This is a genomic window from Variovorax paradoxus EPS, from assembly GCF_000184745.1.
Taxonomy (GTDB): Bacteria; Pseudomonadota; Gammaproteobacteria; order Burkholderiales; family Burkholderiaceae_C; genus Variovorax; species Variovorax paradoxus_C.
In genome coordinates, this window is sequence record NC_014931.1 from 3,717,620 (window position 1) to 3,774,526 (window position 56,907).

General features: G+C 67.0%; 52 protein-coding genes (2 of these 52 only partly in view). 22 read left to right on the forward strand and 30 right to left on the reverse strand.

Features of this window, described 5'->3' with window-relative positions; translation table 11 throughout:
- The 4 genes in view from VARPA_RS17225 to VARPA_RS17240 are tightly spaced (at most 25 nt apart) and all read left to right on the forward strand, a layout consistent with a single transcriptional unit that may run on beyond the window.
- Positions 1–131, forward strand: partial view of an efflux transporter outer membrane subunit gene (locus VARPA_RS17225; RefSeq protein ID WP_013541861.1) — the end only. Its footprint begins 1,384 nt before the window's first position; the window shows 131 of its 1,515 coding nt (coding positions 1,385–1,515); the start codon falls outside the window, past its left edge; its stop codon occupies positions 129–131.
- Complete coding sequence (locus VARPA_RS17230) at positions 128–1,360, forward strand: efflux RND transporter periplasmic adaptor subunit (RefSeq protein ID WP_013541862.1); 1,233 nt, start codon at positions 128–130, stop codon at positions 1,358–1,360. The genes VARPA_RS17225 and VARPA_RS17230 overlap by 4 nt, the downstream gene beginning before the upstream one ends.
- A 19-nt stretch (positions 1,361–1,379) precedes the next feature.
- The gene (locus VARPA_RS17235; RefSeq protein ID WP_013541863.1) at positions 1,380–4,520 is read left to right on the forward strand and encodes an efflux RND transporter permease subunit; all 3,141 of its coding nucleotides are present in this window, start codon (positions 1,380–1,382) and stop codon (positions 4,518–4,520) included.
- A 25-nt stretch (positions 4,521–4,545) separates the two neighbouring features.
- Entirely contained in the window at positions 4,546–4,812 is a 267-nt protein-coding gene (locus VARPA_RS17240; RefSeq protein ID WP_013541864.1) for a hypothetical protein, read from the forward strand.
- Between the two features lie 146 nt (positions 4,813–4,958).
- Here the strand turns inward: VARPA_RS17240 and VARPA_RS17245 are convergent, their stop codons facing one another.
- The 3 genes from VARPA_RS17245 to VARPA_RS17255 form a co-directional block, all read right to left on the reverse strand.
- Positions 4,959–6,482 carry a tripartite tricarboxylate transporter permease gene (locus tag VARPA_RS17245; protein WP_013541865.1) on the reverse strand — a complete coding sequence of 508 codons (1,524 nt, stop codon included), beginning with the start codon at positions 6,480–6,482 and terminating at the stop codon, positions 4,959–4,961.
- Position 6,483: 1 nt separating this feature from the next.
- Positions 6,484–7,035 (reverse strand): tripartite tricarboxylate transporter TctB family protein, encoded by a 552-nt coding sequence (locus VARPA_RS17250; protein WP_013541866.1) that lies wholly within the window; start codon positions 7,033–7,035, stop codon positions 6,484–6,486.
- 96 nt (positions 7,036–7,131) lie between these two features.
- A complete protein-coding gene (locus VARPA_RS17255) occupies positions 7,132–8,091 on the reverse strand; it encodes a tripartite tricarboxylate transporter substrate binding protein (RefSeq protein ID WP_013541867.1) in 960 nt (319 codons plus the stop codon).
- A 140-nt stretch (positions 8,092–8,231) separates the two neighbouring features.
- On the opposite strand from VARPA_RS17255, the gene VARPA_RS17260 reads away from it, so the two are divergent.
- From VARPA_RS17260 to VARPA_RS17280, 5 genes are all read left to right on the forward strand, one after another.
- Positions 8,232–8,912 (forward strand): response regulator transcription factor, encoded by a 681-nt coding sequence (locus VARPA_RS17260; RefSeq protein WP_013541868.1) that lies wholly within the window; start codon positions 8,232–8,234, stop codon positions 8,910–8,912.
- Between the two features lie 7 nt (positions 8,913–8,919).
- Complete coding sequence (locus VARPA_RS17265) at positions 8,920–10,338, forward strand: sensor histidine kinase (protein WP_013541869.1); 1,419 nt, start codon at positions 8,920–8,922, stop codon at positions 10,336–10,338.
- A gap of 19 nt (positions 10,339–10,357) precedes the next feature.
- Complete coding sequence (locus tag VARPA_RS17270) at positions 10,358–10,792, forward strand: RNA-binding S4 domain-containing protein (RefSeq protein WP_013541870.1); 435 nt, start codon at positions 10,358–10,360, stop codon at positions 10,790–10,792.
- 43 nt (positions 10,793–10,835) lie between these two features.
- Positions 10,836–11,642, forward strand: coding sequence for a PPK2 family polyphosphate kinase (locus tag VARPA_RS17275; protein ID WP_013541871.1), 807 nt, complete (start codon positions 10,836–10,838; stop codon positions 11,640–11,642).
- A gap of 146 nt (positions 11,643–11,788) precedes the next feature.
- Positions 11,789–11,977 (forward strand): hypothetical protein, encoded by a 189-nt coding sequence (locus VARPA_RS17280; protein ID WP_013541872.1) that lies wholly within the window; start codon positions 11,789–11,791, stop codon positions 11,975–11,977.
- Between the two features lie 59 nt (positions 11,978–12,036).
- Here the strand turns inward: VARPA_RS17280 and VARPA_RS17285 are convergent, their stop codons facing one another.
- On the reverse strand, positions 12,037–12,708 hold the full coding sequence (locus VARPA_RS17285; RefSeq protein ID WP_013541873.1) for a hypothetical protein: 672 nt from the start codon (positions 12,706–12,708) through the stop codon (positions 12,037–12,039).
- 164 nt (positions 12,709–12,872) lie between these two features.
- On the opposite strand from VARPA_RS17285, the gene VARPA_RS17290 reads away from it, so the two are divergent.
- Positions 12,873–13,205: a c-type cytochrome gene (locus VARPA_RS17290; RefSeq protein WP_013541874.1), complete on the forward strand. Its 333-nt coding sequence runs from the start codon at positions 12,873–12,875 to the stop codon at positions 13,203–13,205.
- Positions 13,206–13,232: 27 nt separating this feature from the next.
- On the opposite strand, the gene VARPA_RS17295 is transcribed toward VARPA_RS17290, so the two are convergent.
- The 3 genes from VARPA_RS17295 to VARPA_RS17305 all read right to left on the reverse strand — a co-directional run bounded on the left by VARPA_RS17295 (position 13,233) and on the right by VARPA_RS17305 (position 17,951).
- On the reverse strand, positions 13,233–15,200 hold the full coding sequence (locus VARPA_RS17295; protein WP_013541875.1) for an ATP-binding protein: 1,968 nt from the start codon (positions 15,198–15,200) through the stop codon (positions 13,233–13,235).
- Between the two features lie 80 nt (positions 15,201–15,280).
- Complete coding sequence (locus VARPA_RS17300; protein WP_013541876.1) at positions 15,281–15,739, reverse strand: (2Fe-2S)-binding protein; 459 nt, start codon at positions 15,737–15,739, stop codon at positions 15,281–15,283.
- A 10-nt stretch (positions 15,740–15,749) separates the two neighbouring features.
- Complete coding sequence (locus VARPA_RS17305) at positions 15,750–17,951, reverse strand: xanthine dehydrogenase family protein molybdopterin-binding subunit (protein ID WP_013541877.1); 2,202 nt, start codon at positions 17,949–17,951, stop codon at positions 15,750–15,752.
- Positions 17,952–18,142: 191 nt separating this feature from the next.
- On the opposite strand from VARPA_RS17305, the gene VARPA_RS17310 reads away from it, so the two are divergent.
- The 9 genes from VARPA_RS17310 (at position 18,143) to VARPA_RS17350 (ending at position 27,986) form a co-directional block, all read left to right on the forward strand.
- Entirely contained in the window at positions 18,143–18,859 is a 717-nt protein-coding gene (locus tag VARPA_RS17310) for a Crp/Fnr family transcriptional regulator (protein ID WP_013541878.1), read from the forward strand.
- 271 nt (positions 18,860–19,130) lie between these two features.
- A complete protein-coding gene (locus VARPA_RS30240) occupies positions 19,131–19,667 on the forward strand; it encodes a MarR family winged helix-turn-helix transcriptional regulator (protein ID WP_013541879.1) in 537 nt (178 codons plus the stop codon).
- A gap of 6 nt (positions 19,668–19,673) precedes the next feature.
- On the forward strand, positions 19,674–21,257 hold the full coding sequence (locus VARPA_RS17320; RefSeq protein WP_013541880.1) for an ABC transporter substrate-binding protein: 1,584 nt from the start codon (positions 19,674–19,676) through the stop codon (positions 21,255–21,257).
- A 114-nt stretch (positions 21,258–21,371) separates the two neighbouring features.
- Positions 21,372–22,313, forward strand: a complete 942-nt coding sequence (locus VARPA_RS17325) for an ABC transporter permease (protein ID WP_013541881.1) — start codon at positions 21,372–21,374, stop codon at positions 22,311–22,313.
- A 34-nt stretch (positions 22,314–22,347) separates the two neighbouring features.
- Positions 22,348–23,283, forward strand: a complete 936-nt coding sequence (locus tag VARPA_RS17330; RefSeq protein ID WP_013541882.1) for an ABC transporter permease — start codon at positions 22,348–22,350, stop codon at positions 23,281–23,283.
- Positions 23,284–23,285: 2 nt separating this feature from the next.
- The gene (locus VARPA_RS17335; protein ID WP_013541883.1) at positions 23,286–24,935 is read left to right on the forward strand and encodes a dipeptide ABC transporter ATP-binding protein; all 1,650 of its coding nucleotides are present in this window, start codon (positions 23,286–23,288) and stop codon (positions 24,933–24,935) included.
- 64 nt (positions 24,936–24,999) lie between these two features.
- Entirely contained in the window at positions 25,000–26,385 is a 1,386-nt protein-coding gene (locus VARPA_RS17340; RefSeq protein ID WP_013541884.1) for an amidase, read from the forward strand.
- A 131-nt stretch (positions 26,386–26,516) separates the two neighbouring features.
- Positions 26,517–26,969: a hypothetical protein gene (locus tag VARPA_RS17345; protein ID WP_013541885.1), complete on the forward strand. Its 453-nt coding sequence runs from the start codon at positions 26,517–26,519 to the stop codon at positions 26,967–26,969.
- An 84-nt stretch (positions 26,970–27,053) separates the two neighbouring features.
- Entirely contained in the window at positions 27,054–27,986 is a 933-nt protein-coding gene (locus tag VARPA_RS17350; RefSeq protein WP_013541886.1) for an SdiA-regulated domain-containing protein, read from the forward strand.
- Here the strand turns inward: VARPA_RS17350 and VARPA_RS17355 are convergent.
- The 17 genes from VARPA_RS17355 to ssuD all read right to left on the reverse strand — a co-directional run bounded on the left by VARPA_RS17355 (position 27,941) and on the right by ssuD (position 46,360).
- Entirely contained in the window at positions 27,941–28,711 is a 771-nt protein-coding gene (locus VARPA_RS17355) for an ABC transporter ATP-binding protein (protein ID WP_013541887.1), read from the reverse strand. The two genes, VARPA_RS17350 and VARPA_RS17355, sit on opposite strands and share 46 nt — an antisense overlap.
- A 42-nt stretch (positions 28,712–28,753) precedes the next feature.
- Positions 28,754–30,076 (reverse strand): ABC transporter substrate-binding protein, encoded by a 1,323-nt coding sequence (locus VARPA_RS17360; protein ID WP_013541888.1) that lies wholly within the window; start codon positions 30,074–30,076, stop codon positions 28,754–28,756.
- 47 nt (positions 30,077–30,123) lie between these two features.
- The gene (locus VARPA_RS17365; RefSeq protein ID WP_013541889.1) at positions 30,124–31,236 is read right to left on the reverse strand and encodes a branched-chain amino acid ABC transporter permease; all 1,113 of its coding nucleotides are present in this window, start codon (positions 31,234–31,236) and stop codon (positions 30,124–30,126) included.
- A gap of 3 nt (positions 31,237–31,239) precedes the next feature.
- Positions 31,240–32,121 (reverse strand): branched-chain amino acid ABC transporter permease, encoded by an 882-nt coding sequence (locus VARPA_RS17370; protein WP_200861485.1) that lies wholly within the window; start codon positions 32,119–32,121, stop codon positions 31,240–31,242.
- Between the two features lie 14 nt (positions 32,122–32,135).
- Complete coding sequence (locus VARPA_RS17375) at positions 32,136–33,026, reverse strand: ABC transporter ATP-binding protein (protein WP_013541891.1); 891 nt, start codon at positions 33,024–33,026, stop codon at positions 32,136–32,138.
- 8 nt (positions 33,027–33,034) lie between these two features.
- On the reverse strand, positions 33,035–34,174 hold the full coding sequence (gene sfnG, locus VARPA_RS17380; RefSeq protein WP_013541892.1) for a dimethylsulfone monooxygenase SfnG: 1,140 nt from the start codon (positions 34,172–34,174) through the stop codon (positions 33,035–33,037).
- A gap of 40 nt (positions 34,175–34,214) precedes the next feature.
- On the reverse strand, positions 34,215–34,808 hold the full coding sequence (gene msuE / locus VARPA_RS17385) for an FMN reductase (protein ID WP_013541893.1): 594 nt from the start codon (positions 34,806–34,808) through the stop codon (positions 34,215–34,217).
- A gap of 97 nt (positions 34,809–34,905) precedes the next feature.
- Positions 34,906–35,166: a hypothetical protein gene (locus VARPA_RS31125; RefSeq protein ID WP_144299007.1), complete on the reverse strand. Its 261-nt coding sequence runs from the start codon at positions 35,164–35,166 to the stop codon at positions 34,906–34,908.
- Positions 35,167–35,208: 42 nt separating this feature from the next.
- Positions 35,209–36,657: an LLM class flavin-dependent oxidoreductase gene (locus VARPA_RS17390; RefSeq protein WP_013541894.1), complete on the reverse strand. Its 1,449-nt coding sequence runs from the start codon at positions 36,655–36,657 to the stop codon at positions 35,209–35,211.
- Between the two features lie 17 nt (positions 36,658–36,674).
- Positions 36,675–37,928, reverse strand: coding sequence for an SfnB family sulfur acquisition oxidoreductase (locus VARPA_RS17395; protein WP_013541895.1), 1,254 nt, complete (start codon positions 37,926–37,928; stop codon positions 36,675–36,677).
- A gap of 58 nt (positions 37,929–37,986) precedes the next feature.
- Positions 37,987–39,258: an acyl-CoA dehydrogenase family protein gene (locus VARPA_RS17400; RefSeq protein WP_013541896.1), complete on the reverse strand. Its 1,272-nt coding sequence runs from the start codon at positions 39,256–39,258 to the stop codon at positions 37,987–37,989.
- On the reverse strand, positions 39,248–40,387 hold the full coding sequence (locus tag VARPA_RS17405) for an ABC transporter ATP-binding protein (protein ID WP_013541897.1): 1,140 nt from the start codon (positions 40,385–40,387) through the stop codon (positions 39,248–39,250). Before VARPA_RS17405 ends, VARPA_RS17400 begins: the two co-directional genes overlap by 11 nt.
- Positions 40,388–40,419: 32 nt before the next feature.
- A complete protein-coding gene (locus tag VARPA_RS17410; protein ID WP_013541898.1) occupies positions 40,420–41,319 on the reverse strand; it encodes a carbohydrate ABC transporter permease in 900 nt (299 codons plus the stop codon).
- A gap of 29 nt (positions 41,320–41,348) precedes the next feature.
- The gene (locus VARPA_RS17415; protein WP_013541899.1) at positions 41,349–42,257 is read right to left on the reverse strand and encodes a carbohydrate ABC transporter permease; all 909 of its coding nucleotides are present in this window, start codon (positions 42,255–42,257) and stop codon (positions 41,349–41,351) included.
- Between the two features lie 87 nt (positions 42,258–42,344).
- Entirely contained in the window at positions 42,345–43,754 is a 1,410-nt protein-coding gene (locus tag VARPA_RS17420; protein WP_013541900.1) for an ABC transporter substrate-binding protein, read from the reverse strand.
- 255 nt (positions 43,755–44,009) lie between these two features.
- A complete protein-coding gene (locus VARPA_RS17425; RefSeq protein WP_013541901.1) occupies positions 44,010–45,200 on the reverse strand; it encodes an acyl-CoA dehydrogenase family protein in 1,191 nt (396 codons plus the stop codon).
- Entirely contained in the window at positions 45,197–46,360 is a 1,164-nt protein-coding gene (ssuD, locus tag VARPA_RS17430) for an FMNH2-dependent alkanesulfonate monooxygenase (RefSeq protein WP_013541902.1), read from the reverse strand. The genes VARPA_RS17425 and ssuD overlap by 4 nt, the downstream gene beginning before the upstream one ends.
- 174 nt (positions 46,361–46,534) lie before the next feature.
- Between ssuD and VARPA_RS17435 the strand changes: the two genes are divergently transcribed.
- The 3 genes from VARPA_RS17435 (at position 46,535) to VARPA_RS17445 (ending at position 49,786) form a co-directional block, all read left to right on the forward strand.
- Positions 46,535–47,800, forward strand: coding sequence for an acyl-CoA dehydrogenase family protein (locus tag VARPA_RS17435; RefSeq protein ID WP_013541903.1), 1,266 nt, complete (start codon positions 46,535–46,537; stop codon positions 47,798–47,800).
- Entirely contained in the window at positions 47,797–48,933 is a 1,137-nt protein-coding gene (locus VARPA_RS17440; protein ID WP_013541904.1) for a sigma-54 interaction domain-containing protein, read from the forward strand. The genes VARPA_RS17435 and VARPA_RS17440 overlap by 4 nt, the downstream gene beginning before the upstream one ends.
- Positions 48,934–49,042: 109 nt before the next feature.
- Positions 49,043–49,786: a TetR/AcrR family transcriptional regulator gene (locus tag VARPA_RS17445; protein ID WP_167330547.1), complete on the forward strand. Its 744-nt coding sequence runs from the start codon at positions 49,043–49,045 to the stop codon at positions 49,784–49,786.
- A gap of 23 nt (positions 49,787–49,809) precedes the next feature.
- Here the strand turns inward: VARPA_RS17445 and VARPA_RS17450 are convergent, their stop codons facing one another.
- The 6 genes from VARPA_RS17450 to VARPA_RS17475 all read right to left on the reverse strand — a co-directional run.
- Positions 49,810–51,210 (reverse strand): coniferyl aldehyde dehydrogenase, encoded by a 1,401-nt coding sequence (locus tag VARPA_RS17450; protein ID WP_013541906.1) that lies wholly within the window; start codon positions 51,208–51,210, stop codon positions 49,810–49,812.
- Positions 51,211–51,286: 76 nt separating this feature from the next.
- Complete coding sequence (locus VARPA_RS17455; RefSeq protein ID WP_013541907.1) at positions 51,287–52,504, reverse strand: DSD1 family PLP-dependent enzyme; 1,218 nt, start codon at positions 52,502–52,504, stop codon at positions 51,287–51,289.
- Entirely contained in the window at positions 52,501–53,688 is a 1,188-nt protein-coding gene (locus VARPA_RS17460) for an MFS transporter (RefSeq protein ID WP_013541908.1), read from the reverse strand. Before VARPA_RS17460 ends, VARPA_RS17455 begins: the two co-directional genes overlap by 4 nt.
- Position 53,689: 1 nt before the next feature.
- Positions 53,690–55,015, reverse strand: a complete 1,326-nt coding sequence (locus VARPA_RS17465; RefSeq protein ID WP_013541909.1) for a D-arabinono-1,4-lactone oxidase — start codon at positions 55,013–55,015, stop codon at positions 53,690–53,692.
- Between the two features lie 55 nt (positions 55,016–55,070).
- Positions 55,071–56,255, reverse strand: a complete 1,185-nt coding sequence (locus VARPA_RS17470) for a porin (protein WP_013541910.1) — start codon at positions 56,253–56,255, stop codon at positions 55,071–55,073.
- Positions 56,256–56,623: 368 nt separating this feature from the next.
- Positions 56,624–56,907, reverse strand: the end of a protein-coding gene (locus VARPA_RS17475) for a phosphocholine-specific phospholipase C (RefSeq protein WP_013541911.1). Its footprint extends 1,987 nt past the window's final position; the window shows 284 of its 2,271 coding nt (coding positions 1,988–2,271); its start codon lies beyond the right edge, outside the window; its stop codon occupies positions 56,624–56,626.

Sequence of the window (56,907 nt, forward strand, 5' to 3'; positions counted from 1 at the left end):
TGCAGCGCGAACGCGCCGAAGCCTGGGTTTCGCTGTACCGCTCGATGGGCGGCGGCTGGAACCGGACCGACTCGTCAGCGTCCTCGTCAATGACCTCTTCCTCGACCTCTACGGTTGCGACGTCACCATGAAAACAATGAAGCGTTCCACCCTCGTCATCGCGCTGCTGGCGCTCGTCATCGTTGTCATCGCGGCCGTGTGGCTCGTGCGCAGCAAGCCCTCGGGCACGCCCGCCGAGCAGGCCGCGGCGGCCAAGGCCAAGGACGCCAAGGACGGCGCGCCAGGCCCCAAGCCCGCGCTCACCGTCACCGTCGCCAAGCCCGAAGCCACCGAACTGACCGTCACGCTCGCGGCCAACGGCAACGTGGCCGCCTGGCAGGAGGCCGTGGTCGGCTCCGAGTCCAATGGCCTGCGGCTCGCCGAGGTGCGGGTGAACGTGGGCGACGTGGTCAAGAAGGGCCAGGTGCTCGCGGTCTTCTCGCCCGAGACGGTGCAGGCCGACATCGCGCAATCGCGCGCCTCGCTGGCCGAAGCCCGCGCCACCGCGGCCGATGCCGCCGGCAACGCCGCGCGAGCCCGCACGCTGCAGGCCACCGGCGCGCTGAGCCAGCAGCAGATCAACCAGTACCAGACGACCGAGCAGACCGCCAAGGCGCGCGTCGAAGCCGCCGAGGCCGTGCTGGCCGCGCAGCAGGTGCGCGGGCGCAACACGCAGGTGCTGGCGCCCGACGACGGCGTGATTTCCGCGCGCACCGCCACGGTCGGCAGCGTGGTCGCGGCCGGCACCGAACTGTTCCGCCTGATCCGCCAGGGCCGCCTCGAATGGCGCGCCGAAGTCACCTCGGCCGAGCTCGCCCGCATCGCGGTCGGCACGCCCGCCTTCGTGGTCAGCGCCAGCGGCGCGCAGGTGCGCGGCAAGGTGCGCAGCATCGCGCCGACGGTCGATCCGCAGACGCGCGCCGCGCTGGTCTACGTCGACTTGCCCACGGTGCTGCAGAACACGGGCGTGAAGGCCGGCATGTTCGCGCGCGGCGACTTCGACCTCGGCCGCAGCTCGGCGCCCACGGTGCCGCAGGCCTCCATCGTTCCGCGCGACGGCTTCAACAACGTGTTCGTGCTCCAGCCCGACAACCGCGTGTCGCAGATCAAGGTGCAGATCGGTCGCAGGTTGAACGACCGCATCGAGATCACCAGCGCGCTGCCCGAGGGCGCGCAGGTCGTCGTGCAGGGTGCCGGCTTCCTGAACGACGGCGACCTGGTGCGCGTGGTGGCGGCAACGCCGCCGGCTGCGGCCCCTGCCCTGGCACCGGCGGCAGCCCAGCCGGCGAAGCCCGCGGCCTCCGCCGCGGTCGCCAAGTAAGACAAACAAGGACACGCTCATGAACGTTTCCGCCTGGTCCATACGCAACCCGATTCCGGCGGTGATGCTGTTCGTGCTGCTCACCTTCGGTGGGCTGCTGTCGTTCAACGCGATGAAGGTGCAGAACTTTCCGGACATCGACCTGCCGACCGTCACGGTCTCGGCGTTGCTGCCCGGTGCCGCGCCTTCGCAGCTTGAAACCGACGTCGCGCGCAAGCTCGAGAACTCCATCGCCACCGTGCAGGGCCTGAAGCACATCACCACCAAGGTGCAGGACGGCGCCGCCACGCTGATCGTCGAGTTCCGCCTCGAAAAGCCCGTGCAGGAAGCCGTGGACGACGTGCGCTCCGCGGTGCAGCGCGTGCGCGCCGACCTGCCCGCCGACGTGCGCGACCCGGTGGTCACCAAGCTCGACCTGGCGGGCCAGCCGGTGCTGGCCTTCACCATCGCCTCGACGCAGATGGACGCCGAGGCACTGAGCTGGTACGTGGACAACGACGTCACCAAGAAGCTGCTCGCGCTGCCCGGCGTGGGCGCGGTGAACCGCGTGGGCGGCGTCACGCGCCAGGTGCACATCGACCTGGACCCCGGCAAGCTGCAGGCGCTGGGCGCCTCGGCCGCCGACATCTCGCGCCAGCTGCGCCAGGTGCAGGTGGAAAGCGCGGGTGGCCGCTTCGACCTGGGCGGCAGCGAACAGCCGGTGCGCACGCTCGCCACCGTGCAGTCGGCCGACCAGTTGAACGACATCCAGATCGTGCTGTCCGACGGCCGTCGCGTGCGGCTCGATCAGGTGGCGCGCATCAGCGACACCATCGCCGAGCCGCGCTCGGGCGCCTTGCTCAACGGCAAGCCGGTGGTGGGCTTCGAGGTGGCCCGCAGCCGCGGCGCCAGCGAAGTGGAAGTGGGCCACGCGATACAGAAGGCGTTGGGCGAGATGCGTGCGCAGCGCCCCGACATCGAGCTGACCGAAGCCTTCAACTTCGTCGACCCGGTGGAAGAGGAATACAACGGCTCGCTGCACCTGCTGTACGAAGGCGCCATCCTGGCGGTGATCGTGGTGTGGCTCTTCTTGCGCGACTGGCGCGCGACTTTTGTCTCGGCCGTGGCGCTGCCGATGTCGGTGATCCCGGCGTTCATCGGCATGTTCGTGCTGGGCTTCTCGGTCAACGTCATCTCGCTGCTCGCGCTCTCGCTGGTGGTCGGGATATTGGTGGACGACGCGATCGTGGAGGTCGAGAACATCGTGCGGCACCTGCGCATGGGCAAGACGCCCTACCAGGCAGCGATGGAGGCGGCCGACGAAATCGGCCTGGCGGTGATCGCCACCACCTTCACGCTGATCGCGGTGTTCCTGCCCACGGCCTTCATGAGCGGCGTGGCCGGCAAGTTCTTCAAGCAGTTCGGCTGGACGGCCTCGCTCGCGGTGTTCGCCTCGCTGGTGGTCGCGCGGGTGCTCACGCCGATGATGGCGGCCTACATCCTGAAGCCCATCGTCGGTGAAGAAAAAGAGCCCGGCTGGCTGCGCTGGTACATGCGCGCCGTGGAATGGAGCACCCACAACCGCTTCAAGACGATGGTGCTGGCCACCCTCTTCTTCTTCGGCTCGCTCGCGATGATCCCGCTGCTCAAGACCGGCTTCATTCCGCCGGATGACAACTCGCAGACGCAGATCTACCTGTCGCTCGCGCCGGGTTCCACGCTCGCGCAGACCACGGCCGCGGCCGAGGAAACGCGCAACCGCGTGATGAAGATCGACCACGTGAAGAGCGTCTACACGACGGTGGCCGGCGGCAGCGCGGGCGGCGATCCGTTCGCGAGCTTCGGCACGCCCGAGACGCGCAAGGCCACGCTCACCATCAAGCTGGACGAGCGCGGCGACCGGCCGCGCAAGCAGGTGATCGAGAACCAGATTCGCACCGCCCTGGAAACCCTGCCCGGCGTGCGCAGCACCGTGGGCCTGGGCGGCTCGGGCGAGAAGTACATCCTGGCGCTCACCGGCGAAGACCCGGTGGCGCTGGCAACCGCCGCCAGCGCGGTCGAAAAAGACCTGCGCACCATCGCGGGCCTGGGCAACATCACCTCCACCGCGAGCCTGATCCGCCCCGAGATCGCCGTGCGCCCCGACTTCGCGCGCGCCGCCGACCTGGGCGTGACCAGCGCCGCCATTGCCGAGACGCTGCGCGTGGCCACGCTGGGCGACTACGACCAGTCGCTCGCCAAGCTCAACCTCGCGCAGCGGCAGGTGCCGATCGTGGTGAAGCTGGAAGACTCGGCGCGCAAGGACCTCGACCTGCTCGGCCGCCTCTCGGTGCCCGGCGCACGCGGCCCCGTCATGCTGAGCCAGGTGGCCTCGCTCACGATGGAAGGCGGCCCGGCCGTCATCGACCGTTACGACCGATCGCGCAACGTCAACTTCGAGATCGAACTCTCCAGCGTGGGCCTGGGCGATGCGAAGACCGCGGTGATGGCGCTGCCCTCGATCCAGAAGCTGCCGCCCGGCGTGCGCGTGACCGAAGTGGGCGATGCGGAAGTGATGACCGAGCTCTTCGCAAGCTTCGGCCTCGCGATGCTCACCGGCGTGCTGTGCATCTACATCGTGCTGGTGCTGCTCTTCAAGGATTTCCTGCACCCGGTGACCATCCTGTGCGCGCTGCCGCTCGCGCTGGGCGGCGCGTTCGTGGGCTTGCTGATCGGGCAGAAGGCGCTGTCGATGCCCTCGCTGATCGGACTCATCATGCTGATGGGCATCGCGACGAAGAACTCGATCCTGCTGGTGGAGTACGCCATCGTGGCGCGCCGCGACCACGGCATGAGCCGCTGGGACGCGCTGCGCGACGCCTGCCACAAGCGGGCGCGGCCCATCATCATGACCACGCTCGCCATGGGCGCCGGCATGCTGCCGATCGCCGTGGGCTTCGGCGCCGCAGACTCCAGCTTCCGCTCGCCGATGGCGATGGCGGTGATCGGCGGGCTGATCACCTCGACGGTGCTGAGCCTCTTGGTGGTGCCGGCGGTGTTCACCTACATCGACGACATCGAGCACTGGATACGGCGCACCGTGCGCAGGCTGCGTGGGCAGCCGGCCGATCCGCACATCGACGACGACCTGCGAGAAAACCCGGCCGACGACGGCGGCACACCGGCTCGGACCAGCGCCTGACAACCCCGAGCCGAGCGACCGACCCATGAGCGTCTTCTCCGCCTGGCCATACATCGTGCTCATTGGGGTGGTGCTCGTCGCGCTGGCCCTGCCGGTCTTCCGCGCCGCCGACGAGCCGGCGTCGCGCGACCAGCGCACCACAACGCTCGACGGCCTGCGCGGCTTTCTCGCGCTGAGCGTCTTCGTGCACCACCTGATGGTGACCCACGGCTACCTCGATAACGGCGTGTGGACCTTTCCACCGACGGGCTTTCCGACTCAGCTCGGACAGGTCGGCGTAGGGGCCTTCTAAGCGTGCGCGGTCCGGGCTACGGGGCCTGCCCGCGGCGCAGGCCGCCAACCCTGAGCGTTCTCGCGCCGGTCGCGGCGGCTTGAAGCGCCACAAAGAAAAATGCCGCGGGGCCAAGGCGCCGCGGCATCGTTGAGGAGAAAGGCGCGTCAGGCGTCCAGCTGCGCCAGCCGCTTCAGCTTGCGTTCGCTCATGCGCTTGGCCAGGCGCGGCAGCACCAGCACGGCCACCACGACGATCACCAGCGCGATCGACATCGGACGCTGGAAGAACACCGCCGCACTGCCCTCGCCGATCGACATGGCGTTGCGCAATTGCGCTTCGGCGAGCGGCCCGAGGATCATGCCGACCACCACGGGCGCGGTCGGGAAATCGTAGCGCCGCATCACCACGCCCAGGAGGCCGATGCCGTAGAGCAGGAACAGGTCGAATGCGCTCTGGCGCATGCCGTAGGCACCCACCGTCGCGAAGATCAGGATGCCGGCGTAGAGCTGCGGCTTCGGAATCTTCAGGAGCTTGACCCACAGGCCCACCATCGGCAGGTTCAGCACCAGCAGCATCACGTTGCCGATGTAGAGCGAGGCGATCAGCGCCCACACCAGCGCGGCCGAGGTGGTGAAGAGCTGCGGACCCGGCTGGATGCCGTAGTTCTGGAACGCGCCCAGCAGGATGGCGGTGGTGTTCGAGGTCGGGATGCCCAGCGTGAGCAGCGGAATCAGCGCGGCCGTCACCGTCGCGTTGTTGGCGGCTTCGGGGCCGGCCACGCCTTCGATGGCGCCGGTGGTGCCGAACTCGGCCTTGGCGTCCTTGTCCTTGGCGAGCTTCTTTTCCATCGCATAGCTCAGGAAGGTCGGGATCTCGGTGCCGCCGGCCGGGATGCAGCCGAACGGCGTACCGATGGCGGTGCCGCGCAGCCAGGCGGGAATCGAGCGCTTCCAGTCGCGCTTGCTCATGTGCACGCGGCTCAGCTTGTTCTGGCCCTCGACCACCTTGCCCTCGTAGAGCACGGCGTAGAGCACCTCGGCCACCGCGAAGAGGCCGACCGCGACCAGCACGATCTCGATGCCGTCGAGCAGCTCGGGCACACCGCCGGTGTAGCGACCCTGGCCCGAAATCTGGTCGAGGCCCACGCAGCCCGCGGCGAGGCCGACGAACAGCGCCGTCATGCCGCGCAGCGTGCTCTTGCCGAGCACCGCGCTCACCGTGGTGAAGGCCAGCAGCATCAACAGGAAATACTCGGGCGGCCCGAGCTTGACCGCGAACTCGGCCACGAACGGCGCGAACAGCGTGACGATGACGGTGGCGATGGTGCCGGCCACGAAGGAGCCGATGGCCGCGGTGGCGAGCGCCGCGCCCGCCCTTCCGCTCTTGGCCATCTTGTTGCCCTCCATCGCGGTCACCATGCTGGCGGTCTCGCCGGGCGTGTTGAGCAGGATGGACGTGGTCGAGCCGCCGTACATGGCGCCGTAGTAGATGCCCGAGAAGAAGATCATCGAGGCCGTGATGTCGACCTTGCCGGTGATCGGCAGCAGCATGGCCACGGCCACCGCCGGGCCGATGCCGGGCAGCACGCCCACGGCCGTGCCCAAGGCACAGCCGACCAGGCACCAGAGCAGATTGACGGGCGTGATGGCGGCGCCGAAGCCCGCCATGAGTGCGTTGAAGATTTCCATGTCAGAGCCACCCAGTGGAAGTGAGGCCGGGCAGGTTGATGGCCAGGAACTGCGTGAACATCCAGAACACCGGGGCGGCGATGAGCACGCCGGTGACGAAATCGATGACCCAGGTGCGCGGCGCGTTCACGCCGGCCTGCCCGCTTGCGCGGCGCAAGCCCTGCACCGCCAGCAGGTAGCACAGCGTGCAGCTCAGGATGAAGCCCAGGGTGGTGATCAGCGCCGCGTTGAGCAGGAGGCCCGCCGAGACCCAGACGAAGCCGGGCCAGTAGGCGCGGTCGGCGCCGGTGGGCGCGTCGAGTTCGCGAAAGCCGCCGGTGCGCGCTTCCCAGAGGATCCAGGCGCCGCAGAGCACGAGCACCACGGACACCAGCCAGGGCAGGAAGTTGGGGCCGACGCCGCCGTAGCCGGCTTCGGAGGAGATGCCGATGGCGCCGAACGCCAGCGCAAGGCCGGTGAGCAGGACGCCTGCGCCGACGAGCGTTTGCGGCCAGACGGCCGCCGCTTGGGCCGCCGAATCAGGCGGCGAGACCGAGGAATCTGGAGTTGTCATTTTTGCTCCCGGAATGTGGTGCTGGATTTGAAAACGGCACGCTGTCGTCTCTTGCGAGGACAGCGTGCCATTCGGCAGGCATTGGTGTGCCGGGGGTCAGACCATGCCGGACTTGGTCATGATCGCGCGGAGGCTCGCGAAATCGTCGTCGACGAACTTGGCGAAGGCTTCGCCCGACAGCACGGCAGGCGTCCAGTCGTTCTTCTTGAGCGACTCGGCCCACGACGAACTCTTCATGGCGGCCAGCACCATGTCGGTCAGCGCCTTGCGCTGCTCGGCCGAGATGCCAGGCGCGCCGTACACGCCGCGCCAGTTGCCGATTTCCACGTCGATGCCCTGCTCCTTGAGCGTGGGCACGTTGATGCCCGGCAGACGCTGGGCCGAGGTGACGGCAATCGCCTTCATCTTGCCGGCGGCGATGTATTCGGCGAACTCGCTGTAACCGCTGCCGCCGACGGTGACGTTGCCGCCCAGGATGGCGGCGGTGGCCTCGCCGCCTCCGCGGAAGGCCACGTAGTTGATCTTGGAGGGATCGGCGCCGACCTTCTGCGCGATCATGGCCGCGGCGATGTGCTCGGTGGAGCCGCGCGAACCGCCGCCCCACTTGACGCTGCCCGGGTCCTTCTTGAGCTGGTCGACCACGTCCTTCATGGTCTTCAGGGGCGAGTTGGCCGGCAGCACGAACACGTTGTATTCGGTGGTCAGGCGCGCGATCGGCGTGGCCTGTTCCAGCTTGACCGGCGGCTTGCCGGTGATGATGCCGCCCAGCATGACCGAGCCCATGACCATCAGCGCGTTGGCATCGCCCTTGGAGCCGTTCACGAACTGGGCCAGGCCCAGGGCGCCGGCGGCGCCGCCCTTGTTGTCGTAGGTGACGGTGTCGGCCACCTTGGCGTCGCTCAGGGCCTTGCCCAATGCACGGCCGGTGGTGTCCCAGCCGCCGCCCGGGTTGGCGGGGATCATCATCTTGACGTTGGCTGCGGCACGCGCCGAGAGCGGCAATGCGCCGGCGGCGGCCAGAGCGGCCAGGGACTTCAAAAAGGTATCGCGACGCATCGTGGTTGTCTCCAGGGGCTGAAAGGAAAGTGGCAGGAACCTGACTCGGACCTGAGCCGCTATCATGCGCCGCCCCGCTGTCAGTTGGCTGTCCGCCAGACTGGGGAAAACACCAAAGTATCCAATCAGCCCTCCCCCGTATGAAGCTGCTGCTGGTCGAAGACGATCCCTCGATGCAAATCACGCTGCAGCGCACGCTCGGCCGCCGCCGCATCGATGTGCGCGTGTGCGGCGATGGGGCCGAGGCGGTGGCGCAGTGGCGCGCCATCGAGCCCGACGTGGTGGCGCTCGACCTGAGCCTGCCCAACCTCGACGGCCTGCAGGTGCTGGCGCAGGCCCGCGCCGAAGGGCTGCGCACGCCGGTGCTGCTGCTCACGGCCCGCGGCACGGTGGGCGACCGCATCGTCGGCCTCAATGCCGGCGCCGACGACTACCTGCCCAAGCCCTTCGACCTGGACGAACTGGAAGCCCGTATCCGCGCGCTGCGCCGGCGCAGCCAGAGCGCCGGGCCCGACACGGGCCTGAACCCGCAGGAGATCGGCGGCCTGCGCTTCGAGCCCGACAACGGCGCCATCTACAACCGCGCCGACCTGCTGGAGCTCACGCCGCGCGAACTGGCGCTGATGAAGGCGCTGATGATGAAGCCGGGCCACGCGGTCACGAAGGAGCGCCTGTTCGAGCTGGTGTTCCCGGGCGAGACCGACGTGCAGTACGAAGCCATCGAGGTGGTGGTGTATCGCCTGCGCAAGAAGCTCGTGGGCACGGGCGCGGTGCTGATGACGATGCGCGGCCTCGGTTATCTGCTGCGGCCCGAGACATGAAGGCCGCATGAAGAAAGTGTCTTCGCTGCGCGCGCGGCTGCTGTTCGGCATCCTCGCGCCGGTGGCGGTGTTCATCGTGATCAACAGCGTGAGCCTGTACCGCCAGAGCCTCGCGGCCGCCACCACCGCCTACGACCGCACCCTGCTCGCTTCCGCCAAGACCATCGGCGAGCAGCTCGACGTGGAGGGCTACGACGAGAAGGCGCAGTTGCGCGCGATCGTGCCCTACTCCGCGCTCGAAGCCTTCGAGGCCGACAACCGCAGCCGGCTTTTCTATCGCGTGTCCGCGCTCGACGGCGACCTGATCTCGGGCTTCGCCGAGCTGCCGTTCTGGCGCGGACGCATTCCGGACCGAAGCGCGTATGCGGCGCTGGTCGATTTCTACGATGCGCAGTTCCGGGGGCAGCCCGTTCGTGTCGCGGTGCTGCTGCAGCCGGTGGCCAGCGCGCGCGGCCGCGGCATGGCCGTGGTGCAGGTGGCGGAAACGCTCGAGCTGCGCGAGACGCTGGTGCGCAAGCTGCTGCTCGACACGCTCTGGCGCCAGTTGCTGTTGATGGGCGTCATCGCGGGCGTCACGGTGTTCGTGGTGCATCGCGCGACGCGCTCGGTGCGCGAACTGGGCGAAGCGATAGAAGAGCGGCCGGCCGACGACCTCTCGCCTATCGATGCGCCCGACGCGCCGCGCGAACTGCGCCCCTTGATCGACGCCACCACCGAGGTGATGGGCCGGCTGCAGCGCCTGCTCGATCACCAGAAGCGCTTCGTGCGCGACAGCGCCCACCAACTGCGCACGCCGCTGGCGGTGCTCAAGGCGCAGGTGCAGTCGGCGCGCCGCGGCGATGTGGCGCCCGAGCAGGCCTTCGGCGAGATCAGCCAGACGGTCGAACGCGCCACGATGCTGGCCAACCAGATGCTCTCGCTCGCGAAGGTGGAGCAACTGCGGCAGCAACCCGAGTCGGTGACGCTGGACCTCGGCGACGTGGTGCGCGGCATTGCGCTCGACCTGTCGCCCCTGGTCGCCGACAAGGCGCTCGATTTCGAACTGGCCATCGACGAGCCGGTGGCCGTGCGCGCGCACCAGTGGATGCTGCAGGAGCTCACGCGCAACCTGCTGCACAACGCGATCAAGCAGAGCCCGCAGGGCGCGGCGCTGTCGGTCATCGTGCGCGCCGAGGGCGACCATGCCGTGCTCACCGTGCTCGACGAAGGGCCGGGCATTTCGCCTGAACTGCGGCAGCGGCTCTTCGCGCCCTTTTCCGCCGGCAACACCTCGAGCGGCTCGGGTCTGGGACTGGCGATCTGCCGCGAGATCGTGCTGGCGCTGGATGGGCGCATCGATCTGGACAACCGCACCGCGCAGGACAACACCGCACGCGTGGTCGGGCTGGATGCTGTCGTGCGCCTTCCGCTCTGGCGGCACAATTGAATTCCCACCTATGGAACCCATGGAACGTCTGCGCATCGACAAATGGCTCTGGGCCGCACGCTTCTTCAAGACGCGTTCGCTGGCCGCGGAGGAAATCGGCAAGAACCGGGTGCAGGTGAACGGCGATGTCGCCAAGGCCTCGCGCGAGGTGAAGGCCGGCGACACCGTGACGATGCGCCTGGGCGTGCAGACGCGGACCGTGACGGTGCGCGGCATCAGCGGCCAGCGCGGGCCGGCGCCCGTCGCCCAATTGCTCTATGAGGAAACGGCGGAAAGCATCGCCGCACAGGCCGCGCTGCGCGAACAGCGCCGCATGGGCAGCGAGCCAGCGCTGGCCATCGAACAGGGTCGCCCGACCAAGCGCGACCGGCGCGATCTCGATGGTGCGGTGCGCCACGCCGAATGGGACAACCGCTGGAGCGCGTCGATCGACCCGGAAGACACAGAGCGCTGATCGCGTACGCTGTCAGCTTTCCTTCTTCAAGGGGTTCCGGTTCATGGCCAGCTTCAAGAAATACCGCGTCGGCAACAAGTTCAAGCTCTCGCAGATCGACCCCGGCGACACCGCCTTCTGCGAAGGCAACGAGGCCGCGCAACGCGAGGAAATCGACGCCCTGGCCGTCGAGCTCGACGAACTGCAGAACCTGCTGCATGCCGAAGGAAAGCGCAAGGTGCTGCTGGTGCTGCAAGGCATGGACACCAGCGGCAAGGACGGCACGGTGCGCTGGGTGTTCTCGCGCACCTCCCCGCTCGGCGTGCGCGTCGCGGCCTTCAAGGCGCCGACCGAAGAGGAACGGGCGCGCGACTACCTCTGGCGCTGCCACGCCGTCGTGCCGCGCACCGGCGAGATCGCGGTGTGGAACCGCAGCCACTACGAAGACGTGCTGGTGCCGGTGGTCGAAGGCTGGATCGACAAGGCCGAGACCAAGCGCCGCTACGCGCAGATCAACGACTTCGAGCGGCTCCTGACGGAGACCGGCACGGCCGTCGTCAAGTGCATGCTGCACATCGACAAGGACGAGCAGCGCGAGCGCCTGCAGGCCCGCATCGACACGCCCGGCAAGCAGTGGAAGTTCAGCATGGGTGACCTGGAAGTGCGCACGAAGTGGCCCGCCTACCAGCGCGCCTACGAGAGCGCGCTGTCTGCCACCTCGACCGAGCACGCGCCCTGGTATGTGATTCCCGCCAACAGCAAGCGGCACCGCAACCTGATGATTGCGCAACTGCTGGTGAAGACTTTGCGGCAGATGAAGTTCAAGGCCCCGGCGCCCGATCCGGCGCTCAAGGGAATGATCGTCAAGTAAGACGGGTGCCGTTGGTTGCAGCAGCGTCGTGCTGCCGCAACGTGTTGTTTGTAAAGTGCTCGCCGGCCTACGAAGCGAGGCAGCTCTGCAAACTAAGGTTCATGGGTACCTGCTTCAGGTGCACTCATCAACCGAAGGACTCCAACATGAAAAAGATACTCTTCGTTCTTGCCGCCTGCGTGCTCTCGAGCGCGGCCCTCGCGCAACCGGCGCCCCGCCACGGACCGGGCTACGACCGCCCGCACGCAGCGCCGCATCACCGCAAGCACAAGGTCTGGGTGCCGGTGCACCGCGAACATGGCCGCCGCGTGCCGGGACATTACGTCTGGCGTTGAAGCCCCAAAAACAGAAGCCGGCATGGAAGCCGGCTTTTTTCTGTTTGGCCTGAACGAACTCAGGAGCGGCGGACCGGCGATTGCGCCAGCACGCGGCACTTGCCGAATTCGCAGCGCACCGCCCAGATGCCGCCGTTTTCGCAAGGCACGTTGTACGACTCGAAGCCCGGGCCCTTGGCCGTGAGTTCGGCGCGCGGCTGCACGTTGCAGCGGCCGGCCTTGGCGAGCGATTCGACGTTGTACGTATCGACGCCAGTGCGGCGCGGCTTGGCGGCCACGACCGGATCGAAGGTGTGGCCGTAGAAGGTGTCGCGCACATCGGGGTCGAGGTTGCGGTAGCCGCGCTTGGCCATGCAGTGGACGATGGCGATTTCCTGGTGCTCGGCCATCAGCTCCGAGGTCGGGCGGCCGTTCCAGTCGATGACGGCGGCGCTGATGCCGGTGTACGAAGCGGCGGCCACGATGCCCTGGCCGTGCACGGTGATGAGGCCGAGGCCCAGCGCGAGCCACATGGCATCGCCGGTCTCGCTGCGCGCGGTGATGCGGGTCGCTGCGGTGCGGCAGGCCTGCACGTCGTTGTCGTAGCGCACCTTGTCGACGCCTTCCATGGCGACCATGGGCACGTAGGTGAGTCCGGATCCGGTGCCGGGTTCGGTCGGCACCAGCGGCGCCCTGGCGGTGCAGCCCATCAGGGCCACAGCGGCGAACGCAATGCTCAGCAACAGCTTCATGGGGTTTCCCTCGTCCTCTTTCGCGGTAGTTCCGCGGATTTAACCATACATATAGTTACTCTTGAATCGACTTGTCGCGAATGCACGACGACCGGTGAGGCGGCATGCGACCATGCGTTCCCGCTCTCGGCGGGCCGCAAATCAAAGTACCTATAACCCCCCGCATGAAGCTCCTCCCGATCGCCGCCCTGCTGTTGCTTTTCGACAGCGCCTCCGTCGCCGTCGCGCAGACCACGCCGGTGGACCTGCTCAGGAAGAACGGCTGCATGGCCTGTCACGGGCTCGTCCACAAGCAGGTCGGGCCGGGATTCGCGCAGATCGCGGAGCGCTATCGCAACGATCCGGAGGCGCCACCGCGGCTGGCCGAGAAGATCCGCAACGGCAGTGTCGGCGCGTGGGGCCGGGTCATCATGCCGCGGCAAAGCCTGGTGTCGGAGGCCGACTCGCGGGTGCTGGCGACCTGGGTGCTTTCGCAGCCTCCGCTGGCGAAGAGATAAAGCCCGAAGCAGCGCCGGGCACTCGGCTCAAGCAGCCCGCACTGCCTTTTCTGCATCGACCTTGCGCTGAAGCGGAAGCCACAGCGTGAAGCGCGTTCCGCCGCTGCCGGACTCCCAATTCACCGTTCCGCCGAACGCCATGGCGCGCTGCTGCTGGTTGCGCAGCCCCCGGCCGCTTCGCTGCAGGGCCTCCTGCACGTCGAACCCCGCGCCGTTGTCCTCGATCACCACCGAGACGCCCTCGCCCGCCGTCGCGGTGCTGAAGCTGATGATGCTGGCCCGCGTGTGGCGCAGCACGTTGGCGATGCACTCCTGCATGATCCGCAGGATGTGCAGCGCGCTCCCGGGGTCCAGCCAGGGCAGCGCGGGCACGGGCTGTACCTCCCAGCGCAGTGCGACGCCGGCGCTCTCGATGCGCGGCGCCAGGCGAAAGCGCAGGGTGGCGAGCAGCAGCAGCAGGTCGGCGTCCACGCTCTCCATGGAGTCGATGGCCAGCTTCAGGTCGTCCATGCAGCCCCTGAGCACTTCGGAGATCTCGGTGTCGCTCATGGCGCCCCGCTCCACCGAACGGATGGCGCTGATCAGCGACGAGCCCAGCCCGTCGTGCATGTCCTGCATCAGCCGCCGGCGCTCGGCATCGAGCATCTGCTGGTTCTCGATCACGCGCAGCCGCTGGTAGCTCTGCTCCAGCTCGGCCTCGCGCGCCTGCAGGCGCTGGGCCAGCCCCTTGTTCAGCCGTGCCACCTCGGCAAACGCACCGGTGTACCGCTCGAACATGATGTAAGAGAAGACGAAGAAGAGGCTGATGATCGCGTAGGGCGAGGTGTACACGCTCTCCGGGCTCACCAGGTTGTTCTGCAGCAGCCCGTCGTAGGACGTGAACGTGAGCGCGAAGACAGTCCATCCCGCCACCAGCCGACCTTCGGGCAGCTTGGCGCGCAATGCCTTGCGCAGGTTCACCGCAAAGATCAGCACGGCGACCGGCAGCACCATCAGGTTGAGCAGCGGCGTGACGAGGTAGAGGCTCGCGATGGACGGCGACAGGTGCGGCAGCGTGGCGATGCTGCAGGCCGTCGCCAGCGTCACAGACAGGCGGGTCAACCAAGGCGAGGGCTGCTGGTGCAGGCGCTCCAGGAAGAGGTGGATCGCGACGATCAGCCAGATCAGCGAGGACACCGTCATCCACTCGAACAACTCGTCGGAGACCGGAAAGTAGTTGCCGCCGACGTAGTAGTGAAGCGTCCGCAGGAAGGCCAATGCCGAGATGGCGAAGAACAGCAGGTAGAGCGACTCGCGCCGCTTGCCCAGGTACACCGCGAGGGCGAAGGCACCCACCGCCAGGAACGCCGCGCTGCCCATGGCCGGCACCTGAACCTGCAGCAGTTGGCGGATCTGGTAGCGCCAGTTCAGCGAGGCCTCGTCGCCCACCCACACAGTCGAGAAGCCGCTTCCGCTGCTGCGCAGGCGGTCGACGCGGATCAGCACCGATGTCGGAGAAGGCGTGCCGGCCGTCGCATTCAGCGGCAGCAGCAGCGGATGGTTGTAGCCGTTGTGAATCGGGCTGCCATGCGACTGGTAGAGCAGCACGCGGTCGCCGTACACCGCGATGTGGCCGAGCGTCTTCCAGCGCGGCAGGTAAAGAAAGAGAAGGCGCTGCTGTTCAGAAGGCGCCGTGCCGGCGAGGTCGATGCGATACCAGTCGGTGATGGTGCGCACGCCGCCCAACGGCGTGGGAACCAGCTCGCGCTCGGCCGTGTGCGGAAGGCTGACCTCCCTCCATCCCTCGGCCGGAAGGTCGGCATCTTCGATCTGCCGCGGAGGCTCGGAATAACCCGTGCCGGGAACGGACAGCAATTGCGCCTGCGTGATGTGCAGCGCGCCCTCGGGCCGCGCGTCGGCAGCCGCCGCATTCGCGAGCGGCAACACTGCCAGGCACAACGTCGCGATCCAGCGGCCCAGTCCGGTGCGGCGATCGGAGGCGAGCGACGTGTGCATTAGTTAACAATTATGTCTCCCGGCCCGCACATCCGCGTGACAGGCCGTGCCCCGACGCCGCACCCGTCGCGCCCTGCCCGCTAGCCCATCATGGCCGCGGCGGCCTTGATCGCCTCCCGGATGCGCCCGTAGGTGCCGCATCGGCACACGTTCTCGATGGCGTCGATGTCCGCATCGGTCGGGTTGCGGGTGCGCCGCAGCAAGTCGACCGCCGCCATGATCTGCCCCGGTTGGCAGAAGCCGCACTGCGGCACGTCCAGGTTCATCCAGGCCTGTTGCACCGGGTGCAGCACGTTGCCGTTGGCCAGCCCCTCGATGGTCGTCACCTGCCGGCCGCGCACGTCGGCCACCCGCGTCGAGCAGGTGGTGACCGCCTTGCCGTCGACGTGGCAGGTGCAGGCCTTGCACACGTTGATGCCGCAGCCGTACTTCGGGCCGGTGATGCCGAGCTTGTCGCGCAGCACCCAGAGCAGCGCCATGTCGTCGGGCGCCTCGACATCGACATTGCTGCCATTCACCTTGAAAGATTGCACGGGCATGGTGGCCTCCTCAGGCGGGTACCGGCACGACGACCGGCGTGGGCAGCTTGCCCGGGGGGATGGGGGTGAAATCGACCGGGAAATTCAGCGGGAAGCTGCGCGGCTTGCGGCCGGTGGCGCGTGCATACGCGTTGGCGATGGCACCCGAACTGGCCGAGAGGCCCACCTCACCCAGCCCGCCGATCGCCTCGCCGGTGCTGGCCGGCATGATGATGACCTTCACGTCCTTCGGGTAGCTCTTCATGCGCGCGAAGTGGTACTGCGAATAGCTGCCCTCCAGCGGCAGGCCGTTCTGGATGTGCAACCCCGCCGTCAACACGATGGAGATCGACTCGCACAGCCCGCCCTGCATCTGCGCCTCGATGCCCGATGGATTGATCGGCGTGCCTACGTCGATCACGATGGTGGCGCGGATGACCTTCACATCGGTCGGCACCCGTCCATCGATCTCGACGATGCAGGCCGTGAAAGACTTCGACTCCTGGTGCACGCCCACGCCCTGGGCAAAGCCCGCCGGCATCGCCTTGCCCCATTGCGCCGCCGCGGCAGCCGCCTTCAGCACCGCGCGTGCGCGCGGCAGCCGCAGGTACTCGAGCCGGAACGCGACCGGGTCCTTGCGCAGCGCCCGGGCCATGTCGTCGACCAGGATCTCCTCCACCAGCCGCGAAGGCTGGATGTGCACCGAGCGGTACGAGCAGGTGTTCATGTCGATCGGCACCGGCGTCAGGAGCTTGGTGGTCACGCCGAAGTTGTAGGGCGACGTGACCATGGTCTTGAACATGACCTGCTCGATGCCGAAGTTGCCCACCGTCTGCGGAAAGCCGTTGGGCAGCGCGATGGCCGCGGCGCCCAGCATCTCACCGAAGCCGTGGCGCGTATCGAGCCGTACCCCGGCGATGCGCTGTTCGAACGCGATGACCTGGCCCAGCAGCATCGTGGCGCGCGCCCGGTGGAACATGGGCGGACGCACGCGGCCGTGGCGCATGTCGTCGGTGCGGTGGTACATCAGCTTGCAGGGCCGGCCCAGCGCCTTGGAGGCCTGCACCGCCTGCAGCGTCGCGTCCCAGAAGAGCCGTCGCCCGAAGGAGCCGCCCGAAGGCACCGCATGCACCTTGACCTTGTCCAGCGGCAAGCCCAGCTCGATGGCGATGGCCTGCTGCGTGACGATCGGGCTCTGCAGGCCCGACCAGATCTCGGCCCGGTCGGCGCGCACGTCGGCGATGGCGCATTCGGTTTCCATCGGGCAGTGCGAGACCGCCGCGAACTCGAACTCGCCCTCGACCGTGAGCGCGCCCAGCGGTGGCAGCAGGAACGGCAAGAGCGCGCCCTTGAGCTTCTGCTGGATGCTCGCGTTGGACTCGCCGGCAACGGGCCCGGCCGTCCAGGTGACATCGAGCGCGTTCACCGCGGCCCAGGCCTGCCCGAAAGTCTCGGCCATCACTGCCACGCCGGGTGGCGTGGGCACGATGCCGTTCGTCGCGGGGATCGGCGCAATGCCCAGCACGCCCGGCATCGCCGTCACCGTGTTCAGGTTGTTGATGCGCACGAACTTGCCGTTGATGGTCGGAGGCCGGCACACCATGGTGGGCTTGGCTTCGGGCACGGCCTGGTCCATCGAGAACTTCTTGCGGCCGGTCACGATGTCCAGCGCGTCGAGCCGCGTCGTGCGCTGCCCGACCACCGCGTTCGCGCTGCCAGAAAGCAGCCCGCCCAGGCCGCCGAGCAACGGCATGCCGGCATGCAGCGAACGCACGCTCGACGAGCCGCCGGTGAGCTGGTTGAAGATCAGCTCGGGGCTGGCGTCCGCCGAGCCGACCTCGATGGCGCTGAGCGGCAGGCGCAGCTTGTCGGCCAGCATCATCGCGGCGGCGGTGGCAATGCCCTGCCCCGACTCCAGCCGCGGAAGCTCGAGCCGCACGCGGCCGTTGGCGATGTTGGTTACCTTGACCAGCGGCATGGTCGGCAGCGCGGTGAGCGTCACCGCATCGCCGATGTCGATCAGGTCGGTCGTGTCGGGCGGTGTCATCGGCAGGATCGCAGCCTTCGCCGAGGAAGGGGCGGCGATCCCGCCCAAGCCCACGGTGGCGGCGGCCGCGGCTGAAACCAGCGGCGCGGAAGCCGCGTACCCCAACAGGTCCCGCCGGCGCATGCCGGGTGGTTCGTCTTGGAGCGGCACATGCGTGGGGACCGCGCCGGATTCGGAATGTTCCATCCTTGTCTCCTGTCTTATGGTTGTGGCGAACAGGAGTCAATATGTCATGATCGTTTCGCCAAGGGTGTCGTTTCAAAGACATTTCTTACGCACGGATCCGCGGGCCTTTCCATGCAGGCCCACGCGGGTGGAGGAGTGAGATGAGCAAGCCAGCCAGCTGAAAAGCAAGCAAGCGAGCAAGGAAAGCACGTATGTCGTCGAACGCCATGGAAACCATGCTCCGCGAGAGCCTGTGGGCACAGACCCTGACGGCCGAGGAGCTCGACCGCGTGGTCCGCGAGTCGCACGAACGCGAGGTGCCGGCCGGCGGTTTCGCGCTGCGCCGCGGCGAACCCGCCGATCTCTGGATCGGCATCATCGAAGGTCTGGTGAAGATGTCGGTCTCGCTGGCCGACGGCCGCGTTTCCACGTTCACCGGCGTGACCACCGGCGGCTGGGCCGGCGAAGGCTCGCTGCTCAAGCCCGGCCCGTGGCGCTACGACGGCGTGGCCATGCGGCCGACCCGCCTGGCCTGCGTGCCGCGCCACACCTTCGAACGGCTGCTCTCGACGAACATCGAATTCAACCGGTTCCTGCTCTCGCACATCAATGCGCGCCTGAGCCTCTTTATCGGCCTCATGGAATTCGACCGACTGCTGGGCCCCGATGCGCGCGTCGCGCGCTGCCTCGCCAGCCTGTTCGACCCGGTGCTCTATCCGCAGACCAGCAGCTTCGTGCGCCTGAGCCAGGACGAGATCGGTCTCTTGTCCGCCGTTTCGCGTCAGCGCGCGAACAGGGCGCTGCACGAACTCGAACGCGCGGGGCTGCTGCGCGTGGAGCATGGCGGTGTCGAGGTGCTCGATCTTGCCGGGCTGCGTGGCTATCTCGGCGAGACCGAATCGGTGGCGACAGCGTACGCGCGCCGATAGGCCAGGCAAGGCGAAAGGCCCCAAGCCTCGGCGCTTGAAGCTCGGCGAACCCGCCGCCAAGCGACTTCATCCTGGTGCACGTGCCGCACCAATCACGGCTTCATGACCGCAGCCATGTGATTGCCTCGGCCCCGCAAAAAGCGGCGCTTCAACCGTCCTCACCTCGACAGCATCGCTCGTAGGTGATTTCCCTCGCCACCTGGCCCAGTGCTTGCATAAGCACCCCAGATAGTTGAATACTTCAACTATTGAAGATTTCTCCCATCTGGCCATGCACGCACCACTCGAACTGAAAACCGACTACATCAACGTCCTGCTCGACCTGGCGTCCGAGCGAACGAGAGACCGTGGTTCCCGCGTGTACGAGATCGAAGTCGGCCTGTCGATCCGCGATGTGCGGCTGCTTCGCATGATCGGCGGCGCGCCCGGCATCACGATGGGCCAACTGGTGCAGACCTGCGCCATCGAGAAAACGCTGGTCTCCAAGCTCGTGGGCTCGCTGGTGCAGCGCGAGCTGGTGCAGCGCCAGATCGGCAGCGAAGACGCGCGTCAGATCCATCTGTGCCTCACGCCCTCCGGCATCGACCTCGTGCTGCAGGCCGAGCCCATCGGGCGAGAAATGGAAGCCCGCTTCCTCGATTGCCTCACCGTGGCCGAAGTCGCCGCCCTGCACCGCATCCTGAACAAGATCATCGATGCGGAAGCGGGTTCGCGCGACGTCTTCGAATTTCTGCTGACCCAACTGCGCGAAAGCAAGGCTGCGGATTCCTCTTCAACACCTCCCTCTGGCACCTCTCGAAAGAAGTAAGGCTTCATGGCTATTTCACTCTCGCTGCGCCGCGCGTTCGCGGCCGCCCTGCCGGCATTGGCGCTCTCGTTCTCGGCCGCGGCCTGCGCGGAGACTGTGCTGCGCACCGTGCCTTCGTCGGACCTGAAGATCCTCGACCCGATCTGGACCACCGCCAACATCACGCGCAACCACGGGCTCATGATCTACGACACGCTTTTCGGCATGGACGAAAAGGGCGCGATCAAGCCGCAGATGGTCGAGAAATACACCGCCAGTCCCGACAACAAGGTCTGGACCTTCACGCTGCGCCCGGGCCTGAAGTTCCACGACGGCGCGCCCGTCACCTCGCAGGACGTGATCGCCTCGCTCGCCCGCTGGGCCAAGCGCGACACGCTCGGCCAGAAGATGTACGAGGCCATGGACAGCATCACCGCGGAAGGCCCCAACGGCTTTCGCATGACCTTCAAGCAGCCCTTCGGCGTGGTGCTCGACGCGCTGGGCAAGCCCAATCCGCTGGTGCCGTTCATCATGCCCAGGCGCGTGGCCGAAACGCCCGCCGACAAGCAGATCGAAGAGATGGTCGGCTCCGGTCCCTTCACGCTGGCCAAGGCGGACTTTCGCCCGGGCGACCGCGTGATCTACCGCAAGAACGCCGCGTACGTGCCGCGCAAGGAAGCGCCATCGGGCCTCGCTGGCGGCAAGGTGGTGAACGTGGACCGCGTCGAATGGGTGCTGCTGCGCGACCCGCAGACGCAAGTCAACGCTCTGCTCAACGGCGAGGTCGACATGGTCGAGGCCGTACCCGCCTCCGGCTTCACCGACATGCGAACCAACCCGAAGATCGAGCTGGTGGACGTGATGCCCGCAGGCCCTTTCACGGCGATCTACAACCACAAGGTCCCGCCCTTCAACAACCCGAAGGCGTTGAAGGCAGCCATGCTCGCCATCAACCAGGAAGCCATGCTGCGCGCTCAGGCCACCTTCCGTGACTTCTACAAGCCATGCGCGTCCATTTACCTGTGCGGCTCGATGTATTCGAGCGACAAGACGGGCTTCTTCACCGGCAAGCCGCAGTTCGAGGAGGCCCGCAAGCTCTTGAAGGAGTCGGGCTACGACGGCAAGCCAGTCGTCATCCTGCTGCCGGGTGATGCGCCGGCGCTCAACAAGATGCCCGCCGTCTACGGACAGTTGCTCAAGCAAGTGGGCTTCAACGTCGACGTGCAGACCACCGACTGGGCCACGCTCGTGACGCGCCGCACCAAGAAGGACCTTCCGGAAAACGGTGGCTGGAACGTCTTCATCACGTTCTGGGGCGGTGTGGATGCCAGCAACCCCATCAGCTATGGCCCGCTGACCGGCAACGGCGACAAGGGCTTCTTCGGCTGGCCGACCGATCCGGAGCTCGAAGCGCTGAAGTCGCGCTTCATCGAAACCACCGACCTGGCGCAGCGCAAGGACATCGCCACGCAGATCCAGCTTCGCGTGCTCGAAGGCGGCGTGATCGCGCCGCTCGGCGAAGGCAAGGCGCCCACCGCCGTGCGCCGCGGTGTGGTGAGCGGCCTGCTGCCCTCGCCCGCCGTCCTGTACTGGAACGTGCGCAAGAACTAGGCGCAGCCCCTTCCCTCTCTCATCGAGGCGCCGACCGGTTGTACCCGTTGCAGCCGGTCGGGGGACTCCTTTGTCCACGCCCGCCGATCCATCGCTCGAACGAGACCCTCTCACATGCTCAATTTCCTGCTGCGGCGCGGCCTGGCCACGGCGCCCGTGCTCCTGATCGTGGCCGTCATCGTCTTTCTCCTGCTGCGCATGACGCCCGGCGATCCGGCGGCGGCCATCGCGGGCGACGGCGCCACCGTGCAGGACATCGAGCGCATTCGCGCGCAGCTCGGCCTGGACGCACCGGTCGTCAGCCAGTTCTTCGGATGGCTGGGCCACGTGCTGCGCGGCGACCTGGGCTACTCGTACTTCTACAAGATGACCGTGACCGAGCTGATCGGCCAACGGCTGGAGCCCACGCTGTCTGTGGCCGCCCTCACGGTCGTGCTCACCGTGCTCATCGCCGTGCCGCTGGGCGTGCTGGCGGCTTCGCGGCGCGGCGGCCGGCTCGATCGCTTCATCATGAGCGCATCGGTCCTCGGCTTTTCGGTGCCGGTGTTCGTCGCGGGCTACCTGATGATCTGGCTGTTCTCGATGCAGCTGGGCTGGCTGCCGTCGCAGGGCTACAACCGCATCGGCGAAGGCGTCGGCCCGTGGCTGCGCAACCTGGTGCTGCCTTGCGTCACGCTGGCCGTGATGTATGCGGCGCTGATCGCGCGGGTCACGCGGGCGGCGGTTTCCGAGGCGCTGACCGAAGACTACGTGCGCACCGCGCGCGCCAAGGGCATCTCCGAGCGCCGCATGCTGATTCGCCACGCGCTCGCCAATGCGGCCGTGCCGATCGCCACCATCATCGGCCTGAGCGTGGCGGGCCTCATCGGCGGCGTGGTGGTGACCGAAACCATCTATGCCATACCGGGCCTCGGCCAGTTGACGGTGGACGCCGTGCTCTCGCGCGACTACCCGCTCATCCAGGGCATCACTCTCTTCTTCTCGCTCGTCTACGTGGTCGTGAACCTGCTGGTGGACCTGAGCTACCTGCTGCTCGATCCGCGCATCCGCTACTGACGCACGCGGCCATCTTCTTTCGGAGACCCTTTCCATGACTTCGATTTCTCCGCCGGTGGACACGACGACGGCAGCGCCGCGCAGCCATCGCAAGCCCTCCCTGCTGCGCCGCGTCTTCGCGAACGCCGCCGTGCGCACGGGCAGCGTGCTCCTGTGCCTCATGGTCGTGCTCGCGGTCGCGGCCCCGTGGCTCTACACCATCGACCCCAACGCGATGGACCCGGCCAACTCGCACCTGTCGCCGGGCGCGCACGCCGAATTCACGACGCTGGCCGGCGACAGCTTCCAGCGCTTCTTCCCGATGGGCACGGACAGCATGGGCCGCGACATCTGGAGCCGCACGGCCTACGGTGCGCGCATCTCGCTGTCGGTGGGCGTGGCGGTCGCGCTGGGCTCGGTCGCGCTCGGGATGCTGGTGGGCATGGTCGCCGGCTACTTTCGCCGCCTCGACGGAACGATCATGCGGGTGATGGACGGGGTGATGGCGATCCCCGGCATCCTCTTCGCCATCGTGCTCGTCGCGGTCTGGCGGCCGAGCCTGTGGACGGTGATCCTCGCCATCGTCGTTCCCGAGACACCGCGCGTGGCGCGTCTCGTGCGCTCGGTCGTGCTGTCGGTTCGCGAAGAGCCGTATGTCGAGGCGGCCATCGGACTGGACACGCCCACGTGGAAGCTGATGCTGCGCCACATCCTGCCCAACACGGTGGCGCCGCTGATCGTTCAGGGCACCTTCGTCTGCGCGGCCGCCATGCTGGCGGAAGCGGTGATGTCGTTCCTCGGCATCGGCCTGCCTTCCGACGTGCCGACCTGGGGAAACATCATGTCGGAGGGTCGCGCGTATTTCACGTCGCACCCGTCGACCGTGCTGCTGCCCGGCGTCTTTCTCGCGGCCACGGTGCTGGCCGTGAACATGCTGGGCGATGGTCTGCGCGATGCGCTCGATCCCAAGTTCAACAAGCGCGGGAGCTGACCATGGCACGCACGTCTTTTTCCACCACCCCGCCCGCCGCCGGATCGCCCTGCCTTGTCGTGCGCGACCTGTGCATCGACTTGCCCCAAGGTGCGGACCGGCCGCATGCCGTCAGCGGTGTTTCCTTCGACGTGATGCCCGGCCAGGTCGTGTGCCTGCTGGGCGAATCGGGCTCTGGCAAATCGGTGATCGCCCAGGCCGTGATGGGACTACTGCCCGATGCACTCAAGCCTTCGGGCGGACGCATCGAAGTGCTGGGCGAGAACGTCCTCGCAGCCGACGCCGCACGCCTGCGCGCATGGCGCGGTGCCCGCATGGCGATGGTGTTCCAGGAACCCATGACGGCACTGAACCCTGTGATGCGCTGCGGCGCCCAGGTCGATGAGATGCTGGCCGAACACACAGCACTCGGTGCCGCGGAGCGCCGGCAGAAGGTGCTGGCCATCTTCGCGCGCGTCAAGCTGCCGGAGCCCGAACGCATCTACGACGCCTATCCGCATCAGCTCTCGGGCGGACAGCGGCAGCGCATCGTGATTGCCATAGCGCTGATCCTGCGCCCTGCGCTGCTGATCTGCGACGAGCCCACCACCGCGCTGGACGTGACCACGCAGGCCGAGATCCTGTCGCTCATCCGCGAGATGCAGCAGGAGAACGGCACGGCGGTGCTGTTCATCACGCACGACTTCGGCGTGGTCGCGGACATCGCGGACCACGTCGTCGTGCTGCAACTGGGCCGCCAGGTCGAAAGCGGACCGAAAGACGAAGTGCTGCGCCGGCCGAAGGAGCCCTACACGCGCATGCTGCTCGACGCCGTGCCGCGCCTGGAACCCGCTTCACGCCCTCCCGTCGCCGACGCACCGCCGTTGCTCGACGCGCGCGGCGTGACCAAGACCTACCGCTCCGGCTCGTGGCCCGGCAAGCGCCGCACGGTGCACGCGGCGACCGATGTGTCGCTCCAGCTCCGTGCCGGCGAAACCGTGGGCATCGTGGGCGAGTCGGGCTCGGGCAAGTCCACCGTGGCGCGCTGCATCGCGCGGCTGATCGAGCCGACCGGCGGCGAGGTCTGGGTGCCTCACCTCGAAGCGCAGCACGCGCCGCGCGCACGGCTCTCGGCGTTCCGGCGCATGGTGCAGGTCGTGTTCCAGGACCCGAACCGCTCGCTGAATCCGCGCCGCACGGTCGGCCAATCGATCATCGAAGGGCCGGTGAATTTCGGGCTTTCTCCCGAGAAGGCCTGGCAGCGCGCCGAGGAGCTGATGGACCTCGTGCGGCTCAAACCCGAGGTGCTGCACCGCTATCCGAGCGAGTTCTCCGGCGGCCAGCGGCAGCGCCTGTGCATCGCACGCGCGCTGGCCTGCGAGCCCCAGGTGCTGATCGCCGACGAAGCTGTTTCGGCGCTCGACGTTTCCGTGCAGGACCAGATCCTCAAGCTGCTCGCGGAGATCCAGCAGCGCCTGTCCATCGGCATCCTCTTCATCACGCACGACCTGCGCGTGGCAAGCCAGATCTGCGACCGGCTGATCGTCATGCACAAGGGCCGCATCGTCGAACAAGGCACCGCGCGCGACGTGCTGCTGTCGCCGCAAGAGGCCTACACCCGCTCCCTGTTGGCCGCGGCCCCTGGTCAGGGCTACGCGTTCGGCCAGGGTTGATGCGCGCGCATCGACTCCTGGCTCCGATCAACAACATCCCCGACCCGCAAAGAGAAACAACATCATGGACACACCCCTGTACGCCCTCAGCGCCGTTCAACTGCTCGAGCGCTATCGCGACCGCACCCTCTCTCCCGTCGACGTGACGAAGGCCGTGCTGGCGCGCATCGAGCGCTGGGAGCCGAGCATCCACGCCACCTACGCGCTGGATGCCGAAGCCGCCCTCGCCTCGGCGAAGGCTTCCGAAGCACGATGGACACAAGGCACGCCGCAGGGCGAGCTCGACGGTGTGCCAGTCACGCTCAAGGAAAACATCGCCACGCGCGGCACGCCATCGCCGATCGGCAGCGCCGCCACGGTGCTGTCGCCCGCCGCGGCGGATGCGCCTGCGGCCGCGCGACTGCGCGAAGCGGGCGCGGTCATCGTCACCAAGACGACGATGCCGGACTTCGGCTTTCTCGGTGCTGCCCCGTCGAGCTTTCATGCGCTCACGCGCAACCCCTGGGACCTGAGCAAGAACACCGGCGGCTCCAGCTCCGGCGCGGGCGCCGCTGCAGCAGCGGGCTACGGCCCCTTGCACCTGGGCACCGACATCGGCGGCTCGGTGCGCATTCCCGCCAACTTCTGCGGCGTGTTCGGGCTCAAGCCCAGCCATGGGCGGATTCCCGTCGATCCGCCGGCAGCCGCACGCGTGATCGGCCCCATGACGCGCACCGTCGCCGACGCCGCGCTGCTGATGAAGGTGGTCTCGCGCCCCGACCCGCGCGACTACATGAGCCTGCCGGCGCAAGACATTGCTTGGGAACACCTCGGCCGCGACGTGCGGGGCCTGCGCATCGGCCTGTGGACCGACACCGCGGGCGGCTGGCCGATCGACCCCGAGGTGAAGGAAGCCGTGCTGGCCGCGGCGCGCCTCTTCGAGCAGGCCGGCGCCATCGTGGAGCCACTCGCCGACTGGACCACGCTGGAGATGCGCATGGGCATGGCGCACTTCTTCACCATGCGCTGCCGCGTCGATCTGGCCGCAATGCCGGTGGAACGCGCCAAGCTGGCGGCGGACTACATCCATGCAGCGGGCGAGTTCGCCGGCTCGCTTTCGCCCGAGGAAACCTTCAGGGCCTTCACACGCATGCAGGCGTTGCGTGCGGCGACCGTCGCCGCCACGCAGCCGTACGACTACGTGCTGTCACCCGTGTCGCCGGTGCTGCCCTTCGCGGCGGAGGCCATCAACAGCGGCCCGGAAAATCCACTGAAGGACTCCCACTTCACCTCGGTGTTCAACCAGTCGGAGCAGCCCGCGGCATCGATCAATTGCGGCTACGCCGCGAGCGGCCTGCCCATCGGCCTGCAGATCGCCGGGCGCCGGTTCGACGATCTTGGCGTGCTGCAGATGGCTGCGTTCTACGAGTCTGTGCGCGGGGCACAGGCACCTTGGCCAGAGCCTGTGTGATGGCGACGAGGCATCGCCTGCAGCGATAGACGCGAACCTATTTCTACCAGGCCGAGTGAAGTTCAGCGGATTCCTTTGGGAAGCTGGATAGCATTGCGGCCCCAATAAACATCCCTAGGGAGAGAGAAGAAATGATCCGTTTGTCTCAAGCAGCGGTGGCCGCTGCAGTCGTGGTGTGTCTGAGTGGTTGCGCCAGCATCTTCAACGGCACCACCCAGGCCGTCGCCTTCAGCAGCGCACCCCAAGGCGCCGCAATGACGATCACCAACCGGGCGGGCGAGCCGGTGCACACCGGCACCACGCCATCGACCGTCACGCTCAAGCGCGGCGCGGGGTACTTCAAGTCCGAGGCCTACACGGTCACCATGAAAAAAGAAGGCTTCGCCGATGCTTCGCAGCAGGTCGACAGCCAGGTCAGCGGCTGGTACGTCGCCAACATCATGTTGGGAGGCCTCCTGGGCATGCTGATCGTCGATCCGGCCTCCGGCGGCATGTACACCTTCCCCGACACGGTCAAGGGCACGCTGGCGCCCACCGTTGCCGGCGTCGTCGGCACTTCGGCGGCACCAGCCACCGTCAAGTAAGCCAGCGCGCTGCGAAGGCCCGGGCAGCCGACGCAGCCATCGAGCGGCATCCCGCCGCTTTCGAAGCCCCTAGACTCGGACCGCATGAGCCGTCCGAGTCCCCGCAAAGCCCTCCTCTACGCCTTCGTCGTCGGCCTTTGCGCTCTCTTCATCTGGTATTTCAAGGTTCTGGCACTCGGCTACTACTGGCTGAGCACGACGCTGGGTGCATCGCAATGGGCGGGCAACTCGCTGTGGCTGCCGGGCTACCGGGTGGCGGTCGAAGGCATGCCGATCCAGGGCCTGACCCGCAATGCCTCGGGGCTGACCTTCAACACCGAAACCGGCACCCTCTTCACCGTCATCAACCGTCCGCCGCAGATCGCGGAGCTCACCACCGAGGGCCGGCTGCTGCGCGTCGTCGCGCTCGACGGGGTGAAAGACCCCGAGGGCATCACCTACGTGCAGGGCGACAGCTATGTGATCTCTGACGAAGACAGCCACCGCATGTACTGGGTGCAGATCGGCCGCGATACGCAGCGGGTGTCGGTGGCCGGCCGTCCGAGCCTGGGCATCGGCATCGACAAGCTGCACAACAGCAGCTTCGAAGGCGTTTCCTGGGACAGCGTGCACAAGCGCCTGTACGTGGTTCGCGAGAAGCTGCCGATGCGCGTGCTGATGATCACCGGCCTCGACCCGGCCACGCCCCCCACCGGTTTCAACATCGACATCAGCGAATGGAAATCCTCGCGCGCGGCCTCGCTGTTCATGAGCGATCTTTCGTCGGTCACGGTGCATGACGAGACCGGACATCTGCTGCTGTTGAGCGACGAGTCGGCCCTGATCGTGGAATACGCGCCGGACGGGCGCCCGGTCAGCATGCTGCCGCTGTGGCGCGGGTTCAACGGCCTGCAGCGCAAGGTGCCGCAGCCAGAGGGCGTCGCCGTGGGGCCGGACGGCAAGCTCTATCTGCTGTCCGAGCCCAACCTGTTCTACCGCTTCGAGCGAGCGTCCGCGACGGCGCCTTCGCCGAAGTAGAAAGACTGGATGTCGGCGCGCTGGCGCAGCGCCTCCGCATCGCCGCTCAAGACCGCAACGCCTGCATCGAGCACCGTCGCCCGGTCGGCGTATTGCAGCGCGACAGTCGAGTTCTGCTCGGCGACCAGGATCGACAGGCCCGCTTCGCGGTTGAGCCGCCGCAGTTGCTCGAAGATGTCGCGCACCACCAGCGGCGCCAATCCCATCGAGGGCTCGTCGAGCACCAGCAGCCGGGGCCGCGACATCAGGGCACGGCCGATGGCCGTCATCTGCTGCTCGCCGCCGGAGCAAAGGCCTGCCGGGGTCTTTCGCCTGTCCTTCAGCTTCGGAAAGATCGCGTAGACCTTGGCGAGGTCTTCGGCAGCTTCCGAGCGCCGCGCACTGCGCCCCAGTGCGCCGGTCAGCAGGTTCTCTTCGACCGTCAGCGTGCGAAAGCAATGCCGGCCCTCCAGCACCTGCACCAGGCCGAGCCGCACGAGGTCGGCCGGGCTGCTGCGGCCCGTGTCGTGCCCGTCGAACACGATGCGCCCGGCCGTGACCTGTCCGCGCTCGGCCGGCAGCAGGTTCGACACCGCCTTGAGCGTGGTCGACTTGCCCGCGCCGTTGGCGCCGAGCAGCGCGTGGATTTCGCCGGCGCGCACCTCCAGGCTCACGCCGTGCAGCGCGGCAATCGAGCGCTGGTAGGCCGCCTCGACGGCTTCGATGCGCAACAGGGGCGTGGTCATTGCAGTGGCCTTCCTGCGAGTCGTGTTGCGGGTCGGCCCTGTTCAGTCATCGATGCTCTTGCGCACCTTGACGTTCTTCTCCTTTGCATACGCAAGCGACGACTTCTCGATGATCGGCCGCAGCAGCTTCCAGTCGGGCGCAATCCAGTCGGACACCACGTTCCACTTGCTGCCATCCCATTGCTGGAAGGCCACGCGGCCGTCGCCTTCGTGGTTGTCCCAGGTCACGTTGATCGAATGGAACAGGCCCTTGGCACCGAGCGCGGCGGCGCGCGCCTCGTCGATCTTCAGGTTCTCCAGGCCCCAGCGGATCTCGTCGCCGGTGAGCGTGCGCTTGCCGAACTTCGCCTGCGCGATGCGGATGGCCTCCACATTCAGGATGCCGTTGAGCACACCGAGGTTGTGATAGACGCTGCCGATGCGCTTGGTGTCCTGCAGGTTGCCCTTGCCCGCGCCATAGACGATCTTCGTGATGTCCTGCAGCACCGGATATTGCGCGCCGGCCGCCACCGTGGTGATGGCCACGTAGCCCTTGGCCGCATCGCCCGCCGGAATCACGTCTTCCTCGGAGTTGGACCACACGTTGCCCACGATGTGGTCGACCGGAAAGCCCGTCTTCTGCGCCGTCTTGAGCGCCACCGGGTTCATCACGCCCCAGCCGCGCAGCACCACGTAGTCGGGCTTCACGCGGCGGATGGTGAGCCACTGCGACTGTTGCTCGTTGCCCGGATGCGGCACCTCGATCTGCTGCAGCGTGAAGCCGTACTTCTTGGCGAGCAGCTCATAGACCGGAATGGTCTCCTTGCCGTAGGGCGAGCCGTGGTACAGCACCACGATCTTCTTGCCCTTGAGCTTGTCGGTGCCGCCCTCCTTGCCCGCGATGTAGTTCACGATGCCCGAGGTCTCGCTGTACGGATTGAGCAGCAGCGGAAAGATGTACTTGAACACGCGGCCGTCGGTGGTGTCGGTGCGGCCGTGGTTGATGGTGAGCAGCGGCACCTTGTCGGCCGTCACGCGATCGATGAGCGCATAGGCGATGCCCACCGACAGCGGGTTCCAGGTCGCGATGCCTGGGCGTTGCTTCAGGCGCTCATACACCTCCACGCCGCGCTCCACTTCGTACTGCGTCTCGCCCTCCTCCCATGTCAGCTTGACGCCGCCCACGCCGCCATCGCGCGTGTTGACGAGGTTCAGGTAGTCGATGAAGCCGCCGAAGAAGCCCGTGCCGCCGGCCGCATAGGGGCCGACGCGGTAGCTCTGCAGCGGGAAGAATTGCTCGTTGCCATCGGCATGCGCGAACTGCAGGCCGGCCACGGAAAGGGTGACGGCCAGGGCCGCGGTTTTCAGGTGCTTGATGAAAGACATGGTGATGATGGCTCTTGGGAAGCTAAGGAAAAAGGAAAGCTGTGCGCTCATAAGACCGTTCGGGCTGAGCTTGTCGAAGCCTTGCGCGGCGCTTCGACAAGCTCAGCGTGAACGGTTGCTGTGGGCATGGGCACGGCTTGATCTCGCGCCAATACGAGCCGCTTGCGCGCGCGGTCCCACAGGGCGACCAGCCCTTGCGGCTCCATGGCGAGAAAGAAAATGATCAGTGCGCCCAGCACGATGCGCTGGCTCATGTCGAGCACGCCCGAGTCGAACCAGCCGCCGAAAAGAAAGCTGCCCACGCGCGAGAGCAGCAGCGGAAACACCACGATCAGCGCCGCGCCGAAGAACGCCCCTCGGATCGTCGCGAGCCCGCCGATGATCACGATGAAGAGAATCTGGAACGAGCGGTCGAGGTTGAAGCCCGCGGGCTCCACGGTGCGCAGGTACACGAAGCCCCACAGCACCCCCGCCACGCCCACGATGAACGACGACACCGCGAACGCCAGCAGCTTGGTGCGCAGCACCGGCACGCCGATGACGCGCGCGGCCAGTTCGTTGTCGCGCACGGCGATGAAGTGGTGGCCCGTTTGCGTGCGCACGAGGCGCCACGCGAGCAGCGTCAGCACGGTGACGATGCTCAGCGAGAAGATGTAGCGGCCCACCGGCGTGTCGAAGACGATGCCGGCCACTTCGAGCGCTGGCGCATCGATCACGCCCGAGGCGTTGTCGTTGCTGAACCAGCTGAACTTGGTGAGCGCCCATTGCACGAAGAACTGCGCGGCCAGCGTCGAGACCGCGAGGTAGAAACCGCGCAGCCGCAGACTCGGCAGCCCGAACACCAGGCCGACGGCCGTGGCCGCCAGCCCCGCGAGGCCGATGCTCACGAGCAGTGGAAGGCCGTCCACGCGCAGGTTGAAGTTGTAGGCCGCGAAGGCGCCGACCGCCATGAAGGCCGCGGTGCCAAGCGAGAGTTGACCTGCGTAGCCGGTCAGCAGATTGAGTCCTACGGCCGCCAATGACAGCGCGAGGAATGGAATCAGCAGCGCGTCGAATACATAGCCTGAGGCGGTGAAGGGCACGATGCCGAAGGCGATGACCAGCACGACAAGCGGCCAGATCCACGCAGGGAGTGCTCGGGGCAAAGCGACAGCGCTCATCGCTCAAGCCCTTTCCACGAGCTTCTGCCCGAACAGCCCGCTCGGTCGGATCAACAGAAACGCCAGTGCCGCCACATACGCGAACCAGCTCTCGATGCCACCGCCGACGAAAGGCCCGATGTACACCTCCGCCAGCTTCTCGAGCGCGCCGATCACCAGCCCGCCGACGATGGCGCCAAGGATCGAGTCGAAGCCGCCGAGCACCAGCACCGGCAGCGCCTTCAGCACCACCAGCGAGAGCGAGAACTGCACGCCCAGCCGCGCACCCCACAGCAGCCCGGCCACCAGCGCGATGACGCCGGCCGCGGCCCACACCGTGGCCCAGATGCGCGGCAGACGAAGGCCCACCGCAATCGCCGCATAGGTATCGTCCGCGACCGCGCGGAACGCGAGACCCACGCGGGTGTAGCGGAAGAAAGCCGAGAGCGCCGCCACCATCACGCCCGCCGTTGCGGCGGCGAACAGGTCGAAGGTCGAGACCATGATGCCGAGGAACTGCAGCGGCTCGTCCGCGATGCCGAGTTCCAGCGCATGGACCTGCGTGCCCCACACGAGCTGCGCGACGCCCTCGATCACGTACGAGAGCCCCAGCGTCGCCATGAACAGCGTGATCGGCGGCTGGTTCACCAGCGGCCGCAGCACGGTGCGTTCGATGACGAGACCCAGCAGCACCATGAGCGCGAAGGTCAGCAGCAAGGCGAGCGCGAAAGGCACGCCGCGCTCCACCAGGCTCACGAAGGTGAGCGCGGCGAACAGCAGCTGCGCGCCCTGCGCGAAGTTGAGTACGCCCGATGTCTTGTAGATCAGCACGAAGCCGATGGCAACGAGCGAATACATCACGCCCGAAAGCAGGCCGCCGATGAGCACCTCGGCGAAGAAGCTCAGATCAGAGGCATCCATCAGCCCTGCTCCGCTTCGTCTTCGTGGGCCACGCCCAGGTAGGCATCGATCACCACCGGGTCGCTGCGCACCTCGGCCGGCGTGCCGTCGGCGATCTTGACGCCGTGGTCGAACACGGCCACGCGGTCCGACAGGCCCAGCACCACGCCGATGTCGTGCTCGATCAGGAGGATGGTGGTGCCGAATTCGTCGCGCGCGGCGCGCACGAAATGCACCAGCTCGCTTTTTTCGGTGACCGTCATGCCGGCCATCGGCTCGTCGAGCAGCAGCAGTTGCGGCGCGGCGACCAACGCACGTGCGAGCTCCACGCGCTTCTGCAGGCCGTAGGCCAGCGTGCCGGCAGGCCGTTCACTCACGGCGCCAAGGCCGAGGAAGCCGATGATCGCGTCGGCCCGCGCACGCGCATCCTCGCGCTCACGCCGCGCGCGGCCGAGGCCGATGAGTTGCTCGATGAAAGTGGAGCGCGCCGCATCGACGCGGCCGAGCACGACGTTGTCGCGCACGCTCAGGCCCTTGAAGAGCGCGAGGTTCTGGAAGGTGCGCGCGATGCCCAGTCGTGCCAGCCGCGCCGTCGGCACATGGCCGAAGCTGCGCCCGCCGATCCACACGCGCCCACGGTCGGGCCGGTACAGCCCGCTGATGACGTTGACCAGCGAACTCTTGCCGGCGCCGTTCGGGCCGATGACGGCGCGGACCTCGCCCTTGGCGATCGACAGGTCCACGCCCGACAGCGCGGTGACGCCGCCGAAGCTGAGGTCGATGCCTTCCAGCCGCAGCACGGCCGAGGTGCCCGTGTCTTTCCCCGCTGGTGCCGCGCGTCCCGCCGGCATGAAAGCCACCGGGTCGACACCGAGCGAGACCGGACCCGCCTCGAAGAAAAGATCGGGCATCGCAAGACTCACGCGACGGCTTCCAGCGCCGGCTTGCTCTGCTTGCCGGCATTCGCGCCCTGCCCGGCTTCCTCAAGCTTGCGCACCAGCGGCAGCACCTTCTCGCCGAAGTACTCCACCTCTTCGATGAAGTGCAGGAAGCCGGTGAGGATCAGGTCAACGCCGATGGCCTTGAGCGCCACGATGCGCTCGGCAATCTGCTGCGGTGTGCCGATGAGGTTGGTGCGGAAGCCGTCGTTGTATTGCACGAGGTCTTCGAAGGTGGACTTGGCCCAGTTGCCCTCGCCCTCGGGCGACGACTTGCCGGCCTGCTTGGCCGCATCGCCGAAGGCATGCACCGCCTCGACGTGGGCGTGCTTGATGATGTCGGCGAGCACCGCCTTGGCTTCTTCCTCGGTGTCGCGGGCGATCACGAAGGCGTTCACGCCGATGCGCACCGTGTGGCCGTTCTCCGCGGCCTTGGCCTGGATGTCGTCGATCTGCACCTTCAGGCCTTCGGGCGTGTTGCCGTTGGTGAAGTACCAGTCCGACACGCTGGCCGCGTTGTCGCGCGCGGCGCGCGAGCTGCCGCCCTGGAAGATTTCGGGGTGGGGTTTTTGCACCGGCTTCGGGCTCAGCGTGTAGTTGCTGAAGCGGTAGAAATCGCCCTTGAAGGTGAAGTTGTCCTCGGTCCAGATGCCCTTGAGCGCGCGGATGAATTCGTTGGAGCGGCGATAGCGCTCGTCGTGCTCCAGCCACGGCTCGCCGATGGCCTGGAACTCGCCCTTGAACCAGCCGCTCACCACGTTGATGGCGATGCGGCCGTTGGAGATGTGGTCGATGGTGGCGATCTGCTTGGCCACCACGGCTGGGTTCCACGGGCCGGGCAGGATCGCGGCCAGCACCTTGAGCTTGGTGGTCGCATGCAGCAGCGCCTGGCTGAACGACACCGACTCGTGCTGGTACTCCGCGCCGTAGCCCGCGGTGAAGCGGATCTGGCTCAGCGCATATTCGAAGCCGGCTTTTTCGGCCGCGAGCGCGAGGCGCTGGTTGTATTCGAGGCTCCAGTCGGTGCGCTGCTCGATGGTGCTGACCACGAGGCCGCCGCTGACATTGGGCACCCAGTAGGCGAACTTGACGGGGGCGGTGGTGGAATACGGTTGGCTCATGGCGAGGTTCCTCTCTGTGAACGGTCGATTCGGGATTGCTTCAGGCGGCCAGCGCCACGGGCACGGGCTTCTGGGCGACGGGCGCGGCGGCCGGCGAGGCCTCGCGCAGTTGCGGCACGGCGCGCGCCACGGCCAGCGCGATGCGTTCGCGCAGCGCCGGGTTGGCGATCTCGTAGCCCTCGAAGTCCTTCTCGACCGCGTAGACGCCGATGGGCAGCGTGCGCGCCTGGAAGAAGCTGAAGAGCGGGCGCAGTTGGTGGTCGATGACCAGCGCGTGGCGGTCGCTGCCGCCGGTGGCGGCGAGCAGCACCGGCTTGTCGGTCAGCGCTTCGTGATGAACGAAGTCGAACAGGTGCTTGAAGAGCCCCGTGTAAGAGCCGCGGTACACCGGGCTCGCCACGATCAGCAGGTCGGCGGACTCGATGGCCGCAATGCTCTCTTCGACGGCCGCGGGCAACTGGTTGCGATACAGCACACCGGCGAACTGCGGACCGATCTCGCCGAGCGAGATCACGCGCGCATCGATGGCGACCTCGTCGCCGAGCTCGGCCAGCAGCCGGTCGACCAGCACCAGCGTGCGCGAGGGACGTTGCAGGCTGCCGGAGACGGCAACGACTTTCAGTTTTCGACTCATGTTGATATGACCTTTGTTTGGAAGCTGCGACCCGTTCGCGGCACATTGCATATAAGCGAATGGCGTGCCACTTCGCGAGGCCTTATGAATCAACGAGTTAGAGCGAAATGACTGCTTTCGCGCATGCTGGATCGGCAGCAGGCTGCGGCTGGATTGCTGCTGGATCAGCAGCGTTGCCGCCATAGTTGTTTGAAGCAGATCGGTATGCGCGCATCGCATGAACGCCAGGCAGCAACACGGCAAGGGGTTGCTGCTCTTGCAGCAATGCGCATGCGCGAAGCTTTGATGCGGAAACGCGTTCGAAAATATCGATCCGTTCACGCTGAGCTTGTCGAAGCGCCGCGCGAGACTTCGACAAGCTCAGTCCGAACGGTCCTTGTTGATTAGCCCCGAACTCGCATCAGCCCGCTTGTGCGAGCGGTTCTGGCTGCTTCGATTGCAGCCCTGCTGTTCGAACCTGCGCGGCCTGCGCCTCCTCGCGCTTGACGCGCTCGATGTCGCGGTAGCGATGCGCAGGATGGCTGTCCGGCAGCAGCGGCCCCTGGCCGAAGAGCTTTTCGCGCAGCGTTCCCGGCGCATAGGCCTTGGGGTAGACGCCCCGGCGCTGCAGCTCGGGCACGAGATGCGTCACCACGTCTTCGAAGGTCTCGTGTGCCACCGCGTAGGCCAGGTTGAAGCCGTCCACATCGGTCTCTTCCACCCATTGCTGCAGGATGTCGGCCACCGTGCTCGCGGACCCGACGAACACCGGCCCCATGCCGCCCACGCCGCCCCACACGGCCAGCTCCTCGATGGTCCAGGCCTTGTCGCCGCCGGCCAGGTGCTCGATGGCCGAGACGATGGCATTGGTCTCCACCCGCCGGACCAGATCGGTCGGCGCGTACTGGCCGAAGTCGATGCCGGTCCAGCCCGACATGAACACCAGCGCGCCGTCGTAGGACACGTAGCGCTTGTAGTCCTCGAACTTGGCCTGTGCCTTCGCATCGGTCTCGTCCACGATCACCGTGACGAGGTTGTAGATGAGCAGCTTCTGCGCATCGCGCCCCGCCGCCGCGGCTTGCTCGCGCACCTCGCGCACGTAGTTCTTCAGCGTGGATTGCCTCGGCGCGGCCACGAACACGCACTCGGCATGCTGGGCGGCAAACGCCTTGCCCGGGCCCGATGCCCCCGCCTGGTAGAGCAGCGGGGTGCGCTGCGGCGAGGGCTCGCACAGGTGATAGCCGGGCACGTCGAAGTACTCGCCCTTGTGCCCGATCTCGTGGATCTTCTCGGGGTGGGCAAAGATGCCGGTGCGCCGGTCGCGCACGACGGCATCGCGCTCCCAACTGCCTTCGAAAAGCTTGTAGAGCACCTGCACGTATTCCTGCGCGACCTCGTAGCGGTTCTCGTGCTTGCGCAGGCCGCCCTGCCCGATGTTCTTCGCGCCGCTCTCCAGGTACGAGGTGACGATGTTCCAGCCCAGGCGACCCTTGGTGTGGTGGTCGGCCGTGGAGAGCCGCCGCGCAAAGGTGTAGGGGTGCTCGAACGAGGTCGACGCCGTGATGCCGATGCCCAGGTGCTCGGTCACCATGGCGATGGGCGCCGCCAGCTGCAGCGGATCGTTCACCGGGATCTGCGCCGCCTGCTGCAGCGCGTGGTAGTTGCCGCCCTTGTACACGTCGTAGTAGCCGATGACATCCGCGATGAAGATGCCGTCGAAGAGGCCCTTCTCCAGCACCTTCGCCAGGTCGGTCCAGTAGTTCAGGTCCTTGTATTCCCAGGATCGATCGCGCGGATGCGCCCACAGCCCGGGGGACTGGTGCGCCACGCAGTTCATCTCGAAGGCGTTGAAGCGGATGGTCTTGGTCATGCGCGAATCTCTTCCCTTCAGCTCCAGGCGTGACGTGGCACGTGGACTCCGTTGAGCTGGTAGTTGCCCAGGTGGTAGTACTTCCAGCGCACCGGGTCGTGCAGCGTGTGCACGCGCGCATTGCGCCAGTGGCGGTCGAGGTTGTGTTCGGCCAGCGTGGAGCGCGTGCCCGCGAGTTCGAACAGCTTGTTCGAGGCATTGATGGCCACTTCGGTCGTCAACACCTTGGCCTCGGCCGTGGCCACGGTGGCGGCGTTGACGAGGCTCTCCTCGGGGTCGGCCAGCGCCCGGTCGATGGCGCGGCCCGCGCGCTCCAGCAAGGCCTCGGCGGCGTGCAGGCGCAGCGTCAGGTCGCCGATCGCGCTGATGATGAAGGGGTCTTCGGCCGCGGTCTCCTTGCCGCTGTCGATCCAGGGACGGCTGCGGGTACGCACGAACGCGATCGTCTCCGCAATCGCGGCGGCGGCAATGCCCGCATCGATGGCGGCCTGGATGATCTGCGAGATCGCGCCCGCCGCGGTGGGCCGGTCGAACGCGGCCACGGGCAAGAGGCGGCTGCGCGGCACGCGCACATTGGCGATCTGTATGGAGCCCGACGCGGTGGTGCGCTGGCCGAAGCTCGACCAGTCGTTGTGCACCGTGAGGCCCGGCGCATCGCGTTCGGCAAACGCCAGGTAGCCCTTGCCCTCCGCCGGGTCCACCGCCACGATGGGCACGATATGCGAGAGCAGCGCACCGGTGGTGTAGAACTTCTGCCCGTTGATCACCACGTCATCGCCATCGAACACCAGCGTGGTTTCGAACGCGGCGACATTCTTGCTGTTCTTCTCGGAAAAGGCGTTGCCGAAACGGATGCCTTTCAGCACCAGGCCGAACAGCTCTTCTTTCTGCTCAGGCGTGCCGTCGAGGTCGATGTGGCCGACCAGCGCCAGGTGGTTCTGCGTGATCTGGGCAATGCTCGAGTCACCCTCCGCCACGATGCGGATCACATCGGCCAGCGTGGCGAAGGACACGCCCGCGCCGCCGTACGCCTTGGGCACGGTGATGCCCCAGAGGCCGCTCTGCGAATAAGCGTCCAGCTCGGCCAATGGCAGCAGCCCGTCGCGGTCGCGCAGCGCCGACTCGGAGCCGAACTCCGCGGCCAGGCGCCGGGCCACGGACACAGCCTCGGCATCGTCGCGAATGACATGGGCCGGTTGGGCCGGACGCGGGCGCGGCGCAAACGGCTCGGGTGTATTGACGCGGGGACGGGCCAGGGTTGCGGTGGTCATGGTGAGCTCCAAAAAAAGGGGAAAGAACGGACTGACGAGAGAGAGAACGCGATGCGGATCAGGTCTTGCGGCCGGGGCCGCTGCCGATCTGCCAGACATAGGGCGGCTCGGTGCCGTTGACGCTCCAGTCGCCCACGATGCGCGCCTTGTAGACGGTGGGGTTGTGCGAGGACACCGTGCGCGCATTGCGCCAGTGGCGGTCCAGCGACTTGGAGGTGCTCGCGGCCGAGGCGCCGAGCGCATTGAAGAGATCGGAACCCGCGCGCAGCACCAGCTCGGACACCACGATCTGGCCCTGCGCCGATTCGATCTCGGCATCGATGTTGGCCTGCCGCTCCGCCGCCTCGTCGCCGTGCAGGCGTGCCTCGTAGGCGCGCTGGGCCGGCAGCGTCGCGCGCAGCGCCGTGGCCTCCGCGGCATAGGCCAGCGCCGATATCTCGCCCGCGACCTGAAGGATCTGCGCGTCCTGGCTCACATGCTGTGCGTTGCCGTTGCTGTAGATGCGCTGGCGGTTGCGCACCTCGTGCCCCACGTCGCGCTCGATGGCGCGGCCGATGCCAGCCAGCGTGGCGAGATGGAACAGTTGATAGAACGCCGTCTGGTACTTGAAGCGCGTCTCGAACGGGAACACGTTCTCGTCGTCGATGTGGGCGTTCTCGTACACCGAGGTGCCGCTGCCGGTGGTGCGCTGGCCGAAGCCGTCCCAGTCGTCGTGCTGCACGACGCCGGGCTGGTGGGTGCTGACTGCCGCCGTCACGTCGGCATCGTTGTCGGCGCGGCGCGCATACAGGTCGACCCAGTCGGCAAAGATGCTGCCGGTGCTGTAGAACTTGCGGCCGTTGGCCACCCAGCGGCCGTCCTTTTGCGAGATGCGCGTGCCGACGTCGCCGATGGCCACCGCGCCCACTTCGGACCACGCATTGCCGACCAGCTCGCCCTTCACGAAGCGGTGCAGCCACACGTCGCGCGCCGCGCCGGACGGTGCATTGAGGCGGTCTTCCACGAATGCGAAGTGCCCGCGCAGCGCTTGCGGCACGTTGGAGTCCGCCTCTGCGAGTTCGATCAACAACTGGAAGAGCTGCGGAATGGATGCGCCGCCTCCACCGTGTTCCACCGGCACACGCACCGCACCGAAGCAGGCTTCCTTCAACCAGGTGATGGGCTCGAAGGGCAACTGGCGATTGCGCTCGCGCGCGAGCGCCGTATCGGCGATGCGCTGGAAGACGGGCCGGAACTTCTGTGCCAGTGCGGAATGCTCGTAGGGAGTCCACGCGGCAGTGGCGGTGGTGGCGCTCTTCGTGTGAGGGGCGAGGATGGTTTCAGTGCTCATGGCGATGCGAGGGCCTTGCGGCCTGGGTTGCAATGGAGAGTCGGGACAGGCGTGCGCCCGATTCGGGGTTGAACAAATGGGCGTGCGAGGGAATCCAGGTCAGCGTCACCTCCTCGCCCGCCGTGGCACGGTGGCGTCCGGCGAGCCGCGCCAGCCAGGGGCTGGCATCGAATGCGTCCGGTACGGTGCCATGCAGCTCGGTGATGGAGCCCAGGTAGTCGACCGCGGACACGCGCAGCCGAAGCAGCGGCGCATCTGGCGATGCTTCGCCGGTCTGGAGCACGAGGTGTTCGGGCCGGAGGCCAAGGCGCACCGCATCGTCGTGCCGTCCAGCCGAACCGGGCGGCGCCGGCAGGCGGATGCCCTCGCCCAGCGAGAGCTGGCCTTGCGCCCATCGGGCATCGACCACATTCATCGGCGGCGAGCCGATGAAGCGCGCGACGAACTCGTTGGCGGGCTCGTCATAAAGCGTCAACGGATCGCCCACCTGCTCGATACGCCCGGCGCGCAGCACCGCGATGCGGTCGGCCATGGTCATCGCCTCTTCCTGGTCGTGCGTGACGTAGACGGTGGTCGTGCCCAGTTGCCGCTGCAGCGCGCGGATCTCGGCGCGCATCTGCACGCGCAACTGCGCATCGAGGTTGGACAGCGGCTCGTCGAAGAGGAACGCCCGCGGCTCGCGCACCATGGCCCGCCCCATGGCCACCCGCTGGCGCTGGCCGCCCGAGAGTTCACGCGGATAGCGGTCCAGGTAGTCGTCCAGATGCAAGGCGGCCGAGGCCTTGGCGATGCGCTGCGCGATCAGCGCCTCGCTCTGGCGTTGCTCTCGCAGGCCGAAGGCCATATTGTCGTGCGCCGTCATGTGCGGATAGAGCGCATAGCTCTGGAACACCATGGCCAGGCGGCGCTGTTGCGGCGGCAGATGGTCTGCCGCTTCGCCGTCGAACGCGATGCTGCCGCCGTCGGTGGTTTCCAGCCCGGCGATGGCGCGCAGCAGCGTCGACTTGCCGCAGCCGGACGGGCCGACCAGCACGACGAACTCCCCCTCCCCGATGCCGAGGTGAACATCGCGCAGCACCGCTGTGCTGCCGTACTTCTTGGTGAGGCCGGTGATCTGTATGTGAGACATGGAACTCGAATGAAGAAGGGACAGCCGCGCGCTCAGCGCCCGGCCCCCAGGCCGCCGACCAGCTGCTTCTGGAACGCCAGCGCCACCAGGTACACCGGCGCAATGCCGACCAGCGAGGCCGCGGCCATCTGCCCGAAGTTCACGACCCGCTCGCCCTGGAAGAGCGAGATAGCAACGGTGATGGTGCGGATGTCGGGCCTGCTGTTGAGCACCGAGGCGAGCAGGAACTCGTTGTAGGTCAGGATCAGGCAGATCAGTCCCGTGGAGACGAGGCCCGGCCACAGCAGCGGCAGGTTCACGCGCCACAGCGTGCGCCAGTAGCCCACGCCATCGAGCCAGGCGGCTTCGTCCAGCGCCACGGGCACCTGCTTGAAGAAGCTGCGCAGCAGCCAGAACGCGACCGGCACGTTCATCAAGCCTTCCACCAGGCCGAGCCCGAAGAGGCTGTTGTTCAGCCCGGCGTGGCGCATCATGAAGAACAGCGGCAGCAGCGCCACCACGGGCGGCGCCACGTAGCTGGACAGCAGCGCGCCGGCCAGCGCGGGCCCGCGCCGCAGCTTGACCACCGCATAGGTCGCGGGCACCGCGATCAAGAGCGTCACGGCCACGCCGACCAGCGCCACCGCGAGCGAGTTGAGCAGGTTCCGATGCAGCGGCGCAATGTCGAACACCGTGGACCAGTTGGCCAGCGTGGGCGCCAGGGGCAGGAAGTGGCCCGACAGCACTTCGTCCCGCGCCTTGAACGAGGTCGCGACCAGGAAGGCGATCGGCAGCAGGCAGAAGACCAGCACCGATGCGAGCGCGAGTCGCAGCGCTGTCTTGCGAAGCCAATCGCGCGCGGGGACCGCAGGCCTCGTCCGGCCTTGGTTGCTCGCGTGCGTTGTCGCTGGGCCCGTGCCGATGTGCGTGGTGGATACGTTGACTGTCGTCATGTCGCTGTTCGTATGGATGTGCGAACGGGCTAGCCCGTGCGTCGCTCCACCCACGCCAGGGTGCGGAGGATCGGCCATGTCACCCAGGCCACCAGCAGGCAAAAGACCAGTGTCTGCGCGGCCGCCTGCCCGATGTCGAAGTTCTGCAGGCCCGACTTCCAGACCTCGTAGCTCGCCAGCGTCGTGGCGCACCCCGGCCCGCCGGCGGTGAGGATGTAGACCAAATCGAAGGTCTTGAGCGACATCACCACCCGCAGCAGGAAGATGCCGACCAGCGCGGGCGCCAGCAGGGGCAGCGTGATCTTGATGAAGATCCGCCGCGGGCTCGCCCCATCGAGCGCGGCCGCCTCGTACACATCGGAAGGCAGCGCCTGCAACGCGGCCACGCACAGCACCACCACGAAGGGCAGCCACTGCCAGCTGTCCGCCAACATCACGGCGGGCAAGGCCCATGTCGAGGAGCCCAGCAGCGACACCGGCTCGTGCACCCATCCCAGGCGCAGCAAGGTGCCGTTGAGCAGGCCGCCCGCCGGCGCCAGCAGCAGCTTCCAGGCCACACCGACGAGCACCGGCGGCGTCATCAGCGGCAGCAGGATCAGGCTGTACGCCCAGCGCCCTTGCCTCAGCGCCTGCAGCAGCAACGCGATCGCCAGGCCGAGCACCAGCTGGAGCGCGCAAGCCGGCACCGCGTACAGCACCGTGCGCAGCAAGGTGAATGCGAAGTCGGAGGTCTGCACCAGCGTCTCGAAGTTGCGCCAGCCTGCCCACGCCGTCAACGGCTGGCCCAGCGTGGACTTCGTGAACGCCAGCGCCAGCGTGTAGAGCCCGGGCACGACGCACACCAGCGCAAGGCCGAGGGTCGCGGGCGTCAGCATCCAGCGCGGCGCCGTGTGCTGGCCGCTCGCTCGCCATGCCTGCAGCACGCTGTTCATACCCATCACCGGCCGACCTCTGTTCCGGGATGGCTGCCCGTAGCGCGGCTGTTGCTCCCTCTCCCCAAGGGGAGAGGGAGTAAGAGATGGCACTCATGCGCTGAGCAGTTGCACCCAACTCGCCTGAGCCGCCTCCAGCGCCTCACGCGGCTTCTTCTTGCCCGACACGATCAGCGCGAGCTGCTCGGTCAACGCGTCCATCAGCTTGGGGCTCTGCGCCTGCAGCGGCCAGACCAGCGCATCGCCGATGGCGGCCTTCAATTGCGGCTGCAGGATGGGCGCGGCCTTGATGTAGTCGGGATGATTCAGCACCGAGGTGCGGTTCGGGTCGATGCCGCTGCCCGGCAACACATCCTGCTGGAGCGAGATGTCCTTGCTCGTGGCCCACTTGATGAATTCCCAGGCCAACTCGGTCTTCTTGGTGCCGGCCGTGATGCCGAGGCCGAAGCCCGCATTCAATGCCGCGCGCGGCGTCTTGTTCTCGCCGCCCACGGGCAACTGCACCAGCGCCCACTTGTCCACGATCTTCGAAGAGGCCGGGTCCTGCGCGGTGACGCCCAGGTCGGTCCAGAAATCGATCATGGCCGCCTTGCCCGACAGGAACGCGGGCAAGGCATGTTCGAACGCCGTTTCCGCGGGCGTGGGCAAGGCATAGGGGACGATGCGCGCCAACTCTTCCGCCGCGGCGATGGCCTGTGGGCTGGTCAACGCGGGCTTGCCGTCGGGCGTGAAGAAGCTGCCGCCGAAACCGGCCAGCCGGTTGGCATAAGACGATCCCACGATCACCGGAATCTTGAAGCCCTGCACCACCGCGCCGTAGATGCCGTTGGCCGACTCTTTCTCGGTGATCAGGCGGGCTGCGTTGTAGTAGTCGTCCCAGGTCTTTGGGGCCGTCAACCCATGCCGGCCGAAGATCTCGGTGTTGTAGAACAGGACGTGCGTGTCGCCGTCGTAAGGCAGGCCCCAGCGGCGGCCATCGCGCAAGGTGTAGGTGTCGTAGAGCGACGGCAGGAAGTCGCCGGGCTCGATCTGCGCGGCGTCGCGCGCGATGCGGTCGGCGACATCGACCACCACCTTGTCGGCCACCAGCGCGCCGAGCGTGTGATAGAAATAATCGACGACGTCGAACTGGTTCGCGCCCGACTGCACATCGAGCGTGGCCTGCGCATGCAGCTGGTCGTAGGGCACCGGCGTGACGGTCACCTTGGCACCCGTGAGCGCTTCGAACTCCTGCGCCAGCAGCTTGCCCGCCAGCGCATGCGGCTGGTTGAACAGCAGGTTCAGCGACTGACCCGCGAATTTTTTTCCGCTCGCGCCCACGTCTGCCGAGGCCACGGGCGGCGGCGCCCCGGCGTCTTTCTTGCCGCAGGCAGCCAGCGCGCCCGCAGCGCTTAAAGCGGCTGCAGTGCCGATGAATCGGCGGCGGTTCAACGCCGATGCGATCGCGGAAGACGCAGTGGCCGACGAGCCGGACGCAGCAAGGACATTCTGTTTTCGACGCATGTTGATATGACCTCAGTTTGGAAGCCGCGATGTATTCGCAGCGCAATGGATATATGCGAATCGCGTGCCACTTGCCCGCTCTATATGAATCAACGAGTTAGAGCGCATCGACCGCTGTCGCGCATGCTGGGTCGGCAGCAGGCTGCGGCTAGGTTGCTGATGAGCCAGCAGCGCGGCCCTCCCCAAGCGCACGCACAAACACAACGGGCCTGCGACGCGAGGTCGCAGGCCCGTTGCATCGGACGCTGAAGAAATTCAGGAATAGAAACTGGGCTGCGGCAAGCGCGCATTGAGCGCCCAGTCGCCGAGTTCGCGCACCTTGTAGTCGACCGGATCGTGCAGCGTGTGCACGCGCAGGTTGCGCCAGTAGCGGTCCAGCCGCAGCGCGGCGGTGGTGGCGCGCGCGCCCGTCACCTCGAACATGCGATGCGCCACCTCGAGGCTCGCGCGCGTGCTCGCGACCTTGGCTGCGGCGACGGCGACGGCCACCTGTCCGCGCTCCTTTTCATCGAGCGAAGTGCCACGCAGCCACGCCTGGTCGAATGCCGCCGCTGCCTGGTCGAGCAGCGTGCGTGCGCCTTGCAGCGCGAGCCAGAAATCGCCGTAGTGCGTAAGCACGTAAGGGTCTTCGTTCGCGGTCGAAGCCGTTGAGAAGAGCCAGGGGCGGCCCTGTTGCAGCGTGAAAGACTTCGCCTCTTCAAGCGCGCCCTCGCCGAGGCCCAGGTAGATGTTCGCGAGGATCAGTTGCGCCAGCAGCGGACGCAGACAAGCGAACGGCGTCGAGAGCGGGCCAGGGTCGAGCAGCAGTTCGCCCGCATCGACCCGCACGTTGTCGAACAGCACGCTGCCGCTGTCGGTCTGGCGCTGGCCCATGTTGTCCCAGTCATCGAGCACGGTGATGCCCGCGCGCCCCGTGGGCACGACGCCGATCAGCAGCCGGTCGTTTGCGTCGAGGGCCGAGGCGAGCAGCATGTCGGAGTCGCTCGCGCCTGAACAGAAGCTCTTGCGGCCGGCGAACACGTACCCGCCATCGACCGCCTCCGCGCGCGTGGATTTGTCCAGCGGATTCAGCGCATTGCCCCAGAACCAACGCTGCACGCGCGTCTGCTCGATCCACGGCTGCCACTGCGCGTGCTGCGCGAAGAGTTGCGTGGTCGCGAGCAACAGGTGATGAAAGGCGAACAGGTGCGCCACCGAGCTGTCGACGCGCGCAAAGCCGCGCACCACGTCGAGCGTCTGCTGCCAGCTCGCGCCGAGGCCGCCAAGTTCGGTCGGCACGCTGAGCATGAGCAGGCCGCTGTCCCGCAGCAGATCGCGCTCGGCCTTGGGCGTGCCGCCGCGCTGGTCGCGCTCGACCGCCGTCTGCGCCAATGTCTGTGCGACACGCTGTGCGGTCGCATGCCAGGGCACGACTTCGTCGCCGGCCTCCGCGGAGAAGTGCTTCATGCGGCGGCCTTCTCGCGCACCGGCGTTTGCGACGAAGGCGGCACGATGTCGTTGGCGATGACCTCGCCGAAGGGCCCGGTGATGTTCGCCTGCCCCGCCGGGCGCACATGGTCCAGCGGCAGCAGCGGGAACAACAGCTCGGCCACGCGGTACGCCTCTTCGAGATGCGGATAGCCCGAGAAGATGAAAGTCTCCACGCCGAGCGCCGCGTATTCCTTGATGCGCGCCGCCACCTCCTCCGGACTGCCCACGAGCGCCGTGCCCGCGCCGCCGCGCACCAGGCCCACGCCGGCCCACAGGTTCGGCGACACCTCGAGCTTGTCGCGCCGCCCGCCGTGCAATGCGGCCATGCGCTGCTGCCCCACCGAGTCGAAACGCGAGAAGGCTTTCTGCGCAGCGGCGATGGTGTCGTCGGTCACATAGGAGATGAGCTCGTCGGCGGCGCGCCAGGCCGCTTCGCTGGTCTCGCGCACGATCACATGCAGGCGGATGCCGAAGCGCAGCGTGCGGCCGTGCTTGGCCGCTGCGGCACGGGCCTTGGAGATCTTGTCGGCCACGTCCGCAGGCGGCTCGCCCCAGGTGAGGTACACGTCGACCTGCTCGCCCGCAAGTTCGATGGCCGCTTCAGACGAGCCGCCAAACCACAGCGGTGGATAAGGCTTCTGTACTGGTGGATAGAGCGTCTTCGCGTTCTCGACGCGCAGGTGCTTGCCCGAGAAGTTGACCGTTTCGCCCGCAGCCACGCCGCGCCAGATGCGCAGGAACTCGTCAGTGACTTCGTAGCGCTCGGCGTGCGTGAGGAAGCTGCCGTCACCGTGCTGCTCGTCGGGGTCGCCGCCGGTCACGACGTTGATGAGCAGGCGGCCGTCTGAGAAGCGATCGAGCGTTGCAGCCTGACGCGCGGAAACCGTCGGCGAAATGATGCCGGGGCGGATTGCGACCAGGAACTTGAGCCGCTCGGTCTGTGCCGCGAGCGACGAGGCGACGACCCACGAGTCTTCGCACGAGCGCCCCGTCGGAATCAGCACGCCTTCGTAGCCCAGTTCGTCGGCGGCCTGCGCCACTTGCCGCAGGTAGCGATGGCTCACCGTGCGCGCGCCGCGCGAGGTGCCGAGGTAGCGGCTGTCGCCGTGCGTGGGGAGGAACCAGAAAAGTTGCATGCGGCAGTTCAGCAGTTAGCGTGCCAATCGCCCTGCCTGCGGGAACGCGCGAAAGCATGCGATTTCTGCTGCTGGAGCAGCAGCCGAACACCACATCTGCTGCATGCGGCACATCGACCCTTCTCGCGCTGCTGCCATGGAAGCAAAACGAGGATCGATAGACGGATCGCATCGTTGGTCGCGCTCTTCTTCGCCGCGAACATGCTGCTGGCGCAGCAACCGTGCTGCCTGCACATCATCGAGGACTTGTGTGTGAGTTCAGTTCTTTCCATTCCGGTTGCCGAATCCCCACGCGACATCGCGCGCGATCTCATGCAGCGCTTCGCCGCCACCGCGGTGGAGCGCGACGAGCGCGGCGGCACGCCGAAGGCCGAGCGCGATGCCCTGCGCGACAGCGGCCTGCTGGCCCTGAGCATTCCGCACGAGTTCGGCGGCGGCGGCGCGGACTGGCGCGAGACGCTGGATGTCGTGCGCCTGCTGGCGCAGGCCGACAGCTCGATCGCCCACGTCTTCGGTTTTCATCACCTGATGCTGGCCACGGTGCGCCTGTTCGCGCGGCCTTCGCAGTGGCAGCCGTGGTTCGAGCAGACCGCGCGCCGCCGCTGGTTCTGGGGCAACGCGCTCAACCCGCTGGACGATCGCACGGTGTCGAGCGCCCACGAAGGCTGGCGCGAGTTCACCGGGCAGAAGAGCTTCTGCTCGGGCGCACTCGATTCCGAGATGCTCATCGCCTCGGCGCGCGAAGCGGGCAGCGGAGCCTTCATCGTCGCGGCGGTGCCCACGGGCCGCTCGGGCATCTTCGTCGCGCCCGACTGGAACAACATCGGCCAGCGCCAGACCGACAGCGGCAGCGTGACCTTCGAGAAGGTGCGCGTGGAGCAGCACGAGGTGCTGGCCGACCCGGGGCCACTGTCGACGCCTTTCGCGTGCCTGCGGCCGCTGGTGTCGCAGCTCGTGCTGGCCAACATCTACCTGGGCATCGCCGAGGCGGCCTTCCACGACGCGAGGCACTACACGCTGCATGAGTCGCGCCCCTGGCATGCGGCGCATGTGGCGCAGATGCACGAAGACCCGTATGTGCTCGGCCACTACGGCGATTTCTGGGTCGGCCTGGAGAGCGTACGCGTGCTGGCCGACCGCGCGGCCGACCGGCTCGACACCGCATGGCGGCGCGGCCCCGCGCTGACCGAGCGCGAGCGCGGCGACGTCGCGCTGGCAGTGGCCACCGCCAAGGTCGCGGCCACGAACACGGGCCTGGACATCTGTACGCGCATGTTCGACGTGGCCGGCGCACGCGCCACCCACGGCGGCCTGCGCCTGGACCGCCACTGGCGCAACCTGCGCACCCAGACCCTGCACGACCCCGTGGCCTACAAGCTGCGCGAGCTCGGCGAATGGGCCCTCAAGCAGCAATACCCCGTACCCACCTTCTACTCATGACCGCCTACACCCGCCACTTCGACGTGCTGCCATCGGTCGATGCCTCTTCCGCCGCCGACGAGGACTGGGACGCGCCCACCCTGCTGACCTTTCCCAACCCGCGCAAGCTCACCACCTCGATCCGCGCCACCGCGCAGGTGTTTCAGGACCCGCGCTCGGCCGCGCTGCTCGAACGCATCCGCATGGTGGCGCCCAGCGATGCCAACGTGCTCATCATCGGAGAGACCGGCACCGGCAAGGAGCTGATCGCACGGCATGTGCACGACCTGAGCCGCCGCAGCGGCAAGCCCTTCGTGGCGGTGAACTGCGGCGCCTTCTCCGAAAGCCTGGTCGAAAGCGAGCTCTTCGGCCACGAGAAAGGCTCGTTTACCGGCGCGTTCTCGGCCAAGACGGGCTGGTTCGAGGCGGCCAACGGCGGCACGCTGTTCCTCGACGAAATCGGCGACCTGCCGCTGTCGATCCAGGTCAAGCTGCTGCGCGTGCTGCAGGAGCGCGAGGTGGTGCGCCTCGGTTCGCGCAAGAGCGTGCCGATCGACGTGCGCGTGGTCGCCGCGACCAACGTGCGGCTGCAGGACGCGGTGGCCGCCGGCCACTTCCGCGAAGACCTGTTCTACCGGCTGCACGTGGTGCACCTCGCGCTGCCCACGCTGCGCGAGCGCCCCGGCGACATTCTTCCGCTGGCGCGGCATTTCATCGAGGAGTACCGCCAGCGGCTGGGCTACGGCGCGGTGCGCCTCGATGCGGGCGCCGAGCAGAAGCTCTCGGAGCACGGCTGGCCCGGCAACATCCGCGAACTGGAGAACGTGATCCACCATGCGCTCCTGATCTGCCAGCACGACGTGCTGGGCGCGGAGCACCTGCACCTGTCTTCGCTGAACATCCAGAGGCGCCCGGCCGAAAGCGAGGCCGCTGCTGCGCACGCCACGCCGCAGCAGGCACTGGAGACGGTGCTGCGCGAGCTGTTCAACGAGCCTCACGACCAGATGTTCGAACTGATCGAGGACACCGTGATGCGCACCGCCTTCGAGTTCTGCCACCGCAACCAGGTGCAGGCTGCGAGGCTGCTGGGCATCAGCCGGAACATCCTGCGCTCGAGGCTCATCAAGAGCCGGGAGATTACTGCGTTGAAGTGACCCTGAAAAGCAGGCCTCTCGCAGGCTGAGCATGCCCCCTTCCGACCGCGTTGTTCGAGATGCTTCACGAGCAGGGTCTTGCCGCACAGCAGTTTCATATCACCCCGCTATGATCGGTTCAGGAAATACAACGTTTTTTTCCAAATACATGATCATCAAAAAAAACAGCCTCCAGGAACGCAAACAGCGGGAAATCGACCAACGTCGCAAAGACATCCTGAAAGTCGTGCGCAAGATGATCGTCAAGGGCGGCGCGCGCGAGATCACGATGCGCAAAGTAGCCGACGAGTCGGGCTTCTCGACCACCGTGGTCTATGCGCTGTTCGGCGACAAGGCGACGATGATCACCAACGCGGTTGACGACGACATCATCCGACTGCAGAAGCTGCTGCGCGCAGCGATCGCCGAAGGCAAGACAACGCTCGAACGCGTGCGGCTTGCGAGCCGGGCTTACGTCGAGAACGGCCTGCAGCACCCCGATCAGTATTTTCTTGTCTTCATGGAGCGCCGGCCGGCCGCGCCGCCCGAAACCTCGACGCTGGAATTCGGCAATCCGGAGTACGACCCGTACGCCCTCGTGCGCAGTCTCGCGGTGGGGCTGGTCAATGACGGCATCGTCGCGGCCACCGAGGCCGAGATCGATGTCATCACGCAAGTGATCTGGGAAGGCTTGCACGGCATGACCTCGCTGCGCGTTTCCACCGGCGACGACCCGTGGATCGAGCGAATCGGTGCGCAGGCGCATCTCGACTTTTTGCTCGACATCGTCCTGCTCGGCATCATCCATCGCTTTCCGGGCAAGAAATCGGCGGCCGCGATCAAGCAGCTTTCCGGACCGCGCCCCGCCGTATAGCAAGCGAGGGGGCTGCGCCTTCTTCAGCGCACCAGCAGCTTCATCATCAATTCAAAGGTCTTTCCGTAAGGCGGCTTGAACAGCCCCAGCCCGTTGAACGTCGACTGATGGAAGATCGGCTTCATCTTCGAGAAGGTCTCGAAGCCGTATTCCCCGTGGTAAGCGCCCATGCCGCTCGCACCGATGCCGCCGAAGGGCAGGTCGTCCTGCGCAATGTGCAGCAGCGTGTCGTTGATCGACACGCCGCCAGCCACGGTGTTGTGCATCACCTTGTCGATGGTCGCCCGATTCTTCTCGAACAGATACAGCGCCAGCGGTCGCGGGTGCGCGTTGACATAGCCGATGGCCTCGTCGATGGCCCCGTAGCTCATCACCGGCAAGATGGGGCCGAAGATCTCTTCCTTCATCACGCGCATGCTGTCCTGGACGCCGGTCAGCAGCACCGGGGGAAAGCGCCGTGTGGCGGCGTCGGGAGCCATGTCGGACAGCGGCACAGCGGATGCACCTTCCTGCAGCGCCAGTGCCGCCAATTCCTGCAGCCGCGAGAAGTGGCGCGGGCTCACGATGCTCGTGTAGTCGTTGTTGTTCGCAAGGTCCGGGTACATCGCCGCGAACACGCGCCGCGCGCTGTCGATGAAGCGCTGCTGCTGGCCTTCGGGTACCAGCACGTAGTCGGGCGCGATGCATGTCTGGCCCGCGTTGAGCGTCTTGCCCACAAGGATGCGCTCCACTGCTTTTTCAAAACCGGCACCGGGCCCGATGATCGCAGGCGACTTGCCACCCAGCTCCAGCGTGACCGGTGTGAGGTTCTCGCTCGCGGCGCGCATCACGTGATGGCCCACGGCCGTGGAACCGGTGAACAGCAAATGGTCGAAGGGCAGGCTGGAGAACTCGCGCGCGGCCTCGGCGTCGCCATTCACGACCGCGATCTCCTCGGCCGCAAAGCTCGCGCGCACCAGTGTTGCGAACAGTTCTGCAAAGCGGGGCGTGAACTCCGATTGCTTGAGCATCACGCGGTTGCCCGCAGCCAGCGCCGCAGTCATCGGCCCCACGGCCAGGTTCAACGGATAGTTCCACGGCACCAGGATGCCCACCACGCCCAGCGGCTGCGGCATGATCCGCGACGACGCGGGCTTGAACCACAGGCCGGTCGAGCGACGCTGCACCCGCATCCATTTCCTGCCGTGGCTCAACGCATGGTCGATGCCCTCGATGGCGGGGAACACCTCGGCCAGTTCGGTTTCCTGAAAGGGCCGATTGAAGAAGTCGGCGCTGATGGCGGCGGCGATCTCCTTGCGGTTGTCCTTCACCAGCGCGCGCAATCGTTTGAGGCGATCCGCACGCTCGCTCCATGGCGGCGTCTGCGCGCGCAGGCTGGCGGCACGCATGGCATCGAAAGTTTGTCGCATGGTCTGGATGGTCATCTATCTGAAGCCTCTGGGGCCATTTCTTCGAGAGTGGTTCTGGGTTTGCGACGCGTTGTGCTCTTCGGCCGAATACTCATGTCGTTTGCTGAAGTACCTGCCAGCGATCCGACACCCTCCCGCCGCGCAGCGTGACGATCGCGCCGAATTGCAGCATCACGGCCTCGCTCTGGGTCGGGCGCAGGAATACGTAGTCGTCGGGCAAGAGCGCCGTGCGGTGCGATCCGTTGACAAACTCCTGGTTGGTGCTGTAGCCGAAGAGCTCGTTGCCGCGCAGCCCGGCAGGCGATTCGTAGCGCGCCATCCAGTGTCCCCCGTAAGTGAAGTAAGTGCGCTGGCGGTTCGGATTCCACCAGGCCTGCAGCTTGCCCAGCGCCGCAATGCCGGGCACCTTCGTGCCCTGCTGCACCTTGAGCACCGGCGTGGCGATGAACAACGCCGGCTCGTGTTCAGACAGGATGCCGAGGTCGAAGTCGGTCGGCTTGACCAGCGCGGAGCCCACCGAGACATCGTTGACCGGCGTCTCGATGCCCTCGTAGAGCCGGTAGGTCGGGCTGCCCGCCGCGTTGAGCGTCAGGCCGTCGTGCCACAGCGCGGGGTACTGCCTGCGCACAATGTTGCAAAAGGCCCGGTAGCGCGCCTGTGTCTTCGCATGCAGTTGCTCGTGCGATCCGAGCATCGCGGGCAGCTTGACCACCTGCGGGTCGTAGCCCATGAAGCCCGCGAACTCGGCATGGTCCGGATGCGCGGCAACCGTTTCGAGCATTTGCGCGAGCATGCGCTCGTCTTCGACGCCGCCGCGATGCAGCCCGGTATCGATCTCGATGTTCAGCCGCAGCCGCAGACCACGCGCCGCGGCAAGGACCAAGTACTGCTGCAGGCGCTCGGGCGTATCGATCAGCCATTGAAGCTGGCGCGATGGATCGAAGCTGCCGCGCAGCAGTTCGTAGAACTCGGCCACCGCACGCACCGGCATCGGCTTGCCGAGCAGGATGTCGGCTTGAGGAAAGGCCTCGGCTTCGGCGTTGAGAAACGGCCGATGAAAAGCCATCAGGCGCCGCGTCTTCGCGCGCTCGAAGATGTAGCCGATCAGCGGGATGCTGGGCAGCGACTTGGCGACCACGCGGAAATTCATGGGTGCGCGGATCGAGCGGCGCAGCACCTCGATGTTGCGGTCGAGCCGGTCGAGGTCGAGCACCAGGCACGGGCATGCGGGGCCGGCGCGCTGCAGCTCCGCGTTCAGCGCGCGAAAGTAATCGCCGTGCGGCGCACCGGTGTCACGAGGGCGGATCATGCGTTCTCCAGCGACTGACGGCGCAGCCGCAGGATCAGCGGCACGGTCAGCAGGCTCGCGCCCGCCAGCACCAGGAAGGCCGTCGACGGATGCTCGACCAGCAGTTGCACCGCGACGCAAATCACCACCGCGCCCGCATTGGCGGCCATCCACACCAGTGCCGCCGCCGTGCCCGCATTGCGGCGCGAGCGGCGCTCGACCATCTCGAGCACGATCGGCAGCGTGGAAAGCTGAAGCATGCCCAGCACAGTCATCACGACCAGGCCGGTGGCCACGCCCGGTGCGAACGACAACACGACACCGCCGACAGCTGCAACAGCCACCGAGACCAGCATCAGCGTGTATTCCTTGCGTTTGCGCGCCACCCACGCTGGAATGAAGACCGAGCCCACGATGCCCGCGACGATCATCGCCAGCAGCATCACGCCCGAAGCCTCGGGCGCCACGCCGGCCGGCTCCAGCAGCGCCTCGAGCCAGGTCATGTAGGCCATGACAGTGCCGACGGCAATGAACATCAGCGCGGCGATGGTGCGCAGGAAGCCATCGGCCCAGACCTCGCGCAACGAGGCCAGGCCAACCGGCGGCGGCCCCGTGTCACGGTAATCGCCGGGCCGGCGCAGGCAGATCGCAAGCACGATGGCCGCAGCAATGCCGTAGGCGGTGCCGATGCGAATCAGCAGCGGAATCTGGTCGAGCGTGGAGAACACGGTGCCCAGGCCGATTGCCAGCAGTTGGCCCGCATACAGTGCGGCGGTGCCCAGCGCGATGCCCAGTGGGCGGTCTTTCTCCGCCAGGTAGTTGCCGGACAGCTTGGCCACACCGTTGAGAATCAGCGGCTGCGCCGCCGCCGAGACGAACTGGCCGATGAAAGCCCAGGTGAAGTCGTCGCTGACCAGCCGCAGCGCGCCACCGATGGCGGTGAGCAGCACGCCCACGGCCAGGCTGGAGCGAAACCAGCGGTCGAGTGCAATGCCGGTCGGCAGCGCCAGGACCACGTAGAGCAGCGACGAAATCTGCGCGAGCCAGCCGATGGCGCCCACCGAAACGCCGTAGCGCTGCGCCGCCACGGTGGTGATTGGCGCATAGGCAAGCTGCATGACCATGGTGGCCGAAGCCGCCAGCGCGTAAGCGGCGACGATGGACCAGCGGCTGCTCGCGGGCCGGGGCGAAGCGTCGTTGACCATCTCAGGCTCCCAGCATGTGCCGAAGCAGCGGATTGAGAAAGACGCCCTTGGGGTCCATGCGTCGGCGCAGCGCCGCGAAGTCGTCCCAGCGCGGGTAGCGTCTGGACAGTTCGGCCGCGCCCAGGTAGTGCATCTTTCCCCAGTGCGGACGGCCCCCATGGTTGAGGAAGATCGCCTCGGCGCCACGGAAGTAGGCCTCGTGCGGCATGCCGACATACTGGTGCACCGAAATCGAGGCCGTGTCGCGTCCGTAGAACGGCGACAGCCAGATGTCGTCGCCCTTGACATAGCGGTATTCGACCGGAAAGTGCACGGGCACTTTCTTCTTCTCGATGAACTCGGCCAGTTCGCGCAGCGCCTCGGGGCCGCGCTCGGCCGGCAGTTCGTATTCCATTTCCTGGAAATGCACCAGCCGCACGGAAGAAAAGGCGCGGTGGCAGTTGGCCACCATGGTGCTGGTGTCGTGCTTCAGCGTCGATGCGATCAGGCGTGCCATCGCGGGCACCGCGCTGGGCCGCATGCGCGCATAGCGAGAGATCGCGCTCAGCGCGCCGTTCTCGAGCACCATCTCGAGCGCGGCCGTCGAGCGGCGGCTCGACTCGGGCTCGTCGGTCGGGTCCATCAGCTTGACCAGCGTGCGGCGCGTGTAGGGCACCCAGTAGAACTCGAAGTGCCGGTGCTGCGCGGCCAGCGTGGGCGCCGCCGCGAGGCATTCGTCGAGGTCCATCGCCTGCTTGACGAGCTTGAGCTTGTAGGTCGGCGCGACCTCGATGTCGAACCTGGCCATCACGCCGAGCGCGCCGAGCGCCACGCGGCTCGCGGCAAACAGCTCGGGCTCCTGCGTTGCGGAGCATTCGACCGCCTCGCCGTCGGCCGTGACCAGCGTCATCGCCTGTACCTGCGTAGAGATCGAGCCCAGCCTCAGCCCGGTGCCGTGCGTGCCCGTGGCCACCGCGCCGGCCAGTGCCTGCTTGTTGATGTCACCGAGATTCAGCATGCCCCAACCGCGCAGCGCGAGTTCTTCGCCCAGTGGCTTGAGTTGAGTGCCGGCCCAGAGCCGGGCACGGCCGTTCTCGACCGACTCCAGGCCCGTGAGGTTGCATAGCGACAGCAGCGTGCCATCGGTCTGCACCAGCGGCACGAACGAATGGCCGCTGCCTGCCACCCGGATGGATTCGCCGGCAGCCGAGGCCGCGCGCACCGTGGCCTGCAGTTGCGGCAGCGAACGCGGCCGCAGCAGTTGACGCGGCTGAAAGCGCACTGCGCCCGACCAGTTGCGCCAGGGCTTGACCTTGCCGGAGGGGGCGCTGCTTTTCTCGGCGGACATCACGTGTTCCATGAAGTTTTTCAAAAGGGAAATACGAATGGGGGCGCCGTGGACCTCAGAAGGTGTGACGCACGCCGACCGTGAATCCAGTCTGCGTGCGGTTGACGGTCGGGCTCTGAGCGTTCTGGCCGACCAGTTGCGCGCCGACCAGGCCACCTCGGTAGACCGAGTGATCGACTTCGGCATAGAGCATCGTCCGCTTGGACATCAGGTAGCCCGCAACCACCTGGTATTGCGTGGCGGAACCGTCGAGGTCTTCGGTGTAGCCGCGCTGCTTGGTGTACCAGGCGTTGGCGGCCAGCGTGAGCCACTGCGTGGCCTGCCAGGTGACGCCGGCAAGGATCATCTGGCGCTTCTTGAAGCCGCCGGGGGCGCTCGGGTCCACGGTCTGGATCGGCGAGATGATGCCCAGCCCCGCCAGGTCGATTGCGCTGTAGGGCCCGTTGGCGAACGAGACGAAGTTGTTGCTGCGGCGGTTCTCGATGTAGCCCGCCTGGATCGAGGTCTTCTCGCCGAGCTTCAATTGCGCGCCGGCCGTGTAGACATCGAACTTGGCCTTGGAGTCGATGTCGTCTACGCCGCGCAGCACGCCGGCGCTGAGCTTGACCGGCCCCTTCTCCGGTATGTAGGCCACCGAGGTGCCGAACTGGCTGCCCCGCTTGGCCGAACCGTTGCCTTCGCCGACGGCGTACTGAGCGAGCACCACGACGTCGCCGACCTGGGCGCCGTAATGGATCATGTTGCTGGTCTTGCTGCCTGCGAGCAGCGTGTGCTCGGGCTTGAAGACGTTGAAGTAATCGGCCCAGAGGTTGGAGCCGTAGACCAGCGACACACCTTCCATCGCAACGTTGTACTGGCGGCCCAGCGTGAGCTGCCCCCACGAAGAGGACTGCAGGCCGACGAAGGAAACGTGCAGGCCGTCGGGGCCGTCGTTGGCGATGGGCTTGCCGGTACCGATGTTGAAGTGGCTCTCGAGCGTGAACAGCGCCGACAGGCCGCCGCCCAGGTCTTCGCTGCCCTTGACGCCCCAGAAGCTCTCGCTCATGCCGCCGCCGTCGGGGAAGGCCGTACGCCCGCGGGTAACGAGCGGCGAGCCGTCGTCGCCGTAGATCGTGCGGTGCGTTTCGTAGCGCAGACCCGCGTCGACCGTGCCGTACAGCGTCAGGGTGCTTTGCGCAAATGCCGGCGCACCGATCACGCACAGCGGCAGCAGCGCCGCCGACAACTTCACTCTCTTCATCTTGTGTTCTCCACCAGGCCAACATCGATCAATCAAGGGGGCTTCGGCCAACACGCCTGCGCGATGCCCGAAGGCCTGCGATGCGATGTCGGCTCTTTGCCGGAAGCGCGGAATGAATCAGCGCGGGCGGATGTTAGAACAACGATTTATGAAAGAACAGTGTTTTTTTTAAAACTGATGTTTTGAAAGATTGCGAGGCGAAGAGAGTGGTATTTACCCTCACTCTTTGCTTGGAAGCCGGCCCCATGTCATGCGTTGAGCGATCCACGGATGCCCTTCTCCATGCCTGTGAGCATGTCTTGCGCCGCTTGAGACCGGGCGGTTGCCTCGGCCCGGCACCGCCGATCTCAAGCGACTGACCGATGGCACTAGCGAAGGTCGCGCAGCCCCATCGCCGGATCGCTCACACCGTGCTTGCCGGTTTCCACGCGTCCCGCAAATCGACGGTAGTACGCCGGGTCGGCGTCGCAGGTGACGGAAAAGTCGTACCAATGGCCGCTGGCTGCAAGCTCCCAATGCTGTTGTGCGCTCGCCTTCCCATCGACGCTCGCCGTCCAGGGGCCGTCGTCGCGATAGGCTTTGGCCTCGACGGTGAATCTGCAGGCGTTCTTGCCATCGTTGCGCATCTCAAGGTGAACATTGCCGTTGACGA

Coding starts and splice junctions, on each gene's coding strand:
- VARPA_RS17230 (WP_013541862.1), top strand. CDS start 128: ATGAAAACAATGAAGCGTTCCACCCTCGTCATCGCGCTGCTGGCGCTC.
- VARPA_RS17235 (WP_013541863.1), top strand. CDS start 1,380: ATGAACGTTTCCGCCTGGTCCATACGCAACCCGATTCCGGCGGTGATG.
- VARPA_RS17240 (WP_013541864.1), top strand. CDS start 4,546: ATGAGCGTCTTCTCCGCCTGGCCATACATCGTGCTCATTGGGGTGGTG.
- VARPA_RS17245 (WP_013541865.1), bottom strand. CDS start 6,482: ATGGAAATCTTCAACGCACTCATGGCGGGCTTCGGCGCCGCCATCACG.
- VARPA_RS17250 (WP_013541866.1), bottom strand. CDS start 7,035: ATGACAACTCCAGATTCCTCGGTCTCGCCGCCTGATTCGGCGGCCCAA.
- VARPA_RS17255 (WP_013541867.1), bottom strand. CDS start 8,091: ATGCGTCGCGATACCTTTTTGAAGTCCCTGGCCGCTCTGGCCGCCGCC.
- VARPA_RS17260 (WP_013541868.1), top strand. CDS start 8,232: ATGAAGCTGCTGCTGGTCGAAGACGATCCCTCGATGCAAATCACGCTG.
- VARPA_RS17265 (WP_013541869.1), top strand. CDS start 8,920: ATGAAGAAAGTGTCTTCGCTGCGCGCGCGGCTGCTGTTCGGCATCCTC.
- VARPA_RS17270 (WP_013541870.1), top strand. CDS start 10,358: ATGGAACGTCTGCGCATCGACAAATGGCTCTGGGCCGCACGCTTCTTC.
- VARPA_RS17275 (WP_013541871.1), top strand. CDS start 10,836: ATGGCCAGCTTCAAGAAATACCGCGTCGGCAACAAGTTCAAGCTCTCG.
- VARPA_RS17280 (WP_013541872.1), top strand. CDS start 11,789: ATGAAAAAGATACTCTTCGTTCTTGCCGCCTGCGTGCTCTCGAGCGCG.
- VARPA_RS17285 (WP_013541873.1), bottom strand. CDS start 12,708: ATGAAGCTGTTGCTGAGCATTGCGTTCGCCGCTGTGGCCCTGATGGGC.
- VARPA_RS17290 (WP_013541874.1), top strand. CDS start 12,873: ATGAAGCTCCTCCCGATCGCCGCCCTGCTGTTGCTTTTCGACAGCGCC.
- VARPA_RS17295 (WP_013541875.1), bottom strand. CDS start 15,200: ATGCACACGTCGCTCGCCTCCGATCGCCGCACCGGACTGGGCCGCTGG.
- VARPA_RS17300 (WP_013541876.1), bottom strand. CDS start 15,739: ATGCCCGTGCAATCTTTCAAGGTGAATGGCAGCAATGTCGATGTCGAG.
- VARPA_RS17305 (WP_013541877.1), bottom strand. CDS start 17,951: ATGGAACATTCCGAATCCGGCGCGGTCCCCACGCATGTGCCGCTCCAA.
- VARPA_RS17310 (WP_013541878.1), top strand. CDS start 18,143: ATGTCGTCGAACGCCATGGAAACCATGCTCCGCGAGAGCCTGTGGGCA.
- VARPA_RS30240 (WP_013541879.1), top strand. CDS start 19,131: ATGCACGCACCACTCGAACTGAAAACCGACTACATCAACGTCCTGCTC.
- VARPA_RS17320 (WP_013541880.1), top strand. CDS start 19,674: ATGGCTATTTCACTCTCGCTGCGCCGCGCGTTCGCGGCCGCCCTGCCG.
- VARPA_RS17325 (WP_013541881.1), top strand. CDS start 21,372: ATGCTCAATTTCCTGCTGCGGCGCGGCCTGGCCACGGCGCCCGTGCTC.
- VARPA_RS17330 (WP_013541882.1), top strand. CDS start 22,348: ATGACTTCGATTTCTCCGCCGGTGGACACGACGACGGCAGCGCCGCGC.
- VARPA_RS17335 (WP_013541883.1), top strand. CDS start 23,286: ATGGCACGCACGTCTTTTTCCACCACCCCGCCCGCCGCCGGATCGCCC.
- VARPA_RS17340 (WP_013541884.1), top strand. CDS start 25,000: ATGGACACACCCCTGTACGCCCTCAGCGCCGTTCAACTGCTCGAGCGC.
- VARPA_RS17345 (WP_013541885.1), top strand. CDS start 26,517: ATGATCCGTTTGTCTCAAGCAGCGGTGGCCGCTGCAGTCGTGGTGTGT.
- VARPA_RS17350 (WP_013541886.1), top strand. CDS start 27,054: ATGAGCCGTCCGAGTCCCCGCAAAGCCCTCCTCTACGCCTTCGTCGTC.
- VARPA_RS17355 (WP_013541887.1), bottom strand. CDS start 28,711: ATGACCACGCCCCTGTTGCGCATCGAAGCCGTCGAGGCGGCCTACCAG.
- VARPA_RS17360 (WP_013541888.1), bottom strand. CDS start 30,076: ATGTCTTTCATCAAGCACCTGAAAACCGCGGCCCTGGCCGTCACCCTT.
- VARPA_RS17365 (WP_013541889.1), bottom strand. CDS start 31,236: ATGAGCGCTGTCGCTTTGCCCCGAGCACTCCCTGCGTGGATCTGGCCG.
- VARPA_RS17375 (WP_013541891.1), bottom strand. CDS start 33,026: ATGCCCGATCTTTTCTTCGAGGCGGGTCCGGTCTCGCTCGGTGTCGAC.
- sfnG (WP_013541892.1), bottom strand. CDS start 34,174: ATGAGCCAACCGTATTCCACCACCGCCCCCGTCAAGTTCGCCTACTGG.
- msuE (WP_013541893.1), bottom strand. CDS start 34,808: ATGAGTCGAAAACTGAAAGTCGTTGCCGTCTCCGGCAGCCTGCAACGT.
- VARPA_RS17390 (WP_013541894.1), bottom strand. CDS start 36,657: ATGACCAAGACCATCCGCTTCAACGCCTTCGAGATGAACTGCGTGGCG.
- VARPA_RS17395 (WP_013541895.1), bottom strand. CDS start 37,928: ATGACCACCGCAACCCTGGCCCGTCCCCGCGTCAATACACCCGAGCCG.
- VARPA_RS17400 (WP_013541896.1), bottom strand. CDS start 39,258: ATGAGCACTGAAACCATCCTCGCCCCTCACACGAAGAGCGCCACCACC.
- VARPA_RS17405 (WP_013541897.1), bottom strand. CDS start 40,387: ATGTCTCACATACAGATCACCGGCCTCACCAAGAAGTACGGCAGCACA.
- VARPA_RS17410 (WP_013541898.1), bottom strand. CDS start 41,319: ATGACGACAGTCAACGTATCCACCACGCACATCGGCACGGGCCCAGCG.
- VARPA_RS17415 (WP_013541899.1), bottom strand. CDS start 42,257: ATGGGTATGAACAGCGTGCTGCAGGCATGGCGAGCGAGCGGCCAGCAC.
- VARPA_RS17420 (WP_013541900.1), bottom strand. CDS start 43,754: ATGCGTCGAAAACAGAATGTCCTTGCTGCGTCCGGCTCGTCGGCCACT.
- VARPA_RS17425 (WP_013541901.1), bottom strand. CDS start 45,200: ATGAAGCACTTCTCCGCGGAGGCCGGCGACGAAGTCGTGCCCTGGCAT.
- ssuD (WP_013541902.1), bottom strand. CDS start 46,360: ATGCAACTTTTCTGGTTCCTCCCCACGCACGGCGACAGCCGCTACCTC.
- VARPA_RS17440 (WP_013541904.1), top strand. CDS start 47,797: ATGACCGCCTACACCCGCCACTTCGACGTGCTGCCATCGGTCGATGCC.
- VARPA_RS17445 (WP_167330547.1), top strand. CDS start 49,043: ATGATCGGTTCAGGAAATACAACGTTTTTTTCCAAATACATGATCATC.
- VARPA_RS17450 (WP_013541906.1), bottom strand. CDS start 51,210: ATGACCATCCAGACCATGCGACAAACTTTCGATGCCATGCGTGCCGCC.
- VARPA_RS17455 (WP_013541907.1), bottom strand. CDS start 52,504: ATGATCCGCCCTCGTGACACCGGTGCGCCGCACGGCGATTACTTTCGC.
- VARPA_RS17460 (WP_013541908.1), bottom strand. CDS start 53,688: ATGGTCAACGACGCTTCGCCCCGGCCCGCGAGCAGCCGCTGGTCCATC.
- VARPA_RS17465 (WP_013541909.1), bottom strand. CDS start 55,015: ATGTCCGCCGAGAAAAGCAGCGCCCCCTCCGGCAAGGTCAAGCCCTGG.
- VARPA_RS17470 (WP_013541910.1), bottom strand. CDS start 56,255: ATGAAGAGAGTGAAGTTGTCGGCGGCGCTGCTGCCGCTGTGCGTGATC.